The organism is Bacillus sp. AFS029533 (assembly GCF_002585125.1).
Taxonomy (GTDB): Bacteria; Bacillota; Bacilli; order Bacillales; family Bacillaceae_G; genus Gottfriedia; species Gottfriedia luciferensis_B.
Genome location: NZ_NUQC01000010.1, coordinates 115,344 through 173,014 on the forward strand (window position 1 = coordinate 115,344; position 57,671 = coordinate 173,014).

The 57,671-nt window shown below is 33.0% G+C and carries 53 protein-coding genes, 2 tRNA genes, 1 riboswitch and 2 other annotated features (2 of these 58 cut by a window edge); of the genes, 6 read left to right on the forward strand and 49 right to left on the reverse strand.

Features of this window, described 5'->3' with window-relative positions; translation table 11 throughout:
* The 4 genes from COE53_RS05495 to nadB form a co-directional block, all read right to left on the reverse strand.
* On the reverse strand, positions 1-137 hold the 5' end (the start) of the coding sequence (locus COE53_RS05495) for a LysM peptidoglycan-binding domain-containing protein (RefSeq protein WP_142350395.1). The gene continues 2,122 nt to the left of window position 1, outside the view; 137 of the gene's 2,259 nt are visible here — the first part of the coding sequence; the start codon lies at positions 135-137; the stop codon falls past the left edge of the window.
* A 211-nt stretch (positions 138-348) separates the two neighbouring features.
* Positions 349-1,458 (reverse strand): quinolinate synthase NadA, encoded by a 1,110-nt coding sequence (gene nadA, locus COE53_RS05500; RefSeq protein ID WP_025569222.1) that lies wholly within the window; start codon positions 1,456-1,458, stop codon positions 349-351.
* 24 nt (positions 1,459-1,482) lie between these two features.
* Positions 1,483-2,310 carry a carboxylating nicotinate-nucleotide diphosphorylase gene (nadC, locus tag COE53_RS05505; RefSeq protein WP_098947543.1) on the reverse strand — a complete coding sequence of 276 codons (828 nt, stop codon included), beginning with the start codon at positions 2,308-2,310 and terminating at the stop codon, positions 1,483-1,485.
* Positions 2,311-2,322: 12 nt separating this feature from the next.
* On the reverse strand, positions 2,323-3,804 hold the full coding sequence (nadB, locus tag COE53_RS05510; protein ID WP_098947544.1) for an L-aspartate oxidase: 1,482 nt from the start codon (positions 3,802-3,804) through the stop codon (positions 2,323-2,325).
* 114 nt (positions 3,805-3,918) lie between these two features.
* Between nadB and COE53_RS05515 the strand changes: the two genes are divergently transcribed.
* Both COE53_RS05515 and COE53_RS05520 read left to right on the forward strand, forming a co-directional pair.
* Positions 3,919-5,073 (forward strand): IscS subfamily cysteine desulfurase, encoded by a 1,155-nt coding sequence (locus tag COE53_RS05515; protein WP_483295423.1) that lies wholly within the window; start codon positions 3,919-3,921, stop codon positions 5,071-5,073.
* A gap of 8 nt (positions 5,074-5,081) precedes the next feature.
* Positions 5,082-5,624 (forward strand): transcription repressor NadR, encoded by a 543-nt coding sequence (locus tag COE53_RS05520; RefSeq protein ID WP_069035174.1) that lies wholly within the window; start codon positions 5,082-5,084, stop codon positions 5,622-5,624.
* A 542-nt stretch (positions 5,625-6,166) separates the two neighbouring features.
* On the opposite strand, the gene obgE is transcribed toward COE53_RS05520, so the two are convergent.
* From obgE to COE53_RS05550, 6 genes are all read right to left on the reverse strand, one after another.
* Positions 6,167-7,453: a GTPase ObgE gene (gene obgE / locus COE53_RS05525; RefSeq protein WP_091022733.1), complete on the reverse strand. Its 1,287-nt coding sequence runs from the start codon at positions 7,451-7,453 to the stop codon at positions 6,167-6,169.
* 15 nt (positions 7,454-7,468) lie between these two features.
* A complete protein-coding gene (locus COE53_RS05530; protein ID WP_069035176.1) occupies positions 7,469-8,011 on the reverse strand; it encodes a Spo0B C-terminal domain-containing protein in 543 nt (180 codons plus the stop codon).
* Positions 8,012-8,255: 244 nt separating this feature from the next.
* Positions 8,256-8,546 carry a 50S ribosomal protein L27 gene (rpmA, locus tag COE53_RS05535; protein WP_025672162.1) on the reverse strand — a complete coding sequence of 97 codons (291 nt, stop codon included), beginning with the start codon at positions 8,544-8,546 and terminating at the stop codon, positions 8,256-8,258.
* 16 nt (positions 8,547-8,562) lie between these two features.
* The gene (locus COE53_RS05540) at positions 8,563-8,898 is read right to left on the reverse strand and encodes a ribosomal-processing cysteine protease Prp (RefSeq protein ID WP_056472574.1); all 336 of its coding nucleotides are present in this window, start codon (positions 8,896-8,898) and stop codon (positions 8,563-8,565) included.
* A gap of 9 nt (positions 8,899-8,907) precedes the next feature.
* Positions 8,908-9,216, reverse strand: a complete 309-nt coding sequence (gene rplU / locus COE53_RS05545; protein ID WP_025672164.1) for a 50S ribosomal protein L21 — start codon at positions 9,214-9,216, stop codon at positions 8,908-8,910.
* A gap of 13 nt (positions 9,217-9,229) precedes the next feature.
* Positions 9,230-9,306: a sequence feature (ribosomal protein L21 leader region), on the reverse strand.
* A 61-nt stretch (positions 9,307-9,367) separates the two neighbouring features.
* Positions 9,368-10,825, reverse strand: coding sequence for an Rne/Rng family ribonuclease (locus tag COE53_RS05550; protein WP_180242390.1), 1,458 nt, complete (start codon positions 10,823-10,825; stop codon positions 9,368-9,370).
* Between the two features lie 206 nt (positions 10,826-11,031).
* Between COE53_RS05550 and COE53_RS05555 the strand changes: the two genes are divergently transcribed.
* On the forward strand, positions 11,032-11,598 hold the full coding sequence (locus tag COE53_RS05555) for a glycosyltransferase family A protein (protein WP_069035178.1): 567 nt from the start codon (positions 11,032-11,034) through the stop codon (positions 11,596-11,598).
* Between the two features lie 159 nt (positions 11,599-11,757).
* Here COE53_RS05555 and COE53_RS05560 read toward each other — a convergent pair whose 3' ends face one another.
* From COE53_RS05560 to COE53_RS05620, 13 genes are all read right to left on the reverse strand, one after another.
* Complete coding sequence (locus COE53_RS05560; protein ID WP_069035179.1) at positions 11,758-12,618, reverse strand: site-2 protease family protein; 861 nt, start codon at positions 12,616-12,618, stop codon at positions 11,758-11,760.
* Positions 12,611-13,381 (reverse strand): M23 family metallopeptidase, encoded by a 771-nt coding sequence (locus COE53_RS05565; RefSeq protein ID WP_069035180.1) that lies wholly within the window; start codon positions 13,379-13,381, stop codon positions 12,611-12,613. The genes COE53_RS05560 and COE53_RS05565 overlap by 8 nt, the downstream gene beginning before the upstream one ends.
* A gap of 168 nt (positions 13,382-13,549) precedes the next feature.
* Positions 13,550-14,344: a septum site-determining protein MinD gene (gene minD, locus COE53_RS05570; protein ID WP_056472557.1), complete on the reverse strand. Its 795-nt coding sequence runs from the start codon at positions 14,342-14,344 to the stop codon at positions 13,550-13,552.
* 2 nt (positions 14,345-14,346) lie between these two features.
* Positions 14,347-15,033, reverse strand: a complete 687-nt coding sequence (gene minC / locus COE53_RS05575) for a septum site-determining protein MinC (protein ID WP_056472554.1) — start codon at positions 15,031-15,033, stop codon at positions 14,347-14,349.
* Positions 15,034-15,080: 47 nt separating this feature from the next.
* Positions 15,081-15,599, reverse strand: a complete 519-nt coding sequence (gene mreD, locus COE53_RS05580; protein WP_069035181.1) for a rod shape-determining protein MreD — start codon at positions 15,597-15,599, stop codon at positions 15,081-15,083.
* Between the two features lie 7 nt (positions 15,600-15,606).
* A complete protein-coding gene (mreC, locus tag COE53_RS05585) occupies positions 15,607-16,461 on the reverse strand; it encodes a rod shape-determining protein MreC (protein WP_069035182.1) in 855 nt (284 codons plus the stop codon).
* A gap of 175 nt (positions 16,462-16,636) precedes the next feature.
* Positions 16,637-17,677: a rod shape-determining protein gene (locus COE53_RS05590; protein ID WP_069035183.1), complete on the reverse strand. Its 1,041-nt coding sequence runs from the start codon at positions 17,675-17,677 to the stop codon at positions 16,637-16,639.
* 135 nt (positions 17,678-17,812) lie between these two features.
* Positions 17,813-18,499 (reverse strand): RadC family protein, encoded by a 687-nt coding sequence (gene radC, locus COE53_RS05595; RefSeq protein ID WP_091022740.1) that lies wholly within the window; start codon positions 18,497-18,499, stop codon positions 17,813-17,815.
* Between the two features lie 21 nt (positions 18,500-18,520).
* On the reverse strand, positions 18,521-19,081 hold the full coding sequence (locus COE53_RS05600) for a Maf family protein (protein ID WP_069035185.1): 561 nt from the start codon (positions 19,079-19,081) through the stop codon (positions 18,521-18,523).
* Positions 19,082-19,887: 806 nt separating this feature from the next.
* On the reverse strand, positions 19,888-20,856 hold the full coding sequence (locus tag COE53_RS05605; protein WP_069035186.1) for a hypothetical protein: 969 nt from the start codon (positions 20,854-20,856) through the stop codon (positions 19,888-19,890).
* A 171-nt stretch (positions 20,857-21,027) separates the two neighbouring features.
* Positions 21,028-22,743, reverse strand: coding sequence for a sensor domain-containing diguanylate cyclase (locus tag COE53_RS05610; protein ID WP_098947547.1), 1,716 nt, complete (start codon positions 22,741-22,743; stop codon positions 21,028-21,030).
* A gap of 24 nt (positions 22,744-22,767) precedes the next feature.
* Positions 22,768-24,069, reverse strand: coding sequence for a bifunctional folylpolyglutamate synthase/dihydrofolate synthase (locus tag COE53_RS05615; protein WP_091022747.1), 1,302 nt, complete (start codon positions 24,067-24,069; stop codon positions 22,768-22,770).
* Between the two features lie 96 nt (positions 24,070-24,165).
* Positions 24,166-26,808, reverse strand: a complete 2,643-nt coding sequence (locus COE53_RS05620; RefSeq protein ID WP_069035189.1) for a valine--tRNA ligase — start codon at positions 26,806-26,808, stop codon at positions 24,166-24,168.
* A 55-nt stretch (positions 26,809-26,863) separates the two neighbouring features.
* Positions 26,864-27,104 (reverse strand) — a binding site (T-box leader).
* A gap of 227 nt (positions 27,105-27,331) precedes the next feature.
* Between COE53_RS05620 and COE53_RS05625 the strand changes: the two genes are divergently transcribed.
* On the forward strand, positions 27,332-28,096 hold the full coding sequence (locus tag COE53_RS05625; protein ID WP_069035190.1) for a sporulation protein: 765 nt from the start codon (positions 27,332-27,334) through the stop codon (positions 28,094-28,096).
* An 83-nt stretch (positions 28,097-28,179) separates the two neighbouring features.
* Here the strand turns inward: COE53_RS05625 and ysxE are convergent, their stop codons facing one another.
* The 8 genes from ysxE to hemA form a co-directional block, all read right to left on the reverse strand.
* Positions 28,180-29,211, reverse strand: a complete 1,032-nt coding sequence (gene ysxE / locus COE53_RS05630; RefSeq protein WP_175403532.1) for a spore coat protein YsxE — start codon at positions 29,209-29,211, stop codon at positions 28,180-28,182.
* A gap of 86 nt (positions 29,212-29,297) precedes the next feature.
* Positions 29,298-31,178 (reverse strand): LysM peptidoglycan-binding domain-containing protein, encoded by a 1,881-nt coding sequence (locus COE53_RS05635; RefSeq protein WP_091022751.1) that lies wholly within the window; start codon positions 31,176-31,178, stop codon positions 29,298-29,300.
* Positions 31,179-31,566: 388 nt separating this feature from the next.
* Complete coding sequence (gene hemL, locus COE53_RS05640) at positions 31,567-32,853, reverse strand: glutamate-1-semialdehyde 2,1-aminomutase (RefSeq protein WP_069035192.1); 1,287 nt, start codon at positions 32,851-32,853, stop codon at positions 31,567-31,569.
* 6 nt (positions 32,854-32,859) lie between these two features.
* Positions 32,860-33,846, reverse strand: coding sequence for a porphobilinogen synthase (gene hemB, locus COE53_RS05645; RefSeq protein ID WP_069035193.1), 987 nt, complete (start codon positions 33,844-33,846; stop codon positions 32,860-32,862).
* Between the two features lie 31 nt (positions 33,847-33,877).
* Positions 33,878-34,642 carry a uroporphyrinogen-III synthase gene (locus tag COE53_RS05650; RefSeq protein WP_069035194.1) on the reverse strand — a complete coding sequence of 255 codons (765 nt, stop codon included), beginning with the start codon at positions 34,640-34,642 and terminating at the stop codon, positions 33,878-33,880.
* Positions 34,635-35,567, reverse strand: coding sequence for a hydroxymethylbilane synthase (hemC, locus tag COE53_RS05655; protein ID WP_091022757.1), 933 nt, complete (start codon positions 35,565-35,567; stop codon positions 34,635-34,637). Before hemC ends, COE53_RS05650 begins: the two co-directional genes overlap by 8 nt.
* Positions 35,568-35,579: 12 nt before the next feature.
* Positions 35,580-36,413, reverse strand: a complete 834-nt coding sequence (ccsA, locus tag COE53_RS05660) for a cytochrome c biogenesis protein CcsA (RefSeq protein ID WP_069035196.1) — start codon at positions 36,411-36,413, stop codon at positions 35,580-35,582.
* A gap of 10 nt (positions 36,414-36,423) precedes the next feature.
* The gene (gene hemA, locus COE53_RS05665) at positions 36,424-37,776 is read right to left on the reverse strand and encodes a glutamyl-tRNA reductase (RefSeq protein ID WP_069035197.1); all 1,353 of its coding nucleotides are present in this window, start codon (positions 37,774-37,776) and stop codon (positions 36,424-36,426) included.
* A 218-nt stretch (positions 37,777-37,994) separates the two neighbouring features.
* Here hemA and COE53_RS05670 point away from each other — a divergent pair, with 218 nt between their 5' ends.
* The gene (locus COE53_RS05670) at positions 37,995-38,477 is read left to right on the forward strand and encodes a LiaF transmembrane domain-containing protein (RefSeq protein WP_069035198.1); all 483 of its coding nucleotides are present in this window, start codon (positions 37,995-37,997) and stop codon (positions 38,475-38,477) included.
* 297 nt (positions 38,478-38,774) lie between these two features.
* Here the strand turns inward: COE53_RS05670 and yihA are convergent, their stop codons facing one another.
* The 13 genes from yihA to COE53_RS05735 form a co-directional block, all read right to left on the reverse strand.
* Entirely contained in the window at positions 38,775-39,359 is a 585-nt protein-coding gene (yihA, locus tag COE53_RS05675) for a ribosome biogenesis GTP-binding protein YihA/YsxC (protein WP_069035199.1), read from the reverse strand.
* Positions 39,356-41,680 (reverse strand): endopeptidase La, encoded by a 2,325-nt coding sequence (lon, locus tag COE53_RS05680; protein WP_098947548.1) that lies wholly within the window; start codon positions 41,678-41,680, stop codon positions 39,356-39,358. Before lon ends, yihA begins: the two co-directional genes overlap by 4 nt.
* A 321-nt stretch (positions 41,681-42,001) precedes the next feature.
* Positions 42,002-43,699 (reverse strand): ATP-dependent protease LonB, encoded by a 1,698-nt coding sequence (lonB, locus tag COE53_RS05685; RefSeq protein ID WP_069035201.1) that lies wholly within the window; start codon positions 43,697-43,699, stop codon positions 42,002-42,004.
* Between the two features lie 186 nt (positions 43,700-43,885).
* Positions 43,886-45,157 (reverse strand): ATP-dependent protease ATP-binding subunit ClpX, encoded by a 1,272-nt coding sequence (gene clpX / locus COE53_RS05690; RefSeq protein WP_069035202.1) that lies wholly within the window; start codon positions 45,155-45,157, stop codon positions 43,886-43,888.
* Between the two features lie 353 nt (positions 45,158-45,510).
* A complete protein-coding gene (gene tig / locus COE53_RS05695) occupies positions 45,511-46,791 on the reverse strand; it encodes a trigger factor (protein WP_069035203.1) in 1,281 nt (426 codons plus the stop codon).
* A gap of 597 nt (positions 46,792-47,388) precedes the next feature.
* On the reverse strand, positions 47,389-48,372 hold the full coding sequence (locus COE53_RS05700) for a hypothetical protein (protein WP_098947549.1): 984 nt from the start codon (positions 48,370-48,372) through the stop codon (positions 47,389-47,391).
* Between the two features lie 117 nt (positions 48,373-48,489).
* A complete protein-coding gene (locus tag COE53_RS05705; RefSeq protein ID WP_069035205.1) occupies positions 48,490-49,047 on the reverse strand; it encodes a DUF4240 domain-containing protein in 558 nt (185 codons plus the stop codon).
* Between the two features lie 210 nt (positions 49,048-49,257).
* Positions 49,258-49,331 (reverse strand) — tRNA-Arg (locus COE53_RS05710).
* A gap of 3 nt (positions 49,332-49,334) precedes the next feature.
* A tRNA-Gly gene (locus tag COE53_RS05715) sits at positions 49,335-49,408 on the reverse strand.
* Positions 49,409-49,641: 233 nt separating this feature from the next.
* On the reverse strand, positions 49,642-50,148 hold the full coding sequence (locus COE53_RS05720; RefSeq protein ID WP_098947550.1) for a YfcE family phosphodiesterase: 507 nt from the start codon (positions 50,146-50,148) through the stop codon (positions 49,642-49,644).
* Positions 50,148-50,768 (reverse strand): XTP/dITP diphosphatase, encoded by a 621-nt coding sequence (locus COE53_RS05725; RefSeq protein WP_098947551.1) that lies wholly within the window; start codon positions 50,766-50,768, stop codon positions 50,148-50,150. The genes COE53_RS05720 and COE53_RS05725 overlap by 1 nt, the downstream gene beginning before the upstream one ends.
* Before the next feature lie 24 nt (positions 50,769-50,792).
* A complete protein-coding gene (gene rph, locus COE53_RS05730; RefSeq protein ID WP_098947552.1) occupies positions 50,793-51,533 on the reverse strand; it encodes a ribonuclease PH in 741 nt (246 codons plus the stop codon).
* 187 nt (positions 51,534-51,720) lie between these two features.
* Positions 51,721-52,764 (reverse strand): GerMN domain-containing protein, encoded by a 1,044-nt coding sequence (locus COE53_RS05735; protein WP_098947553.1) that lies wholly within the window; start codon positions 52,762-52,764, stop codon positions 51,721-51,723.
* A gap of 200 nt (positions 52,765-52,964) precedes the next feature.
* On the opposite strand from COE53_RS05735, the gene COE53_RS05740 reads away from it, so the two are divergent.
* On the forward strand, positions 52,965-53,189 hold the full coding sequence (locus COE53_RS05740; protein ID WP_056472461.1) for a helix-turn-helix domain-containing protein: 225 nt from the start codon (positions 52,965-52,967) through the stop codon (positions 53,187-53,189).
* Between the two features lie 796 nt (positions 53,190-53,985).
* Here the strand turns inward: COE53_RS05740 and COE53_RS05745 are convergent.
* The 5 genes from COE53_RS05745 to COE53_RS05765 are packed head-to-tail and all read right to left on the reverse strand — an operon-like array spanning position 53,986 to position 57,548.
* Entirely contained in the window at positions 53,986-54,753 is a 768-nt protein-coding gene (locus COE53_RS05745) for a TatD family hydrolase (RefSeq protein WP_098947554.1), read from the reverse strand.
* Between the two features lie 4 nt (positions 54,754-54,757).
* Positions 54,758-55,489 (reverse strand): ABC transporter ATP-binding protein, encoded by a 732-nt coding sequence (locus tag COE53_RS05750; protein ID WP_098947555.1) that lies wholly within the window; start codon positions 55,487-55,489, stop codon positions 54,758-54,760.
* Positions 55,486-56,253, reverse strand: coding sequence for an ABC transporter permease (locus tag COE53_RS05755; RefSeq protein ID WP_098947556.1), 768 nt, complete (start codon positions 56,251-56,253; stop codon positions 55,486-55,488). Before COE53_RS05755 ends, COE53_RS05750 begins: the two co-directional genes overlap by 4 nt.
* Positions 56,253-56,543, reverse strand: a complete 291-nt coding sequence (locus tag COE53_RS05760) for a thiamine-binding protein (RefSeq protein WP_069035213.1) — start codon at positions 56,541-56,543, stop codon at positions 56,253-56,255. Before COE53_RS05760 ends, COE53_RS05755 begins: the two co-directional genes overlap by 1 nt.
* 12 nt (positions 56,544-56,555) lie before the next feature.
* Entirely contained in the window at positions 56,556-57,548 is a 993-nt protein-coding gene (locus COE53_RS05765) for an ABC transporter substrate-binding protein (protein ID WP_069035214.1), read from the reverse strand.
* An 88-nt stretch (positions 57,549-57,636) separates the two neighbouring features.
* Positions 57,637-57,671, reverse strand: a riboswitch (TPP riboswitch); it runs 75 nt beyond the window's last position.

Sequence of the window (57,671 nt, forward strand, 5' to 3'; positions counted from 1 at the left end):
TTTATTTTCATGCCAGGATAGATCATATCTGGATTACTTAGTTGGGCATTTAATTTAACGATCTCTTCGTAGTCGATGTTATATTTTTGAGCAATGCTCTTAAGGGTATCGCCCTTTATTACTATGTGAATTCTCACCTTTTCCCCTCCTGACCAATTGCCTCTACGTTGGATTGTACATTAGTACCTCACAACAATGTATGTCTGAATATTTGTATTTATGATAGAAGGTATTTTAATTTATGACGAGTAAGCTTGTATAAGTATTTACTTTATTCTTGTTTTTTCTATAAAAAAATCATTTAGCTCATATTGAACTAAATGATTTTATTTTTTTGCTATTTAATTTTTAAGCAAGCTCAAGCATTTTATCTAATGCCTTAATTGCATCTTTTGCAGTTTGTTTATCAACTGTAATAATATTTTGGATATTACCTTTTTCGATATTTTCTAAAGACCACAATAAATGTGGTAAATCGATACGATTCATCGTTAAACAAGGACACATAAATGGATTTAATGAAATAATCTCCTTATCAGGATGATTTTTAATAATTCTTTGAACCAGATTCATCTCAGTTCCAATTGCCCATTTACTTCCTGCAGGAGCAGCTTCAATTTGGTCAATAATATATTTCGTAGATCCATTGTCATCACTTGCTGCTACAACTTCTCTTGAACATTCTGGATGCACAATAATTCTCATATCTGGATGATTTTTTCGTACATTCTCAATATTTTTCACTGTAAAATTTTCATGAACCGAGCAGTGACCTTTCCAAAGTATTACTTTAATGTTATTTAGATCGCCCTCATATTCTAAAGTATCCGTTATTGGATTCCAAATTGCCATATGCTCTAATGGTACACCTAATTCAAATGCTGTGTTTCTACCTAAATGTTGATCAGGTAGGAATAAAATACGTTCTTTTTGTGTAAAAGCCCATGAAACAACCTTTTTAGCATTAGATGAAGTTACGGTTGCCCCATCATTTCTACCGACAAACGCTTTAATAGCAGCAGTTGAATTAACATATGTTAACGGTAAAATCGTGTCTCCAAAAAGCTTTTGTAACTCTACCCATGCACGATCAGTTTGATGATGATCTGCCATATCTGCCATTGAACAGCCTGCTCTCATATCAGGTAAAATAACAATCTGTTCGTCTTCCGTTAAAATATCTGCGGTCTCTGCCATAAAATGAACTCCACAGAATACAATATACTTCGCCTTTTTATTATTAGCAGCAACTTGAGCAAGTTGTAGAGAATCTCCAGTCGAATCTGAAAAAACGACAACTTCTTCCTTTTGATAATGATGACCTGGAATGAAAAGAGCATCACCTAATCTCTCTTTTATATCTTTTACTCTTTTTTCCATTTCCTCAGTTGATAATGTATAGTACTCATCAGGAATTTGATATCCTTCATTTTTTTGTATCATATCTAAAACGTTCATTTTCCCCACTCCAATCCCTCTTTATTACAAGTAGAAGCTTATATCTAATGCTTTTGCCGAATGTGTTAAACAGCCTAAAGAAATAACATTTACACCACAGTTTTGAAAACTTGCTAAATTATCTAAAGTAATTCCACCAGAAGCTTCAGTTACAATCGTTTCTGGAACAAGCTTAACGAATTCTTTTATTTCATCTGGCGTACGATTATCAAACATAATGACATCGGCACCCGCTTCAATAGCTTGAAGAACTTGATCTTTGTTTTCAGTCTCGACTTCAATTTTGACCATATGACCTAATTTATTTCGTAATGAATCAACAGCATTTTTAATTGAACCTGCGTAAGCAATATGATTATCTTTAAGCATCACTGCATCATATAAACCGAAACGATGGTTCGCTCCTCCACCGCAAGTAACTGCATACTTATCAAACAAACGTAAACCTGGCATCGTTTTTCTTGTATCGACAAGTTTGATTTTCTCGTCGTTTAATGTTTCAACTGCTTTTGAAGTAAGCGTTGCAATCCCACTCATTCGTTGTAAAAGATTAAGCATAACTCTTTCACCTGATAATAACACTTGAACTGGTCCTTCTACTTCTGCAATTAGCTGCCCTGCCTGAACAGATTCACCATCTTTAACGTGCAGTGTTACTTTTATATCATCATGAAGTAATTTATACGTTATTTCGATTAAATCCGTTCCCGCAATTACTCCATCTGCCTTAGCAAGTACTTTTCCAGTTGTTCTTTCATGCATTGGAAAAATATGAATTGAGGATAGATCCCCTTCCCCAATATCCTCTAGTAAAAATTGCTCAATCATTTTTTTAGCTTTTAATGTATTCATGAATTTCTCTCCTCAAATATTAGCTGGTTGATCTATATATTCTATAAAATGTGAGCCGATGCTTTCTTTTCTTCTTATAGCAGCTTCTGCAATTAGTTTTCCAGTCATTAACATATTGTATCTTTCTAGTTCCTCTTTGTTCATCGGGCGTGAATCAACTGTTTTAGACTCTAAAAAGTAAGAAAAATATGTGATTGCTTTATTTAAATCGTCTTCATTTCTTACAATACCGATATATTTCATCATTATTTCTTTAATTTCATCTTTTTTAGGTAAGATTCTAAATCTTGGTATCATGTATTTTGGTGGGTTCTCATTTATTTTAGATAAAGGAAGGTCAGCTATAAATTTCGCAACCTTTTTACCAAACACAATCCCTTCTAATAAAGAATTACTAGCAAGTCGGTTTGCACCATGTACACCTGTACAAGCAACCTCTCCTACTGCATACAATCCTGGAATAGTCGTTTCTCCATTTGCAGATGTCTTTACCCCACCCATGTGGAAATGTGCACCTGGAACAACAGGAATCAATCCTTTTTGTAAATCAATTCCATTATTAATAAGATTGGCAGTAATTGTTGGGAAACGTTGTTCAAATCCATCAATCATTTCGATCGATAAATAGATTTCTTCCCCGTTTTGCATTTCATTAAAAATCGCCCTACTAACAACATCTCTTGGTGCTAAATCTTCAAATGGATGAATTCCTTTCATAATGCGACGACCAGTTTTCGTTACTAAAAAAGCTCCTTCACCTCTAACAGCTTCTGATACTAGACCCTTACATGCCCCATTAATATAAAGCATGGTAGGATGAAATTGAATAAATTCCAAATCAGCCATCTCACAACCTGCTCGATATGCCATAGCAATTCCATCTCCGGTTATGGCCTTATTATTAGAACTAAATTGATACATTGCCCCAATACCGCCAGTCGCCAGAAGTGTTGTGTTTGCAAAACAGGATTCTAATTCCCCATTTTCATTAAGTATATAAACACCCTTACATTTTCCATCTTGTATGATTAAATCAATTACCATTTCATTTTCAATAATCGTTATTTTCTCTTTTATCCGTGCATAAACAGTTTCAACTAAATGCTTTCCAGTGGCATCTCCGCCAGAATGTAAAATTCTATTTTTCCGATGCGCTCCTTCTCTACCAAGATGAAACTGACCTAATTCATCTTTATCAAATTCCATGCCAATAGAAACAAGATCCTTCATAGATGTTGTTCCGTTCTTTACTAGTTCTTCTACTGCTTCTATATTATTTACATTACAACCCGCTTCGAGCGTATCTTGTTTATGAAGTTCCCAAGAATCATCATCAGACATTACAGCTGCAATTCCACCTTGTGCAAGCATCGAATTGCTGTCCCAAATTTTTTTCTTTGTGAATAGAATCACATTTTTAGACTGACAAATTTCCTCAGCAGCCATTAATGCAGCAATCCCACTGCCAATAATGACAACGTCTGCAGTTCGCATAGTTGCCCCCTCCATTTACAGTTCATCTATTTAAATTTTATCTTATAGATAAAAAAGCTGTCTTGACACCTATATTTACATATATTTAAACTAATGACAAGAAATTTTTTTTTAATGAGTAAAAAAGGAGACTTTAATTTGATTTATTTAGACTATGCTGCTACAACTCCAATGAGTGAAGAAGCCATTGAGACATTCGTCACTGCCTCTAAAAATTACTTTGGAAATGAGCGAAGTTTACATGATATTGGCTCAAAGGCATCACTGTTACTTGAAGCATGCCGCAAGCAATTAGCAGGATTTATAAATGCTAGCCCCGCTTCAATTTACTTTACAAGTGGAGGAACTGAATCAAATTTAATTGCTATTCAAACCCTCTTAAAGAGTACAAAAAAAGTCGGAAAACACATATTAACCACAACATTAGAGCATTCTTCAATTAGCAATTATTTAAAAGTACTGGAAGAACAAGGATATGAAGTTACTTATTTACCAGTTACAAATAGCGGGATTATATCCTTAGAAGTGATTGAAAATGCAATTCGCGAAGATACTGTATTGGGCATTTTTCAACATGTCAATTCTGAAATTGGAGCTATTCAACCGATTAACGAGATTGCAAATTTATTTAATTCATCAAATATTTTACTCCATTGCGATTGTGTACAATCATTTGGAAAAATAGCAATAGATGTCTCAAAATATGAAATTTCTAGTCTTAGTATTTCAGGTCATAAATTATATGGACCAAAAGGGATCGGAGCCCTTTATTTAAATCCTAAATTAACTTGTCAACCAATCTATCCCGGTACATCTCATGAAAGTGGGATTCGTCCCGGTACTGTTAATGTCCCAGCAATTGCATCATTCGTAACAGCGGCTGGTCATATCATAAAAAATCAAGACGAAGAGCAAAAGAGATGTCACTATTTAAAAAATGTTTTAAAATCACAATTACAAGATGTTCAACATCTTGTAAAATTTGAAGGTTCTGATGGAGAGTGTATTCCAAATATAATTGGAATGAGGATCATTGGACTTGAAGGCCAGTTTGTCATGCTTGAATGCAATCGACATCAATTTGCCATTTCAACAGGAAGTGCCTGTGCAATTGGCATGCAGAAACCTTCAGAAACGATGTTAGCAATCGGAAGAGACCCTCATGAAGCAAAACAATTCTTCAGAGTTTCAGTCGGGAAACAAACAACAAAAGAAGATTTAGTCAAATTTTCATCTGTGTTAAAATTAATCATTAATCAAAACTTTTAATCGAGGAAATTAAAATGAATAAAAAACTTTTAGGGGAAGAAAGAAGAAAGAAAGTATTACAATGGTTAAAGGAGTCTGAGTCGCCCTTATCAGGCAATTCCTTAGCTAAAAGAGCAAATGTTAGTCGACAAGTTGTTGTAGGTGATATTACACTTTTAAAAGCGAAAAATGAGCCAATACTAGCAACTGCACAAGGTTATATTTATATACATCCTAATAAGGAAACGAACAAAATTAGAAAAGTAATTATTTGTCACCATACAGCTGAAGACACGCAAAAAGAACTAGAAATATTAGTCGATCACGGTGTTACAGTTAAAGATGTAATGGTTGAACATCCTGTCTATGGATATATCACAGCCCAATTACAAATTGCGAACCGTTATGATATAAGCTTATTTCTTCAAAAAATGGGAGAAACTAGCTCCGTCCCACTTTCTAATTTAACAAATGGAACACATCTTCATACGATCGAGGCAGATAGTGAACAGCAACTTAATAGTGCGATCTTACAATTAAAAAATGAAGGTTTTTTGGTAGACATACCTTAAGTGAAGGTTTAAGTGGTTTGAATTGGTAGATTTCTTTGATTAAACAATAAAGGGGCTGTCTCATGTGTCAGAGTAAGGGACATATGGGCATCCTTTTTTTATTGTAGATCTGGGGTATCACATTCAGGCTTTTATTGTATTTTTGTTTTTGGTCTTGTTGATGATCATTTCAGCAAGCTTTAAACAATTTTTTAGTCGAAATAGAAAAATCTGTGTGAATTTGATCCTTTTCCTTTTAATGGGCCTTATTTTTGTTCAATTTTAAGTCAATATACCTTTACTAGTATGGGTAAAACTTTATCTTATTTGCGATTTGTGGGAATTTATTTGTAGTTTTGCTAATTTTATTTGTGATTGTTGAATTTTAATTGCGATTGTGTCAATTTTATTTGCGATTCTCGAAATTTATTTGCATTTCACTAGTCAATTGCGAGAGAGACTTCTTAATTGCGATCTTACAAGTCATATTTGCAGCATTTTATTTATGAATAAATAAGAAAGAGGGTGTTCCACTTGGACACCCTCTTTTTATAAAGGAATTATTAATCGATAAATTCGAATTCGTATTCAGAAATTTTAACGATATCTCCGTTTTTCGCGCCACGTTGACGTAGTGCTTCATCAATCCCCATTCCACGCATTTGACGTGCAAATCGACGAATTGACTCTTCGCGTTCAAAGTTAGTCATTTTGAATATCTTTTCAAGCTCTTCACCTTTAACGACGAACGTTCCATCACTTTCACGAGTAATCTCAAAAGTAGGTTCTTCTTTTTGATATTTATAAAGAACTCGTAATGGTTTGTCTTCCTCTTCGTCATGAAGTGGGAATTCTGGAGTTGTTTCAACTAAATCTGCAACTGTAAATAGTAAATCACGTAAACCTTGACGTGTTACCGCAGAAATTGGGAAAATTTGAACTTCATCTCCAACTTGCTCTTTAAATTTAATTAAGTTTTCTTCAGCTTCTGGAATATCCATTTTATTTGCAACGACTACTTGAGGTCGTTCAGTTAAACGTAAATTATATTCTTTTAGCTCTTGATTAATTGTTAAGTAATCATCATATGGGTCTCTGCCTTCAAGACCTGACATATCTATTACATGAACAATTACACGTGTTCTTTCAATATGACGTAGGAATTGATGCCCAAGTCCAACACCTTGATGTGCTCCTTCAATTAACCCTGGTAAATCGGCCATTACAAAACTACGATTATCTTCAGTTTCTACAACACCTAAATTAGGAACAATTGTTGTAAAATGATATTCAGCGATTTTTGGTCTAGCAGAACTTACAACAGAAAGTAATGTTGATTTACCAACACTTGGGAAACCAACTAATCCAACATCAGCTAAAACTTTAAGTTCTAGTTTAATGTTTCTTTCCTTACCTGGCTCACCATTTTCAGCTATTTCTGGAGCTGGATTTGCAGGCGTTGCAAATCGACTATTTCCACGGCCTCCACGGCCTCCTCGTGCAATAATAGCTGTTTGACCATCCATTGTAAGGTCAGCTATTAATTCACCTGAATCAGCATCTGTTACGATCGTCCCAGGTGGTACTTTTACAATCATATCTTCTGCATTTTTACCATGTTGATTTTTAGACATACCATGTTGACCACGATCAGCTTTAAAATGACGTTTATAACGGAAATCCATTAATGTTCTTAAGCCTTCATCCACTTTAAATACAACATTAGCTCCCCTACCACCGTCTCCACCAGCAGGGCCACCTTTTGGAACATATTTTTCACGACGGAAGGCTACCATACCGTTTCCACCGTCTCCACCTTTTACATATATCTTGACTTGATCAATAAACATACATCCACCACTCTTTTATTTTTCCATTTTAAATTCGATACTGCACTCTTCTGTCTCACAAAAATATGACATCATTCTGATTTTTGAGCTGTCATTTGATGATGAAACAATCCACTTCAACATATCTTCTTTCTTTGTTAGTTTACCTCTGAAGTCAAAAAAGAAACTAACTGTTTTATCATTTATTTCAATTGTTAAACTAACAAAATTTTCCTCATAAATATGTACCCAAGATTCTAGTTTTTCTAAAAAATTTTGAATCCATACTGTCATCACTTCGTCTAAATTTTTAAGCGAACATGGTTCTCCTAAAATTTCATAATCTAGCACAATTGTACGAGGCTTCCAGTTATAGGTAATGATAAATTCTGCAAACTCTGGAATTTGTAACGAACAAATTTTAGCTTCATTCAAAGAATCAGCAACAATTTTCGTAATCGTTTCTTCTAGCTGGTCAGATTGACCTGTGGCCATGTATCCTTTTATTAATTGAATTCGATTTAACCAATCATGACGTGAATGTCTTAATACCTCTAGAACGTCCCATTTTTCCTGCATTGTATTCTCCTATAGGTTTACATTTTTCGTATTTATGAAGGTAATATAAAAGTTTGACTCGGCATTTTGATTGATCTTTTGAAAGTCTCAAACTAGTGTGTAGCTTGTAAAATGCCGAGTCTTTGGAGCATATTGTTTGAGAGGTTGCTATAACAACATTTTTTATAGCAATTTATTATATATAAAACTGTCTTAAGTACAGAAAAACTCTAACCTAAAAGGTTAGAGTTTCTAAGTTAGTTTCTTAAGCTTCTTGAGCTACAGGGTATACACTTACTTGTTTGCGGTCACGGCCTAAACGTTCGAATTTAACTACGCCATCAACCTTCGCAAATAATGTGTCATCTCCACCACGACCAACGTTTACACCTGGATAAATCTTAGTGCCGCGTTGACGGTAAAGAATTGAACCACCAGTTACGAATTGTCCATCAGCACGTTTAGCGCCAAGACGTTTTGACATTGAGTCACGACCGTTTTTTGTAGAACCTACTCCCTTTTTAGAAGCAAATAACTGAAGATTTAATTTTAACATGGTTACACCTCCTGTTTTACTCGTTTATAGTGACATAGTCACCGTAACTTGCAGCGATAGTTTGTAAAGATACGATCATCGCTTCAAGGATAAGTTGCGCTTTTTGCATATTATCTTCATTTAAATCAATCGGTAATTGATACTTCAAGAAACCTTTCTTTTCATCAATTACTGTATTTAATTCGGAATCTATACGGCAAATTGCTTCCAAAGCATTTACAGTTCCTACTGAAACTGCTGATATACCGGCACAAACAATGTCAGTCCCAGCATCAGAAAAAAATGCATGTCCACTTATTTTAAAGGAACCTATACGTCCATCTTTTAAACGTTCAATTGTTATTTTAGTCATTACTTAAAATTAAGCGTTGATTTTTTCGATAACAACTTTAGTGTAAGGTTGACGATGACCTTGCTTACGACGGTAGTTCTTTTTAGATTTGTATTTGAATACAAGAATCTTTTTAGCTTTACCGTTCTTTTCAACTTTTGCAGTTACAGTAGCTCCTTCAACAGTTGGGCTACCAACTTTGATGTTTTCGCCACCTACGAATAAAACTTTGTCGAATGTTACAGTTTCACCTGCGTTAGTATCAAGTTTCTCGATGTAGATTGCTTGACCTTCTTCAACTTTGATTTGTTTACCACCAGTTTCAATAATTGCGTACATAATTGCACCTCCTCAATAGTCTAAGACTCGCCACAAATAGGCATGCTAAAAAAGCAATTTAATACCTATTATGTGCGGTTGTAGCACGGGTGCGCTACAAACAATAACATTATGATGTTACCACGGGTCATGTCGAATGTCAACAACTACTTCAGTTAATGACTGTCTCTAAATAGCTTGTTATTTCCTTTGTCGTACCGGTTCTAACTATATTATAAAATGGTGTTTTTGAAGCTATAATTTTTAAACAAATTTTTATAAACATTGCTTTTTCTAGTCTTTGTACATGATTATTCTGATCTCCATTTAACGCTTTTGCGACATCTTCACTACATTCAACAAGTAAAGCCTCAATATCACGACTTGTTGAGAGCTCCCAAAGCGTCCTTTCAAGCTCGAAAACTGTCTGAACTGTGTTTTTTACAAGCCCACTACCATTACACTCTGGGCATTTTTGATGTGTTGCTTCGATATGTGAATGAGCTGTTCTTTTACGTGTAAGTTCAAATAAACCAAGGTCAGAAAATCCAAATAGCTTTGTATATGCTCGATCATTTTTAAAGGCTTCCTTTAATTGATCACCTATACTTTTTTGCTGTTCAACGGACTTCATATTTATAAAATCAATAATAATCATTCCACCAATATCACGAAGTCTTAATTGACGAACAATCTCAATTGCAGCTAATTGATTAGTATGATACACAGTTTCTTCACGATTATTTTTCCCGCTAAATTTACCTGTATTTACATCAATCACTGTCATCGCTTCAGTTTGCTCGATCAGTAGAAATGAACCATTTTTTAACCATACAATTTGTTTAAAAGATTTTTCTATTTGTTCTTCAATTTTAAATGCCACAAAAATATTTTCATTTCCTCTGTAACTAATGATTTGAAGATCTTCAGGCAAATAATTTTTATAAGAAGCTAAATCATCAATAATTAATTCACTAATTGTATCTTTAGGATGTAATTTAAAAAACTTAGTAAACAAGGAATTCGCTTCCCATACACAAGTGATTTTTTTAAAGCTTTGATTTTTTAATGAATCATAAAATGTTTGAAAGCCTTTTAACTCATTTAAAATCACATCTGATTCAGCATTTTCACATGAAGATCTGAAAATTAGCCCCTCATTATCACTTGTGTGATCTCGGCCAAATGCGTATAATTTATTTCGTTTCGATTCTTTTTTTATTTTATTTGAAACAGCAACTTGTTTTGTAAGAGGGAAGTATACAACGTAATCACCAGAGAACTCTAGATTATTTGTAAGCTTAGGACCTTTCTCATCAAACGCATCCTTTATGACTTGAACCAAAATATATTGTCCTTTTTGGAACTTTTTTCTTATTAATTCGTCTTTATTGACTTCTGATTCTTTACCCTCAATTGTATCTTCGAATCTCATAAAGCCATTTTTATTTAAACCTATATTTACAAAAATTGCATTTAATTTCGGCATTACTTCTTGGATTTGTCCTACATATATATTTCCTACATATGTATTTTGGTCTGCAGAAGAAAACCATTCAACTAGCTGTTCATTTTCAGTTACAGCAATTCTTTTCTCAGAATGTTTTACATTCATAATAACTTTCTTCAAATTCATCTTCCTAACTATGTATAGTATCTATCACATTTTATTCATTTAAATAGAAAAAAGCTAGTTAATATAATCTAATTAGTTAGTCTACTCACATGAATATTAGAAATTGAATATTATATTAAGATTTCTGTTACATTCTTCTTTAAAGAAACCTTATTTTACCCTTTCTTTTACTTAATCCTGATATAGATAGGAGCGATTATATGGATATAATTCTATCAATTCTTATTCCAACCGTCCCCGAAAGAATGGGGTATTTAAATAAAATTATTAATGAATTAGATAAACAAAGTAAAACATATCCAGTTGAAATATTAGTACTTTTGGAAAATAAAAAAAGAAGCATTGGTGAAAAAAGAAATGTTCTAATTGAGCAAGCAAAAGGAGATTATGTAGTTTTTATAGATGACGATGATCGGATAGAACCGAATTATATCGAAACACTCTGCTCAGCAATCAATGAAACGCCAAATGTTGACTGTATTGTATTTGACGTTTTAGTAAATTTTAATAACCAATATTCTAAAGTTTGTAAATATGGGAAAGAGTTTGCACATGGGGAAGATGAAAATTATTATTATCGAAAACCAAATCATTTAATGTGCTATTCAAAAAAGATTGCCTCTGCACATAAATTTCTTAATATCAGTTTTGGAGAAGACGATGAATGGGGCAGACGAGTTTCAAACGATATAATAATTCAAAAAAGGATACCTTCAATATTGTATTACTATGACTATATTCCAAAAGATTCTTCGTGGTATGTTTGAATAAAAACAACAAAAAATGGCCTCACTAGAGACCATCTTTTTGTTTGCAAACTTAATATTAAACTCTATTCTGAGCTGAAATTGTACTGGCTTCAACACTATAAAGCTGGCTTCATATCAAGCTATCTCAGTTTATAAAAATGTATAAAATAATGAAATCTAACTAATTAATTCTTCAAGCGAGTAGGTTGCTTTCTTCTCAGTAAAGTACGCATGTAATAATTCATTTTCATCTAACATTTGTTGATTTTTTTTATCAAGAGAGAAGACAACATTGTATTTATAGCCTTTTTGAAAGTTAGAAAAAACTTGAAATAATTTTGTTTCTTTATTCAAGGAGATCGATTTGATTTTTTGGATATATTGTTCGTTTCCATAAAACCGTTCCATTAAAAAACGTATAACAACAAAATGCCTATTTTTCCACTCACCCCATAAGGAAACGATTAAAAATAAAAGACAAACCCAAATTGTAATATTCATAGGTTGAATTATGATTGTAAGTAATGAGGATAACAATAAAAATACAAAAGATGAGTACAAGCTATATATATGAGCTCTAACGAACGGAAAGATCAATGAAAATAACTGATAGATTAATTTTCCTCCGTCTAATGGCCATATTGGTAATAAATTAAAACAAAGAATACTAAGATTATAATTGATAAAAAGTGTATAGAGGTTTTCAGGCATTAAATTCATTTGAAATAGGAAGTTAGCGATTATATATAAAGTTAAATGTTGAATGGGGCCAGAAATTGTAACAATAAACTCCTCGTAAGTTGGTCGATTTCCATGTTCATCAAGATCTACTACTCCCCCAAACGGAAGTAGCGTAATTTTATTTATTCTCCAATTAAATGAAGTAGCAGCAATGGCGTGACCTAATTCGTGGCAGAAAATAATAATTGATACAAACAATACTGACCAAAAATTAGCTGTCATAATGCCAATACATGCAATTAATAAATACAGTGGATGAACAGAAATTTTGGAAGGAAGAATTAGCCATTTATTCAAATGGAATCACCTGTTTCGGATCTATAAATTTTTCCCCCATTTTAATTGCGAAATAATAAGTTCCTAGATTCCCTTCATCATTGGATGATACCGTTCCGATAACCTTTTTACTATCTACTTCGTCATAAACTTTTACATTAGTTGTTCCTAATTTTCCGTACCAAGATTCAGAACCATCTGCGTGTTGAATAATGACCGTATTCCCTAAATTATCTTTCTTTCCTACAAAAAGTACTCGACCTTTTTTGATTGACTCTACTTTTTGGTTAGCTTCAGTTTGAATCAATATACCTTGACCGTCCGTTTTAAAACTTTGCAGTACTTTACCACTTGCAGGAACAGCATAATTATCATTTCCTACATTCTCTTTGTGATCATTTAATTGTGGTAAAAAAGCGATAGGACTCCCAAACCGATCTTCATACCATTTCTGTAAGGAAGCAAACTGAAATTCACTTTCATAAACTTGTGAAAGACCATGCCGAACTTGAGATGCCATAGGTGAGTTACTTTTTAAGATGATGGCTAAAGCTAGTACAATAATCGCACATAATAAACTTCTAAACATAAAGTTAGAGTTATTCATTATTTTCTTACCTTGCTCTTCTACCAAGTCATCATAAGTATAAGTGTATCCACCCTCAGTATTTTGCACTTCTTTTACCGGAAATTTGCTCATCAATTGATTCGGATTTCCCCATTTTTCTTCTTGTTCACGACGTTTAGCGATCCGCTTTCTTATATCATCTACGCGCTTACTCAAAGTGTCACCTCTCCTCGCAACCTAGTTATTTAATTTATATGAATCGATAGGACAACTTATGAGTAGATAATTTGAAAAGTGGACCAAGGTATTAGACAGGATTTTGGAAGTGATTAAAGAGGAAATTTGAGAAATAAAAAAGAAAAACACTTCGCTTTTTACGAAGTGTTATCGGATGCCAAATAATTTTTTCACTTTAAAGAAAATACTCTTTTCAGTCTCTAATGATTGTAATGGTACAGATTCCCCTAGCACTCTTCTTGCAATATTTCTATATGCGATAGAAGCTTTTGAATTTGGATTCATCGCTACAGGTTCACCACTATTAGTTGCCTTAATAACGTTTTCATCATCTTGGACAATACCAATTAAATCTACAGCTAACATTGAAGTAATTTCATCAACATCTAAGCTATCTCTATTTTCCATCATATGACTTCTAATACGATTGATTACTAGTTTAGGAGGTTCAATATCCTCTTGATCTAATAATCCAATAATACGATCTGCATCACGAATTGAAGAAACTTCAGGAGTTGTGACAACGATCGCTTTATCTGCACCTGCTACTGCATTTTTATATCCTTGTTCAATACCAGCAGGGCAGTCTATTAATATATAATCATAGTCTTTTTTTAATTCATCAACAAGCTCTCTCATTTGTTCAGGAGAAACAGCAGTTTTATCGCTTGTTTGTGCAGCAGGTAATAAATATAAACATTCAAAACGCTTATCCTTTATTAATGCCTGATGCGTTTTACAGCGACCTTCAACAACGTCCACTAAATCATAGACGATGCGATTTTCTAATCCCATGACAACGTCTAAGTTACGTAGGCCGATATCAGTGTCAATTAAGCACACTTTTTTTCCAAACATCGCTAATGCTGTTCCTAAATTTGCTGATGTAGTTGTTTTACCAACTCCACCTTTACCAGATGTAATTACTATAGCCTCTCCCACAGTTACATCATGCCCCTTTCTAACCTTGTCAAACTAGGTCTAAGATGAGTCAGAAATTGTATGCGATCGACAATGATTTGGCTGTCTTCGTTTATATACGCGCATTCCATCTCATTGCCTTCATCACCATAATGATCCGGTGCTCTGTTCATTATGCTGCAAATTCTCAACTGCATTGGTCTCATTATTGATGCCGCAATAACTGCCTCCTTATTACCATTAAAACCGGCATGAGCAGTACCTCTTAGTGCACCCATAATAAAGATATTTCCACCCGCAATAACAGTTCCACCTGGGTTAACATCACCGATTAACAGTAAATCACCTTTCACTTGGAGAATCTGACCGGATCTTACCATTCTACAAATAGGTACAATTTCTTCCCTTTTCATCCATTCAATAGCATCTTGTTTCGAAATCACATTACTTTCGATTGTTTCAACCACAAGATTATTCTTTTTACGAACAATTGAACGAATAATTTCATCTTGTTCGGGAGATAAAAAACGATTTCCTATTTTTAAACGAACTGCAAGTAAGGGACGATCATTGCTCTCAAACAAGTGGGTAGACAGTCTTTCTTCAATTTCATCTACTAAAATTTGAAAAGAACATGTATCATCGAGGTGCAGTGTTAGACCATCTTTCGTTCCTTTTATTGTAACATATTGTTGCCTCTGTTCCATGATAAGTGTTCACCCCGATTGTATAATTCGACATGCACCCGAAAAATCCTTTATTTTTCCTCATTATTTTCACTAATTGTTCTTAATAATGATGAAAAAGGATATGCAAAAATTAATATAAATAGTGCATTCAGTAATAATGTCGGCAATAATCGATGATTCAAAAAGTATAGATTATTCATATTAGTAAATCCGAACAACGCATTTAATCCGTATACTAAATATTCTAAGGCTACAGTCCATATTAAAACAAGAATACTTCGAACGAATAAATTCGCATAAAGTATTTTAATTGCTTGACTTATTAAAAAGATAAATAACGGAAAAGCAGCTAAATATATACCTATAATCTCTGTATAAACAATATCATAAATGAATCCAAAGATAACACCATAAAAAAGTGCCTTCTTCGGATCGTAATATAATGTAATAAATAATAAACCAAAAAATAAAAAATGTGGAACAATAATCGCATTATGACCAAGAATGTTTGGCGATACAGTTGATACATAAATGTTTTCTAATATAAACAGAAATGTTAAAAGGAGAGGTAAACCATACTTACTCATTTACTAATTACTCTCCTTTCTGTGGCTGATCAATTGAACGCTTTACAGCTAGCACATGATTTATGTCATTAAAATCTGCTTGCGGTTTAATATAAGCTGTTTGTGTTAGCCCATGTTCATCAGGCACAACTTCCTCAACTTTACCTATTGGAAGATTAGCAGGGAAAACACCACCAAGACCTGAAGTCACAACAATTTGTCCTTTTTTTACTTTTGCATTTGAAGGAATTCGTTTGAATAATAAAGCTTGTTTCTCAACATCATAACCTTCTATCAAACCAAAAACCGTATCTTTTTGCTGAATTTTAGCAGAAATTCGATTTGTGCGATCTGAAGAACTTAATAATTGTACAGTGGATGAAAATTTAGAAACATTTTTAACTTTACCAATTAAGCCTTTAGAAGTGATAACTGCCATTTCTTTTTCAATACCACTTATCGATCCTTTATCAATGGTAATAATTTGTTGCCATTTATCCGGATCTCTTATCGTTACTGTAGCTTGAAATGTATCATAATCACTTAAGCTTTTTTTAATTCCAATCATGTCTTTTAATTCTTTATTTTCTTTTTCTAATGCTTTCTCACGTACAGATAATTCAACATATTTATCGAGCTTACTTTTCAAAACTTGATTTTCATCATATGTATCTTTTAAGTCCGCAATATTATTAAATAAACCCGCAATAAGTTGTGCGGGCTTATTAAATACTTTTTCAGTCAGACTTACTGTATCTTTAATAAACTGCTCAGGAATTGAAAGGTTTCTATTACTTCTTAAAGAATAACCTAGAAGTGCCACTAGTAAGATAATAGCAGCTAAGACAATCATTAAACGTTTATTTTGAAAAAATTGTGGCATTCTTACACCCTCTTATAACAATTCAACTTTTTGTTCTAACGATTTCATGAATGTAATCCTCACTAATTATAGTGAGGATTACAAATTTCAACTAATCTTCTTATTAAAGAACTTATATAGTAGTTCACTTTTTTTAGAAAACTAGCTTATTTTTTAAAACATTTTCAATTCAATTTTATCGATATTGATTTGAATTTGCACCGAAATTCTTTTTGAAAATATCGATATTATCTAACGCTTTACCTGTCCCCATTGCAACACAGTCAAGAGGGTCTTCTGCAACTATTACAGGCATATTTGTTTCTTGAGCAATTACTTTATCAATATTACGAAGAAGTGCTCCACCGCCTGTAAGTACGATTCCACGATCAATAATGTCTGCTGATAACTCAGGTGGCGTTTTCTCTAATGTATTTTTTACAGATTCAACAATTGCCGCAACTGTATCACTTAATGCTGTTGCAATTTCTTCTCCATGGATTGTAATTGTTTTAGGTAAACCTGAAATTAAATCACGACCACGAATATCCATTTGTTCATCTGATTCACTTTTAATAGCTGAACCAATTTCAAGCTTTAACTGTTCGGCAGTTCGTTCACCGATTGATAAGTTATAGTTCTTTTTAATATATTGAATGATCGCTTCGTCCATATCATCACCGGCAGTACGAATCGATTGACTTGTAACGATACCACCTAATGAGATAATTGCAACTTCAGTTGTTCCTCCACCGATATCAACAACCATACTACCTGTCGGTTCCATAACCGGTAAATTAGCACCAATTGCAGCAGCAAACGGTTCTTCAATTAAGAATGCATCGCGTGCACCAGCTTGTCTTGTTGCATCGATAACGGCTCTTTTTTCAACAGCAGTAATACCTGATGGTACACATACCATTACGTAAGGTTTACGTGAGAAAAATCCGTTACTTTTTTGAGCTTGATCAATATAATGCTTCATCATTGTTGCTGTTGTTTCAAAATCAGCAATTACACCATCTTTCATTGGTCTAGTTGCAACAACATTTCCTGGAGTACGACCAATCATTAGTTTTGCTGAGCCACCTACAGCAACAATTTGTTTCGTATCCGTCCTTAAAGCAACAACAGAAGGTTCTCTAACCACTATTCCTTTTCCTTTTACAAAGACTAAAGTATTTGCCGTACCTAAGTCTATTCCTAAATCACGAGTAAATCCACCTAATCCAAACATATGTATCTCCCTTTCTAAAACTTACAACTTAAATTCATATTTAAAGTATCTATACTATATTCTCTTATCGTTAGTAAATAACAGGTTTTTATCCATAACTTACATTATAAAACAATTAGTTACTAATGAACACCCTTAAACGTAACCTTTTTCTTTTAAACTGACATACTTATGTTCACCAATTATGATGTGGTCTAGTAATTCGATTCCAATTATTTTTCCACATTCAACTAATCGTTTTGTTACTTCGATATCTTCTCGACTTGGAGTAGGATCCCCACTCGGATGATTGTGTAAGCAAATTATCGAGCTTGCAGATCTACGAAAAGCTTCTTTAAAAACTTCACGAGGATGAACAATCGATGCATTTAAACTACCTTTAAAAATAGTTTCGCGAGCAATAACTTGATTTTTCGTATTTAAGTATAAACATACAAAATGTTCTTGTTCAAGAAATCGCATTTCATCCATCATAAATTTTGCACAATCATCTGGACTTTTAATAATAAATCTTTCGTCATATTGAAGTCGATTAATTCTTTTTCCTAATTCAAAGGCAGCAATTAGCTGTACAGCTTTTGCTTCACCGATACCTTTAATATCAGATATTTCTTCAACAGACGCATTCATTAATAATCTTAGTCCATCAAATTTCAATAAAAGTTCGTTTGAAACTTTTAAAACCGATTCATTTTTTGTCCCAGTTCTTAATAAGATCGCAAGTAAATCCTGGTTAGACAAACTACCGGGACCAAATGTTAACAATCGCTCTCTTGGCCTTTCATCTTTCGGAAAATCTTTAATGAGAACCGAATTTGACAAAGTATCACCTCAAATCAAAAGTTAAAAATTTAGTTCTCTTAGTTTTTTCTTAACTTTATTGATCGGAAGTCCAACAACAGAATAATAGTCGCCGTCTATTTTCTCTACAAATGTTCCGCCATATCCTTGTATGCCGTAAGAACCAGCTTTATCCATCGGTTCATTCGTATTGATATAATCAATTATTTCTTGATCACTTAGTTCACTAAAGGTAATTTTTGTACATTGATAAAAGCTACTACTTTTACCTTCATTAATAATTGAAACTCCAGTAAAAACCTCGTGTGTTTTTCCAGATAGCATTTTTAACATGGCAAATGCATCTTCTTTTGAGGTAGGTTTACCTAGTTTTTTATCATTATAAGTAACGATCGTATCAGCACCGATTACTACTGCATTTGGAAATTTATTAGATACATCTATAGCTTTTTCTTCCGCCAATTTCAATACAATCTCAGAAGACTGCAAGTTCTGCTCCATTACTTCTTCAACATCACTAGTTTCAATGATAAAAGGGATATTTAACATGCTAAGAAGTTCTTTTCTTCGAGGAGATGCAGAGGCTAATATAAGTTTTTTCATTTCATTCACCTATTATTTTTTTTTAAAAGGAAGGATACATGACTATCCTACCCAAGTAATCACTATAACACAAATTAGTAAAAAACACTTTTCGTTGTCTATTCGTTATTAAAATGTAATAAAAATGAAAGTTTTGTTAAGTATTAAAATACCCTAATATTAAAATTTCATTTTTATATATTTTATGTCTAAATCCAGTCTTTTCAAAATAAATTTTGCTTAAAATTTGAATAGATATAAATTAAAATAAGAAATTTTTAATGATAAATATTAATTTCTTTCATTCAATTTGTAATATAAAATACACTAACAAAAATAATTTGTCAGTGCATTCACGCTGCTAAAAAATAATCTTCAAACTTATTATCAAATTTACGTAAAGGAGTAGAGTGATGNNTGCGGGGTCTCAGCCTTCCCGCTAATCCCATAGGAGTCGAGCACCCTTCCGTTCCAATCAACTTTTTCATCAAAAAAAGTTTGCAATAAAAACCTAATCAAATAGCCTTTACTTAAAGTAATATAACGGCTGTTTAATAAACTGTTTGTAGTCAAATAATAACTAACATTAATTTACAATCTAATAAATCGAATTTGTTTTTTGAATTAGCTCATAATATTTTTAACTTCAAAAAAAAACATTACTAGTATTGTTGAAATAAAAAAATTGCTCAAACATATTAAAATTTAAAATCAAGAATAAATCATCAAAAAATGATAATTTAATCAATAATAAATGATCACTTAGAGTACGTTTACTCTATTGACTATTTTATATTTCAACAAACTAAAAATACACTAACAAAAATTTAATTTGTTAGTGTATTTTTTTGTTCTTTTAATATTTTAAATAAGGATAACATGTCGTATTGGACTGATTGGGTTACTTTATTTAGATTTTGTTTACTGCTTGAGGACATTACTTTTTCGATGTTTTGTAAGTGCTTAAGTCCACTTAGTAATTGTTTATTTTTAATATAATCTTTTTGCTTACTTAGAATTAACATCGTTGAGCTTATTTGTTCAAGTTGTTTTTCATTATTAAAGTTATTATCTGTTAAATACGATAACATAAAATTAAATGTTTCCACTTCAGCTTTATACATATCTACTGATTGTTTTGGGCCTTTGTATATTTGCCCTCCAACTGTTTCTTCTTTTAAATAAGTACTTTTAAATTTTTTCTTAACTTCATCTGCTAGAAACGTGCTATCTTTCCCGCTCAAGGCAATAACGACGAAAAAATTATTATTTTTTTCATAAATGACGGGGGTAAAGCCATTTGTAGATACTTCTTTTTCATTTTTCTTCGCTGATTCCATGCTTTTATACATTCCAACTTGTGCTAGATCAAACTTCACTGCTGGAATCTTCATTTGGACTTGGTTCGTTGCTGTACCAGAAACCGATACACTATTTTTAGTTTTGTTAAGTGCATCTGGCTTTGATTGTTTAAATATCCCTAAAAATACAAACCCAAAACATAGTCCTATTAAACTTGCTCCTATTATAGAAATAATAATACTTTTTGATGGTGACTTCTTTGTGAAAAAAGAAATCTTCCTTTTCTCCTTCACCTTTTGCTCTGGCTTAATCTTTTTCTTCTTTTTAACATCATCTAAAACGATTACTTTTTTACCTAACCCATCAGGAGTTGGTAAAACCCATCCAAATTCCCCGTTCTTCTCCTCTACCTGATTTTGGGAATTAACGGAACCTTCTTTAAACGCTTTTTCCTCGCCATTAATTTTAATTGATATCTTTGAGGACTTGTCCATATGAATCCTCCTACTACTTTATTTTAAAACGTAAAAAAATACTAACATATAATCCCAGAAAAACACGCCGACATTTGTCGAGGACAAACAGGTATCGTGCAACAAAAAATTACAAAAACTTGCTCATTTCTTATCTACATAAATAAATAACCACCGTAGGATTCCCGGTGGTTATTTGCTATACATTGCCACTTTATTTCTTCCAGCATTTTTTGCTTTTGAATACATAGCTCTGTCTGCACATCGAATTAAGTCTGACGGTTCTATCGCCACAAATGGTGCAACTGCTGCACCTATACTTGCTGTTACTGTTAACTTAATCTTTTGATCTTCGTTAGTCAGATGATTTGTAATGTAAAATGGAATAGTTTCTAGCGATTTTCTAATTTCTTCTGCTAAATCATATGTTTCTCTGTCACTATGATTTACAAGCAGTACTGAAAATTCTTCTCCACCAAAACGAGCAACTAAACCACTTTTCTTCACTACCATTTTAATCCGACTTGCAACTTCAAATAATACTTCATTACCTGCTTGATGACCGTACCTGTCATTCACTCTTTTAAAATAATCTAAATCAATAAGAAGTAATGAAATTGTCTTTATCTTGAATGTTTTCAACCGTTCAAATTCTTCTTTAATTTTAGATTCGAGATATTCAAAATTATATAAGCCGGTTAAAGCATCAGTTTCACTTCTGATTTTTGTTTGTAAGTAAAACCTTGCATTTTCAACTGCAATTGCGAGATATAATGCAAGGATTTCGATCAAAACTACTTGGTATTTTTCAAATGCATTTTTTTGTTCCGATGCAATTGTGAGTACACCAACTACTTCTTGATTTTTTATAATTGGGATTGATAATAAACTTTCTGCTTCTAAAAATTTCAAATGATCATTGGTGTACCATTGTGATCGTCTGTTAAAACTATATCTTCTTTTTTCAAAAAATACTTTTTGAGAGATTGACCCTTCAAGCGTATCAAAGTAAGGACAACTAAATATTTTTTCATCACATTTATTTTGAAAATATCTTATTAATTTAAGTGATTTATCTTCGACTATAAATAAATTCCCATATGAAACTGGAATTAAAGTAGTTAATTGTTCAAAAAACTCATCGATTACTTGCTCTTCTTCCATTCTTTGAGAAAGTTTTTGACTGATTTTCATTGTTTGCCTTAAATATTTGTTCATATTTAAAGCAGAGGATAAAGAGTTTAGAATAATCATTAAAATGATATAGTAAATCGTTATGTAGATTATCGTAATATATCCTTTTGTCTCTAGCATTAAATAAAGACTTATTCCAATTGGATACATTAATAAATAGATAAACAAATCCCACTTAAATTCCCTATTTATCAATTTCATTTCTCTTTTATATAAATAAATCGTAATAAAATAAATAACGATTTGATTAATCCAAAAAGATGCTAGTGTGTATATGAGGATTGGAAATAAGCTATTCAAAATTTCTTTAGTTCCAGTAGGTTCAATCTTTCCCCCAACTAAATAATAAAGTAGTGCACTACCAATAGAACATAATGCAAACATTAACGAATTAAGCGGCATTCGGTAGAGAGTATTTTTTGTAATACTTAATCTTATATACAGAATCGAATAGGCCAATTGACTTATTAAAAGTTCTGCAACTAAACCATACGATAAAAACACCAATATTGAGATTCCGAAAATAAAAGAAAATGTAGCATCATTAATTTTAATCGGCATATTGGCTACAATTAGAAATAACGCGATTATAATTAAAAAATTTGAACGATCTATTTGTCTAAGAGGGCTAGCCATATTAGCATAATAAATTATGATTGGCATTAGAACAATCCATGCGATCCAAATCAACCTATTACTATGCTTACTAATCAAGATTATGGGCCCTCCTTTACAATTCTAAGCGAATTTTTTTAGTAAATATCTTCTTACTACCGAGATAAAATATAAAGAACCGGTTATTAACAATATCTCGTTTTCCTGCATTTCCTTTATATTCTTATCGATTGCAACAGATAAATCACTTTCATATTTTATATTAAGTGTACTAGCATTCGAAATTAATTCTTCCTTATTCATCGCTCTAGGAAAATCAAAAGTAGTCATGACAATATTATTTGTTATTTCTCGTAATTCTTTTAACATCTCTCGAGTATTTTTATCTTTCAGGGCAGAGAACAGAATCTTTATTTCCTTATCAAGAAAACGGTTATTCATCGTCTCCACTAAACTTTTAATTCCTTCAACATTATGTGCGCCATCAATATAAATGATAGGATTTGAAGCTATTCGTTCTAATCTTCCTGCTTTTAGTGCTATTTTTAATCCTCTTTTTATATTATCTTCACTAAACTTCATTCCATATTGATTTTGTAATAATTGAACAACACAGATTGCGCAAGAAGCATTCCTAATTTGATGGTGCCCTAGCATTGATAACTCAATATTTTCAATTAACCTACCATTGCCTTTGTAATTAAACATTTCATAAAGTGAATCTTTCAATGGAGAAGCAAAAAAATGATTACCATACTCAAAATAATCAGCTTCATTTTTGATTGCGGCATTTTGAATAATCGTTAAAGCTTTTTCTTTCAATTCTGCTGTAACAATTGGAATTCCCTTTTTAATAATTCCTGCCTTATGCTTAGTGATTTCTTCTATTGTTTCACCAAGAATTTGTTGATGATCGTGGCCAATACTCGTAATGACACTAATTAGAGGTGTCATTACATTTGTGCAATCCTCTAACCCACCTAAACCAGCTTCAATTAAAAACATGTCATGTTCTTTTATTTTTCCGAAGAAGTAAAAAGCCATAGTTGTAATGATTTCAAATTCAGTTGGCGCACCACATGGTAACTGTTCAACTTCTTCAACAACTGGAATCATACAGTTTACTAGTTGAATAAATTCTTGTTTACTAATCATTTCACCGCAGAACATGATTTGTTCACGATAATCTAATATATATGGTGATGTAAAAGTTCCTACAGTATACCCTGCATCTAATAAAATACTTTGAAGAAAAGTAATTGTAGAGCCTTTTCCATTCGTTCCTGCGACGTGAATTGCTTTGACACTTAGCTGAGGATTACCTAGTCTAACTAGCATTTCATCCATTCTTTGTAGTCCAGGTACAATGCCAAATTTTGTTCTGTTATACATCCATTTCAGTGCTTCCTCATATGTATTAACCATCTTAACCCTACCTTTATAGTAAAAAACGACGAATCATTAACTCAATTCGTCGTTTTTTTTAACTAATTTCTATTGCAGATTAACTGCTTAAATTACTTATTTACTTAGTTCTGCAATTCGAGCTCTTACAGATTCTTGTTTTTCAAGATAATCTTTCTCTTTACGACGCTCTTCTTCAATAACTGATTCAGGAGCTTTCGCTACAAATCCTTGGTTACTTAATTTCTTTTGAACTCGTTCAACTTCACTAGTCCATTTTTCTAATTCTTTCTCTAAACGTTTTTTCTCTTCTTCAAGATTAATTAAACCTTCTAGAGGAAGATAAAGCTCTGCCCCACTAATTACTGCTGACATCGATTTCTCTGGTGCAGTTAGGTTAGTAGAAATTGTTAATTCTTCTGGATTACAGAAGCGCTCAATATATGAACGATTTTCTTCTAATGCAGCTGCAATCGTTTCATCCTTTGCAGAGATCATTAGTTGAACTTTTTTGCTCATTGGTGTGTTTACTTCTGCACGAATATTACGTACTGAACGAATTAACTCAACTAATATTTTCATTGTTTCAGAAGCTTCTTTATTTGTTAATTCCTCTTTAACTGTTGGCCAAGCAGAAACTGTAATAGACTCCCCTTTGTGAGGTAGAGATTGCCAAATTTCTTCAGTTACGAAAGGCATAAATGGATGTAAAAGTTTCATTGTGCTTTCTAGTACGTGTGCAAGAACTGAACGTGTCATATTTTTTGCATCTTCATTGTCACCGTATAAAGGAATCTTTGCCATTTCAATATACCAGTCACAAACATCGTCCCAAATGAAGTTATAAAGTACACGGCCAACTTCACCAAATTCATAACGATCGATTAAAGATGTTACACTTTCAATTGTTTCATTTAAACGAGTTAAAATCCATTCATCAGCAACAGATTTTTCTTTCGTTAAATCGATATTTTCATATGTGAAGCCTTCCATATTCATTAAAGCAAAACGAGAAGCATTCCAAATTTTGTTTACAAAGTTCCAAGTAGCCTCAACTTTCTCAATACTGAAACGTAAATCTTGACCTGGTGAACTTCCTGTTGTTAAGAAGTAACGTAATGAATCTGCTCCATATTTCTCAATAACATCCATTGGGTCAACACCATTACCAAGTGATTTACTCATTTTACGTCCTTGCTCGTCACGTACCAAACCATGAATTAAAACATCGTTAAATGGGCGTTTACCAGTAAATTCAATTCCTTGGAAAATCATTCGAGATACCCAGAAGAAAATAATATCATAACCAGTTACTAATACATTTGTTGGGAAGTAAGCTTGGAAATCCTTACTTTCTTCATTTGGCCAACCTAATGTTGAGAATGGCCATAATGCTGAACTGAACCAAGTATCTAAAACGTCGTTATCTTGATTCCAATTTTCAATATCAGCTGGTGGCTCTTGATTTACATAAATCTCACCAGTTTCTTTATGGTACCAAGCCGGAATACGATGTCCCCACCATAATTGGCGTGAAATACACCAGTCACGGATATTTTCCATCCAACGTAGATACGTCTTTTCAAAACGATCCGGTACAAATTTTACGCTATCATCAGAATTTTGTAATGCTACAGCGGCATCAGCTAGTGGTTGCATTTTAACAAACCATTGAGTTGATAAATATGGCTCAACAACCGCTCCACTACGTTCACTATGACCTACAGAATGCATATGTTCTTCGATTTCAACAAGAACACCCATCTCTTGTAAATCTTTAACGATTTGTTTACGGCATTCAAAGCGATCCATACCATTGTATTTTCCTGCTTTTTCATTCATCGTACCATCTTCATTCATTACAAGAATACGAGGTAAGTCATGACGGTTTCCAACTTCAAAATCATTCGGGTCATGGGCAGGAGTAATTTTTACAACTCCAGTACCAAATTCCATATCAACATAATCGTCAGCAATAATTGGAATTTCACGATTAACGATAGGAAGTGTAACTGTTTTACCAACCATTGATTTATATCTTTCGTCTTCTGGATGAACCGCAATAGCAGTATCTCCAAGCATTGTTTCAGGACGAGTAGTTGCTATTTGAATTTTTCCAGTTCCGTCTGTTAATGGATATTGCATATGGTAGAATGCACCTTGAACATCCTTATAAATAACTTCGATATCTGATAAAGCTGTTTTTGTTGCTGGATCCCAGTTGATGATATATTCACCACGATAGATTAAGCCTTTGTTGTATAGCTTAACGAATACTTCTTTTACTGCATCAGATAGACCCTCGTCTAATGTGAATCGTTCACGGGAGTAGTCTAAACCTAAACCGATTTTTTCCCATTGAGAACGAATGTGAGAAGCATATTCTTCTTTCCACTCCCAAGCTTTTTCTAGGAACTTTTCACGTCCTAAATCATATCTTGATAAGCCTTCTTCTCTTAATTTCGCTTCAACTTTTGCTTGTGTAGCAATACCAGCATGGTCCATACCTGGTAAATAAAGTACGTCATAACCTTGCATTCGTTTAGTACGAGTTAAGATATCTTGTAATGTTGTATCCCAAGCATGACCTAAGTGTAATTTTCCAGTTACGTTTGGTGGAGGAATTACGATTGTATATTTCGGCTTTTCTGATTCCACTTGTGCTTCAAAGAATTTCCCATCTAACCAAAATTGGTAACGATCTTTTTCAACTAAATTCGGATCATATTTTGTTGGTAATGATTTTTTTGTAGTTTCCATTCGGATTCATCTCCTCTAATAATTATTGAAAAATAAAAAAACTCCACTCATCCTTGAAAAGGACGAATGGAGTTGAATTCGCGGTACCACCTTTTTTTGTCAGAAAAAACTTGTGTTTAACTGACACACTTAAAAAAGATAACGGATCATCCGGTAACTTCTAATCACCAAAAGCTTTGCTTTCGAAGTCACTGCTCAAGGGCGACATTCCAACTCTATTTTCTAGAAACCTCCCACCAAATGGTTTCCTCTCTGAAGAACTAGTTCGTTGTACTCTTCCCTATCATTGCATTTCATTATGAATATATGTAATAGTCTACAAAATTTTCTTAAGCTTAGTCAACATTATTTCTAATTTCTTTCTAGATTATTCAATAAGTGTCAATATAGTACCACATTTTTTAATACATAAAAAAAATACGAAAAATAATTGTAATGATTATTTAACATTCTGGTATACTAGTACTTATTTAATTATGCGATAATTATATAGTATGTAGATATAATTTTTAGGGGGATATTCATGGGTTTATTTAAAAATACATTAGCTCGTGTTCTCGGAATCGGTGGAACGAGAATTGATACAAAGCTTGAAAAAACAGAATATCAAGCTGGTGAACGAGTAAAAGGTGAATTATATATAAAAGGTGGTCGAGTTAAACAAGAACTAGATTCCGTCTTTTTACATGTAATGACTGAATATCAAATAGAATCAAATGATAAAATTATTAACAAGAATGGTACTTTACAAAAATTTATCGTATCAGTTGATCGTATAATAAATGCAAATGAAGAAGTTGTTATTCCTTTCTTTTTCACTTTATCTGAAAATACACCAGTATCACTTCACAAATCCCATATTTGGATTAAAACTCATTTAGAAATAGAAAAAGCTGTTGACCAATATGATGCTGATGGCGTTCAGGTTGTTCCTTCAGTAGGCTTAAAAACAGTTATCCAGGCACTTCAAGAAGAAGGATTTGTATTAAGAGATAGTGAAAACAAAAAGAAATATGGAAAGATCATTCAAGAATTTGAATTTTACCCAATGAATGGCGAATTCCGTGGTAAATTAGAAGAGGTTGAAGTGAACTATTTAAGCTTTGACAAAACAGTCGACTTAATCCTTCAACTTAATCAAAATCAAAAAGAAACAACTAGTAAGTTTTCAAAGTTATTTGGAACAGATGAAAATAATGTTCGAATCTCTTTTTCAAAGGATCATATTACGGACAAGGATTTTGTACGTAAAAGTGTAGTAAATGCAATTAAACGTCATGTAAAATAATAAACAAAAAAACATCTATCCATTGCAGTGATACTTTTATTGGATAGATGTTTTTATATTTTCTTTTAATTATCAGTTTGAACTCATAAACCATCTATAGATTTCTCTGCTTCAATATCCTCTTGTATTTTAGAGACAAAATATTCAATATTAATCATATGCCAGTATGCATTTAATAAATCTCTTACATTGTCTTTTTCATTATTAACCCCAGATCGCTTTAAATATTTAGAAATTTTGGAAGAAAACTGAGTTGGATATGCCATATAACTTAAAAATAACATTCTTTCCTCTTCTCTTAATGAAAAATTCTTTTCATACATTTTAAGCCAAGTATTACGATCAGATTGCTGAATAGGATATGTTTTAAAAGAATTCTTATAATAATTCGTTAAATCTTGAATTGGTGTAGTTTCTTGTGCATTTTCTAGATTGATAAAGACTCCTTCACCTCTTTTATTTACAAGAAAGTGGGAAATAGATAAATTTCCATGGTTCATGACAACTCTAGTATTTTCAGTTTCCTTCATTTTTTTAAACCATTCATCTAACTGTCCCTTAGCAAATTGATGTGCACTTAATATTTTATGAAAATAAGTACAATAGCTTAGTTCATAAGGTGACATATACCAATTATCTTCTGCAACTTCAATGAAATTTTCTAATACTTCTTTATCTTTACTCCACCTTTTTGTTAACGTATCATAATGGATTTGTAATTGATCTTTATCTACCTTTTTCTCTTTTTGTGTACTGTTGTGCATCTTACCTAGTGAAGTAAACATTCGTTGAAAATGTAAATTCTCATCTGACTTTTCATCAACACTTTCAATCCACGGCATTAAATAGTAATGCTTCGTATTAAATTCAACAATATAATCTCCACTCTGGGTATGATAGATTGGTACAACATTTCGAAAGCCTTTATCTTGTAAAGAACGCACATTTTCAATCAAATTATTTCTATAAACTCGATTTACGTTTGCCTCTTTTAGTGCGAATACACCTTGATTCGTATAGATTTTAACTACCTTACCAACAGTTTCAAAATAATTTGGTACAATATGATACTGGGCTAAAATGACGCTTATTTCATCTTTAGGTTTTCTATACAAGATGCGTCACTCTCACTTTCTAAATGCGTAAAAGCCTTGTATTAGTAGACAAGTGTCTTAACTAATACAAAGCTCTCACCATATTGTTATTGTTTTATAGCAGTTACAGGAATATAAATGATTTGCCCTTCTGATAAAAATTCATCATTCAAGTTATTAACCCGATTCAACTGCTGAGTTTGTAGATTATATTTTTTAGCTACAGATTCAATTGTATCTCCATTTTGAGCTAAATATAATTTTAATTTAGTATAAGAATCTTCTCTTCCTTCGCCAGTAAACAAACTTGAAAGTAGATTGTCACTTTTAACGCTTCTTGCTTCGCTTACTTCTTCTTTTACTTCCTTTTTACCAACTGGATCAGCTTTTATTTCAACTATTGGTAATTCAGGTGGTGGTGGTGCTTCTTGCTGCTCCACTTGTGCTTGGTAATAATCCGCATAATATGGTGGTGTTTGACGAGCATCATTTGGACTTTCGAAATTATTTTCTTGATTTACTTGAGGGAATGGATTTTGATAGAATTGTTCTTGATTTTGATTATATGCAAATGGCGCTTGCTGATATTGTTGGTTAACATATGGTTGATAGTTTTGCTCTAAAGTTCGATTATATAGTTCTTCATATTTTTCTATTTCTTTTTGTGCATTGTTTTCATTAGTAGCATTTTGCAAAGTGCTAAAATCATTATCTAAGAAGCTAGGTCTACTATTTAATGAATTGTTTAAATAACTGTGTACATTAAAATCATTATTCAAGAAACTTGGTCGTTCATTATACGTATTATTTACATTGTTAGATACCTGTGTATCATTTTCACTTTGACTAGCTTCTGCATCATTATTATTCATTAAGAAGCTCGGGGTTGTATCCACTGCTTGTGGTTCCATTGCTTGTGGTTCCATTGCTTGTGGTTCCACTGCTTGTGGTTCCATTGCTTGCGGTTCCATTGCTTGCGGTTCCATTGCTTGCGGTTCCATTGCTTGCGGCTCTATTGCTTCAGCTGATATATTAAAGCCTCTAAATACTTCTTCATATTCTTCTTCCTCTTGAGCCTCTGATTGTTCTTCTAACTGTTCTGACTGCTCTGACTGAGCCATAATTTCAAAATTAGATTGTTCTTCTACTTGTTGTTCCTCTTCATAACTTTGTTCATTGCTTTCCTCTAACTCAAAATAATGTTCCACTTCATTTTCAACTGCTTCGACTCGATCTTCAACTACTTCTTCAGGCTGAAAAACCTCTAAGTAAGTAGGTTGCCCAGGATATGTGTCTTGTTCTTCTTGCTCATCATTCTCTTCAAGGGATTGAATCCAATCACTGCCGTAAAGATTATCTTGTGCACTTGTTTCCTGTTCCGAAGTTGGCTGATGAAAGAACTGGAATTGTTCTTCTTGTTCTCTTTCTTCCTGATACTGCTGATACTCATATCCTTCATTTCCTTCATTACTTGAGCGATATTCGTTTTCGTATGCGTAGCTATTATATTGCTCATAGCCTCTTTGTTCTTGATAAGTTTCTACTGCTCTATTATGGTCATGTAAACCAGAAATGCATAAATCAGCAGCAATTTGAATACTACCTTTTTCAGCTATTTGATAATCAAATGTCTCTACTGAAACACATAGATTTTCAAGATCAGTAATCCTAGTTAATGGTATTGAAATATCTACAGGGAACTGATGATTCATTTCACAACTACCATCTTCAAGAGGGATTACATTTTCAATCATTCTTGAAGGTGCTAATTCTCTTAATGAGTAATAATCACCTTGATTTGATAAATCAGGTGTGTAATTACCTTCTAAGGTTAAGACACCCTTCACTTGAACATATTCTTCAAATTGCTGTATAGTAATGTCTGGATTTAACGAGAGTGACCTTACCTCTTTAACTTCCTGTCCTTTTTGGAACCAGACAGTTTCTTTCAATGAAAAGCGAATATTTGTTTGATTTTCTGAAGACACCTTAATGTCCTCCTCTCATCGTCCAATTTGGTCTATGACATTACATTTTTATGAAAGAAACGAAAAATTTATGAAGAAAAGATTGTTATTTTATATTAAGAAAGGTTTAATAATCATAGAATTTAAGAAAAACAGTAATAAGGGAATAGAAAAAGTAAAATCAAAAGTGGTATTTTAGAAGCACTGGACGAATCGTATCAGAAAAAACTGAAGTAAAAATGAGCAACTATGTCATTGAAATTATTTACTAATTAGGAGAATAGGAAAATTGAGGGTGTTTTTCATTGAACTTCTCTATTTTTTTAGTACAATCAGTTCTACTGAAACTTTATCATCTTCATTTGCTATAACAAAAAATGGTGCCCTAAAAATAGGACACCACTTTAAATTAAACTAATTGCGAAAATGCGTATTCAGCAGCTGCAATCGTTTTTTGAATATCTTCGTCTGTATGTGAAGTTGATAGGAATAGACCTTCAAATTGTGATGGTGGTAAGAAGACACCTTGTTCAGCCATTAGTTGATAGTATTTAGCAAACATTTCTAAATTAGAAGTTTTTGCTGTTTCGTAATTTTCAACTTTTTCGTTTGTGAAGAAGAAACCAACCATTGAACCTGCACGATTAATACAATGTGGAATATTGTATTTTTCAGCTGCAGCTTTATAACCAGCTTCTAGCATATCAGCTTTACGGTTAAATTCTACATAATCTTCTTTAGATAGCTGACTTAATGTTTCATAACCAGCTGTCATCGCTAAAGGATTTCCTGAAAGAGTTCCAGCTTGATAAATTGGGCCACTTGGAGCAATTTGATTCATGATTTCAGCTTTACCACCATATGCACCTACTGGTAAACCTCCACCGATCACTTTTCCTAAGCAAGTGATATCAGGTGTTACACCAAAATGACCTTGAGCACAATTATATCCTACACGGAAGCCAGTCATAACTTCATCAAAAATCAATAATGTACCATATTGAGTCGTAATTTCTCTTAAGCCTTCTAAGAAACCTTCAACTGGTGGAACAACACCCATATTACCTGCAACCGGCTCAACAATAACCGCTGCTAGGTCATCTCCATATTGTTCAAAAGCATATCTTATACTTTCTAAATCATTATAAGGAACAGTGATTGTATTTGATGCAACACCTTCAGGTACACCAGGGCTATCAGGTAATCCAAGTGTAGCTACACCAGAACCTGCTTTAATTAATAAAGAATCACCATGTCCGTGGTAGCAACCTTCAAATTTTAAGATTTTGTTTCGACCAGTAAATCCACGAGCAAGACGTAAAGCACTCATTGTCGCTTCTGTTCCTGAGTTAACCATTCGTACAACTTCAATCGAAGGCACTCTTTCGATAACAAGTTTAGCTAATTCTGTTTCTTTTAATGTTGGTGCCCCAAAGCTAGTTCCGGTTTCTGCAGTTCGCTTTAAGCCTTCAACTACACGCTCATTTGAATGTCCTAAAATTAGAGGTCCCCAAGATAATACATAATCAATATACTCATTTCCGTCTATATCATATATTTTAGAACCTTTTCCATGACTCATAAAAATTGGTGACATATTAACACTTTTAAATGCACGTACCGGACTATTTACTCCACCAGGAAGTACTTGTTTTGCCTCTTCAAAAGCTTCAATTGACTTGTTATATGATCTCATTTATTATTACTTCCCTTCTGATAACCATCTGCAAGCATCTTTAGCATGATAAGTCATAATCATATCTGCACCAGCACGTTTCATACTAATTAATTTTTCCATTACAACCTTTTCTTCTTCAATCCAACCGTTCAAAGCAGCAGCTTTAACCATTGCATATTCTCCACTAACATTATAGGCAACGATTGGTTGGTGATAGTTATTTCTGATATCACGAATGATATCTAAATACGAAAGAGCTGGTTTAATGATTAAGAAATCCGCACCCTCAACTGTATCTGATTCTGCTTCACGGAACGCTTCTAAACGATTTGCAGGGTCCATTTGATATGCCTTACGATCACCTTGTCCTGGAGCGCTTTGAGCTGCCTCGCGGAATGGTCCATAAAATGCTGAAGCATATTTTACTGCATATGACATAATTGGAATATTATCAAATCCAGCTTCATCTAAAGCATGGCGAATTGTTGCTACGAATCCATCCATCATATTTGAAGGAGCAATAATATCTGCACCAGCTTGTGCTTGACTTACTGCTGTTTTTGCTAATAGTATTAACGATTCATCATTATTAACATACCCATCTTCTAAAACTCCACAATGTCCATGATCTGTATACTCACATAAACATGTATCTGCAATAACAACCATTTCAGGATATTGTTCTTTCGTTTGTGAAATCGCACGTTGAACGATTCCAGTTGCACAGTAAGCTTCAGAACCTACTGCGTCTTTTACATCAGGAATACCAAAGAATATGACAGATTTTATACCTAATGATACAATTTCATCCATTTCTTTTTTTAATTCATCTAACGAAAATTGAAATACACCCGGCATTGAACTAATAGGGTTCTTTACGCCTTGTCCTTCAACAACAAAAAGAGGATAAATAAAATCTTCTTTATGTAAATGAGTCTCTCTAACCATAGAGCGTAATGCTTGTGTACTTCTTAAACGACGGTGACGATCAAACGGAATAGAATAAGTCATTTTTTTCTCCTTCTTTTTAAAGACGATCTGATTAATCAATATCATCTACTATTTTTTTAATTAAAGCCTCTGTTGTAAATTTACTAGGAACAATAATATTATTCAAACCTTTTTCTCTAGCTTTTTGAGCGGTTACTTCACCGATACAAGCAATCTGAATGTTTTTTAAATCTTCCATACTAATTGTATTTCCAATCAAAAAACAAAACTGTTCTACACTAAATGGATTCAAAAATGTAATCACATCCAGTTTTTTATTTATTAATAAATTTAACAGTTCATTTTTAATTCCTAGATTTGCAATGGTCTCATAAACAGTTAATGAGTTAACGATATGACCATTATCACCTAATATTTTTGTTACATTATCACTCGCTAAAGAGCCACGTAAAAATAAAAATTTTGTTCCTTTTTCTACTATGTAACTTAACTCAGAAGCAAATGTTTTACCAGTAAATTGACTTGGAATGAAAGTTACTTCAAATCCTTCTTCAACTAATCGATTCTTTGTTTTTTCTCCAACAGCACCAATTTTTTTTTGAAGAATTTTTTGTTTAAGATCCTTTGTAATCTTTTGCACAAAATAATTTACTGAATTAACACTTGTGAATAAAATCCATTCTGAATCAAGAACTAATTTTTCCAATTCATGAATTGAAATATCACTTTTAACTATTTTTTGAAGTGGAAGATTAATAGGACATCCACCAAACTGATGAATTAATTGATTGAATTCATCAGCTTGTTGCTCTGCCCTTGTCACTAATATTTTCATTCCATTTAAGGAATTATTCATCCGCTGCCTCTTTTACAGAATCAATAATATCCTTTGCTCCACGTTCAATTAATAGATTTGCAGCTTTTTCTCCAATTTCAGTTGGATCAGTACCTTTAACAGTTTCTTTTAAGATGATTGTTCCATCTGGTTTAGCTACTAATGCAGTTAACGAGATTTCATCTTTGTCGTCGATCGTTGCAAATCCAGCAATCGGAACTTGGCAACCACCTTCCATTTTATGAAGAAATACACGTTCAGTTTCTACTGTTGTATATGTTAATTCATCATTCAGTCTATTTAGTAATTCACGGATTTCAGTATCATTTTCACGACATTCGATAGCAAGCGAACCTTGACCTACTGCTGGGACACAGATTGTTTCGTCAATGTATTCAGTAATACTTTCTTCAGCCCAACCCATTCTAGTTAAACCAGCTGCTGCTAGAATAATTGCATCGTATTCATTATCCTTAAGCTTTTGAATACGTGTATCGATATTTCCACGAATCCATTTGATTTGTAGATCTGGACGAACTGCTTTAATTTGAGCACTTCTTCTTAAACTACTTGTACCGACAATTGATCCTTCTTCAAGTTCCATTAATCCTTTTCCACTATTTGAAAGTAGTGCATCTCTAGGATCAACGCGTTTTGGAGTACATCCAATCATTAAACCTTCAGGTAAAATAGCTGGCATATCCTTCATACTATGTACAGCTAAATCTATTTCACTCGTTAACATCGCATGTTCAATTTCTTTAACGAATAAACCTTTTCCTCCAACTTTTGAAAGCGTTACATCAAGTATTACATCACCTTTTGTAACGATTTCCTTTAACTCAAATTTATAATCGGGTGCTACTTCTTTTAATTTTTCTACAAACCATTTAGTTTGTGTTAGTGCTAGTTTACTTCTTCTTGTACCAACTATAATTTTACGCATTGTTACATCTCCTTACGTACTCCATAAATGAAACTTTGAATATAGATTTGAAACAACATAATTTCCGAACAAAACTAAGAAGCAACAGATGTTAAATATGCAAAGAGATTTGCCATAGAAACGGTTGCTTACCTTTAAATACATAAATGTACTATACATGATTAAAACGAAAAATGAGCCTATTACTTTCATATCATACCAAACAAATGTGTGTAATCGAATACTTGCCCAAATTACACCTAAAATAAGGGAAGTTAGCATTAGTGGAACCCCAAATAAGTTAAATGTAATAAACATTTTTTCCAACTTACCTAAACTCCCCAATTTCTTTAAATGAGTAGACCATTTCTTCTTTTTTAATAAAACATATTGAAAAATGTACATAACCGAAAAAATAAAGGACAGGGTAAATGCACCGTATGCTAAGAAAGCAAGTCCAATATGGATATATAATAATTCCGATTTTAACTGATCGACTAATGTTGCTGTTTTACCCGCCTTCGGAATTAAAATTGATAATGAAAATACTAAAAATGAAACAACATTTGTAAAGAAAACTAAGTACTCTAGTTTTACTACCCAATTAATAAACAATGATAGCGATATAATAATCCATACATAAATATATAGCCCTTCTCTGGAAGTAATAAAGGAATATAAACTGTATTGGCTAATGGTGTAAATCATTAAAACAGAAGAAAACACCCAAACAATTGCTAGCAAATAAAATGCTACCCGACTTGCCATCCTATTTGTATCTATAAAATCTATAAAAGAAAAAACGATACTCCATGCAAACAATAAGATTAATAAGTGATAGATAAAACTACTTTCCAAAAGCGCCACTAGCTAAACCTCATAAAAAACCTAAGTTTTGTTTTAAAGAAATAGTCTCTTTTTCTTGATTAGTTTGCATGAGTTTTTCATCTTTAGGTTCTTGTAAAATTTCATCTAGACTAAATATTTCTTTAAAAAGGGCAATTTGTGCTTCTGAGTGTTTAGATGTACCCATTTCTTTTGCTTTCATAATTGGATCTCGTAAAAGTTGGTTTACGATACTTTTTGTGTGCTTTTGGATAATTTTTAAATCTCTTTCAGATAAATGAGGGAGTTTTCTTTCTAGACTACTCATTGTATCTGCTTGAATATCTAACGCTTTTTCACGTAATGCAGAGATTACTGGAACAACACCTAGCATTGATAACCAAGATTGGAAAATATCAATTTCTTCTGTTATTGCCTTCTTAATTTTTACTGCCTCACGTTCACGTTCTGCTAAATTCTCAGCAACAATTCCTTGAAGATCATCAATATCATACAAGAAAGCACTATCAATATGATGAATAGATGGTTCAATATCTCTTGGAACAGCGATATCAACTAAGAATAATGGGTTACCTTTTCTTGATTTTTCAATTCGACGAATCATTTTTTCCGTAATAACGTATTCTTTTGATCCAGTTGAACTAATAACGATATCTGCTTCTTTCAAAGCATTTTCAAGTGATTCTAACCCTTTTCCGATTCCATTAAATTGGTCTGCAAGTCTAACAGCATTTTCAACTGTTCGGTTAATAACTGTAACTTTTCCAACGCCTTGTGAATACAAGTTTTGTAAAGCTAAGTTACTCATTTTCCCTGCTCCAACAATCAGTACATTGCAGCCTTTTAAATTGCTAAAAATCTTTTTTGATAGCTCTACAGCAGCATAACTTACAGAAACAGCATTTTCACCGATTCCAGTTTCTGAGTGAACTTTTTTTGCAAATGTAATTGCTTGCTTAAATAATTGATTAAAAATCGTACCAATTACATTATTCTCTTGAGCAAGTAAATAACTATCTTTTACTTGTCCAAGAATCTGAGTCTCACCAATTACCATTGAATCTAAACCACTAGCTACAGTGAATAAATGGTTGATTGCATCATTCCCAGTTTTAATGATTAAATATGGTGATAATTCCTCGTCTTTCAAGTCAAAACGTTGTAATAAAAAGCGTTTCATATAATATTGACCAGTATGAACTTGATCGACAACTGCATAAATCTCCGTACGATTACAAGTAGAAACAATAATGTTTTCCAAAATGCTTTTTTCTTTTTTTAATGAGTTCATTGCGTCCTGTAGTTCATTTGGAGCAAACGCTACCCTTTCTCGCACTTCAACTGGGGCAGTTTTATAATTAATCCCTATTGTAATGATGTGCATGCCCTAAAGCCCCCCTAAAAAACTTTGTACAAACTTGTGTTTTATATCTATCTTTGCTTTGCAAAATATCATATCTATGTTCTACATCAATATGCTATCATAAATGTAGTATTTTGTAGAATTTTTAAACCGACTTATACTATTAAATGTACACAAATTTTATTATACAATAATTTTAAAATAAAAGTGATTACAAATAATGTTAAACAGGAGTTGCTATGAAAAAAAATCGATTATTTATTGGAATCTTATTAATTGGCTTTGGCATTTATTATCTTATTTCAAAATGGCATGTCCCAGCTTTACATATTTTCACCTTTTGGACGACTCCCATCTTGGTAACTGGTATTGCACTTCTCGTTCAAGCCTTTAAAGGAAGAGAAACTCATTATGTATTCCCGGGAATTGTCGTGCTTGGATTTGGAATTCATTTTTATGCCATCGAACATTTTAAAAATTGGCCAAGCCATTGGTCCGTTCTAACACTCATCATTTCAATCGGAATGTTACTACAATCTCGAAAAGGAAAAGGTGAGCTATTGCCTGGTTTACTATTATTTATTATGTCTTTATTTTTCCTTTTTAATGAAAAGCTTGCAACAATGCTTAGTTCGATCCAATCACAAGTCTCTTATTTCCAGAACTATTGGCCAATATTGATTGCTGTTATCGGTTTATATTTTCTATTTTCTAAAAAATAAACATATTTTTTTATACATAACTAGCAGTTTTAAATGGAGGCTTCCTAACACTATAGAAAATTGTATCATTTAATTATGTTTCAATTTTAACTCTATCTATTCTAATTGTTTCTTTTGATTCAATAACTATACATAGTTTAGAACCACAAACCTTTCCAACTTTATTTGATGGTTTGTGGTGGACAATGACTCCCTTGACGACAGAAGGCTACGGTAATTCCTTTTCAAGTATCATCGTTGTTTGAGGGAGGAAGACTTGAAAAAAAATGCTGGTGGCCTTTTAGCCACCAGCATTTTTTATTTACACATACGATCAATTACTGACCAAGCTTTTTCTTTACCCATACCAGTTTCAGATGAGAATAAAATTAATTCATCCCCTTCTTCAATCTGTAACTTTTCACGAACTACTTTTGCATGTTTATCCCATTTCCCTTTAGGAATTTTATCTGCTTTTGTTGCTACTATAATGACTGGGATTTGATAATGCTTTAAGAAATCATACATCATTACATCATCTTCTGTTGGTGAATGACGTAGATCAACTAATAAAATAACAGCTCTTAATTGCTCACGAGTTGTAATATATGTTTCGATCATTTTCCCCCATGCTTCTCGTTCCTTTTTGGAGACTTTAGCATATCCATAACCTGGTACGTCAACGTAGAAAAGCTGTTCATTAATTAGAAAGAAATTTAATGTTTGCGTTTTTCCAGGTTTTGATGATGTTCGGGCTAATGCTTTACGATTTAACATTTTATTAATAAATGAAGATTTCCCAACATTTGAACGACCTGCCAAAGCGATTTCAGGAAATTGTGTATCTGGATATTGATTTGGTCGGACTGCACTAATGACAATATCCGCTGTTGTTACTTTCATTTTTTCACTCCTACTATTGCATGCACAAGCACTTCATCTAAATGGGAAACAGGTATAACAGTTAAACCTTCTTTCACCATTGGTGGTACATCTTCTAAATCTTTTTCGTTTTCTTTAGGTATGATAACAGTCGTTAAACCTGCACGATGCGCACTAAGCATTTTTTCTTTTAATCCACCAATTGGTAATACGCGACCACGTAAAGTGATTTCACCAGTCATTCCAACCTCTTTACGGATTGGTTTATTTGTTAATGCTGAAATCAATGCTGTTGCCATCGTTATACCTGCTGAAGGGCCATCTTTTGGAACCGCACCTTCTGGAACATGAATATGAATATCATACTTCTCGTGGAAATTTTGGTCAATATTCAGCTCTTCTGCTTTTGAGCGAATATAGCTGAACGCAGCCTGTGCTGACTCCTTCATTACATCCCCTAGCTTACCAGTTAAAGTTAGCTTACCCTTTCCAGGATATAGTGATACTTCAATAGAAAGTGTGTCTCCACCAAATGCAGTATAAGCTAAACCTGTAGCTACACCTATTTGATCTTCACTTTCCATTTGACCATAAGAGAATGTTTTCTTACCTAAAAATTCTTCAATATTTTTATCGGTAAATATTATTTTTTGTCTTTCGTTTGAAACGATCAACTTAGCAGCTTTTCTACATAGTGTCGCTAGAACTCGCTCTAATGATCTTACTCCTGCTTCACGTGTATAATGACGAATAATTGCACTTAATGCACTTTCACGAATTTGTACAGTAGATTTATTTAAGCCATGCTCTGCTAATTTTTTAGGGAATAAATGTTTTTTAGCTATATTAACTTTTTCAAGTTCAGTATATCCAGATAAAGTAATAATCTCCATACGATCACGTAATGGACCTGGTATAGTTGATAAATCATTTGCAGTTGCTACAAATAAAACTTGAGATAAATCAAATGGTTCTTCGATGTAATGATCACTAAATGTATGATTTTGTTCTGGGTCCAATACTTCTAACATTGCTGATGCTGGATCCCCTCTAAAATCGCTAGACATTTTATCAATTTCATCAAGTAAGAATACAGGGTTATTTGTTCCTGCTTTCTTCATACCTTGGATAATTCGACCTGGCATAGCTCCGATGTATGTTCTTCTATGTCCTCTTATTTCTGATTCATCTCTTACGCCACCTAGAGAAACGCGTACAAAGTTTCTAGACAAAGCGTTTGCGATTGATTTCGCTAAAGAAGTTTTACCAACTCCAGGAGGACCAGCTAAACATAGAATTGGACCACGTAATGAATTCGTAAGTTGTTGAACAGCTAGATATTCTAATATTCTTTCTTTTACTTTTTCAAGACCTTCGTGTTCATTATTCAGTATCTTTTCGGAACGGTGTATATCCAGTGTGTCTTCAGTTTGCTTAGACCATGGTAGAGCTACCATCCAATCTAAATATGTACGAACTACACCTGCTTCTGCAGCATTAGGAGGTAGTTTCTCATATCTAGCTAACTCTTTTAGTACTACTTCCTTTGTTTCTTCAGGCATATTTGCCTCTTCAATTTTTGTTAAAAACTTATCAACTTCTTCAGTCTTACCTTCACGATCACCTAGTTCTCGTTGAATAACCTTTAATTGCTCTCTTAAGAAATATTCTTTTTGAGTTTTATCAATATTTTTCTTAACTTGTAGACCAATCTTTTCCTCAAGCTTTAATAATTCTTTTTCATCTTGAAGAAAATTTAAGATAATATGTATTCGTTCAGTAACATCAATTGTTGCTAATATTTTTTGTTTTTCTTCTTCTCTTAATGGAATTGAATCGATCATTGCATCTGCAAGTTTACCTGGGCGGTCTTGCTTAACGATTGAAGCAATTGTCTCTGGCAAAATTCGCTTTGACAATTTACTGTATTGTTTAAAATGCTGCAATAAAGTTCTCATTAAAGCACGTAGCTCTTTAGATTCATCTTCTACATCTGGATATTCTTCTACCTTTGCAGTTAAGAAATCATTTTGATCAATAATTGATTTGATTTTTCCTCTGTGTAATCCTTCAACAGTAATACGAACAGTGCCGTTTGGAAGTGTAATTTTTTGTGTTAATTTAGCTAAAGTCCCAAAATGGTACAATTCGTCTAACTTTGGATTTTCAGTATCTGCATCTATTTGAGTAACAACAAAAATTAACTGATCTAACTCATCAGCTTCTTGTATAGCTTTTATCGATTTCGTTCTTCCTACATCTAGATGTGCAATAGTGGCAGGAAATACACTAATTCCTCTTAAAGGTAGGAGGGGTACAACTTTTTCTTTTGTAACATTCATTACGTTACACCTCCATGTTTTTCATTCTATTTAGTTATTTTACCTTAACATATATATCATTTACAATGATATGCATTAAAAGAAATAAAGAAGCAGCACAATCAATCAAAAACTGACTAGAACATAACATATATAATAAGTTTTTTCGATAATCTTGATTTTAACTAAAAATAAGAAGTAAGACTTGTAATAAGATTAAATCATATAGAATGTATTTCTACAAAATAAAAAGTGTTCGCTCACTTCATTGAAAAAAGAATGCAAAAATAGTTTGTATTCTTTATTTATTCAAAATGAAATGATTCGAACACTTATTTTTATCTACATAGATTGCGATTGATTTTCTTCAAACAAAGTTAATTGTTGGAAATCAGTTTTTGTTTGAGCTGGTAGTTCAAATTTCCAATTATCTTTAAAGACCTCATGGAGAACTTTTTCTATGCGATCTACTACTAATATTTCTACATCTTTATATTGATGTAATGTAGCCTGATCGTTTTCTTTCGGAACAATAATTTTAGTTGCCCCTGCTTTTACAGCTGCTTTTACTTTTTCTGGTACACCGCCAACTGGTTTTACATCACCTTGAATGCTCATTTCACCAGTCATAGCGATTGTATTTAATACTGGAACATTATTAACTGCTGAAAAAATACCAACTACCATGGCAATCCCTGCAGATGGTCCGTCAATTAATGCGCCACTTGGAAAATTAATGTGAATCGTAAAGTCATCGATTGGTACACCAATTTTTCGTAAGATTGTCGTAACATTTTCTAAAGAGCCTTTTGCCATACTTTTTCTACGAATGGATTTAGCTTGATTACCTAAGCTTTCTTCCTCAACAATTCCAGTAATTGTAATTGATCCTTTACCGCTTTCTTTTGCCTTCATTGCACTTACTTCAATCGGTAATAACGCTCCAATATTTGCTCCATAGACGGCTAAACCGTTCACCAATCCTACAGTTGGAGCTTCTGGAATTTTGTTAACAAGTCTTGGTGATAAACGACTTACAGAAACAACCCACCCAATATCATCTTCTATTAATTCTTTTCGACCAGAAGTTAAAACCATACCGCCAGCTAACTGAATTAAGTTAATCGCTTCACGACCATTTTTTGCATATGTACCTACTAATTCTAAGGCTTTATCCGATAGGCTCAATTCTATTTTTTCAGCAGATCGTTTAGCTACTGCTTGAATTTCATCCTGTTCTAATTCTCTAAAAAATATCTCTAAACAACGAGAACGAATTGCCGGTGGGATATCTTCTGGTGATCTTGTTGTTGCACCAACTAATCTGAAATCTGCTGGTAAACCGTGTTTAAAAATTTCATGAATATGTGCTGGTATAGAAGGATTTTCTTCTTGGTAATAAGCACTCTCAAATTTAACTTTACGATCTTCAAGTACTTTCAGCATTTTATTCATTTGAATTGGATGAAGTTCGCCAATTTCATCAATAAATAAAATCCCACCATGCGCATCGGTTACTGCTCCTTTTTTAGGTTGAGGAACACCTGCTTGCCCCATCGCACCTGCACCTTGATAGATTGGATCATGAACGGAACCGATTAAAGGATCCGCAATTCCTCTTTCATCAAACCTGGCAGTTGTAGCGTCTAATTCAATAAATACTGCATCTTGTTTAAAAGGTGTATTCGGGCTCTTTTTTGCTTCTTCTAATACTAGTCTAGCCGCTGCAGTTTTTCCGACACCAGGCGGCCCATAAATAATTACATGTTGAGGATTAGCACTGCAAAGTGAAGCTTTTAACGCTTTTATTCCATCCTCTTGGCCAACTATATCATCAAAAGTGGTTGGTCTAACTCTCTCTGCTAACGGAACCGTTAAAGAGATTGACTTTAATTTACGTAACTGCTCCATTTCTTTTTTAGATTCCCTGTCAATCGAAACTTTTGTTGTTCGTTGACCCTTTAATAAATGAATAAAATACAAAGCAACGATTGTTCCTAATGCTAATTGAGCTAATAATATAATTGTTGTTAAACTCATTCTTTACCCCTCCACTGAAGTAGAAATTAATTTTAGTATCGCCCTCTATATGGAAGGATAAACCAAATTTTAAAAATTAAAGGCAAGGTTTACCGAGTAAAGTTCCTATGTATTTAAAGAAAGATAAAAAACCACTTAAAAAAAGTCAAAATAAAAAACCAAATGCAAATGCATTTGGTTCCGTACTTAAGCTAATTTATTTGCTTTTTTCTTTAACTCTAATTCTGTTCCATCTTCAAGTACAAGCTTAGGAGCTGCACCAGTTTTAACGGTTTCTGCTGAGATAATACATTTTTGAATATCCTCACGTGAAGGTAATTCAAACATAATATCTAACATAAGCCCTTCAATGATCGAACGTAGTCCACGAGCTCCAGTTTTACGCTCAATTGCTTTTTTAGCAATTTCAGTTAAAGCGTTATCCTCAAACTCAAGTTCAACTTGGTCAAGCTCTAGTAATTTTTGATATTGCTTAATTAAAGCATTTTTTGGTTTAGTTAAAATTTCAACTAATGATGCTTCATCAAGTTGCTCTAAATTAGCTAAAACAGGTAAACGACCAATGAACTCTGGAATTAAACCAAAGCGTAATAAGTCTTCTGGTAATACATGGTTTAAGATTTCTTTTGAGTTTAAATCGCTCTTTTCAGAATCACCACTGAAACCAATTACCTTTTTACCTAAACGGCGTTTGATAATTTGTTCGATGCCATCAAATGCTCCACCACAAATAAATAAAATATTTGTTGTATCAATTTGAATGAATTCTTGATGTGGATGCTTACGACCACCTTGAGGAGGTACGCTTGCCACAGTTCCTTCAAGAATTTTTAAAAGTGCTTGCTGAACACCTTCACCTGACACATCACGTGTAATTGAAGGGTTTTCAGACTTACGTGCAACTTTATCAATTTCATCGATATAAATAATACCTTTTTCAGCGCGTTCTACATCATAATCTGCTGCTTGGATTAATTTTAAAAGAATGTTTTCAACATCTTCCCCAACATATCCAGCTTCAGTTAATGAAGTTGCATCTGCAATCGCAAATGGTACATTTAAAATTCGTGCTAAAGTTTGAGCTAATAATGTTTTACCACTACCAGTTGGCCCAATCATTGCAATATTACTTTTTGATAACTCAACCTCATCAATTTTGCTATTTGAATTAATACGTTTGTAGTGGTTATATACAGCAACAGATAACGCTTTTTTCGCATTGTCCTGACCAATAACGTATTCATCAAGAATTTCGCAAATTTCTTTCGGTTTCGGAACGTCTTTAAACTCTACTTCCTCTTCTTTTGCTAGCTCTTCTTGAACTATTTCAGTACAAAGCTCAATACACTCGTCACAAATATATACACCAGGTCCTGCAACTAATTTTCTAACCTGAGACTGTGACTTTCCACAGAACGAACATTTTAGCTGTCCTTTTTCTTCGTTAAATTTGAACATATGTTCACTCCCTCTAAAAATTTCTAAAAACACTCAATATGTATGTAATCCCAAAAATATGTATCTTGTAGCTATATAATAGCATACAAAATAAACAAAGCAATTAATTACTACTCTAAAATTGTTTAAATTTTTAGAATATATATATTCTAATCTTAAGCTAATAATCCTTCTTTTGAAGAATTATTTTTAGTATAGCCACAATAATTTTTTAAAATCTGTATAACAGATTCTAACATATGTATATGTGTATTTTAAAGGAATCAGTTCACTTTACCAAATATTTCATTATTTAAAAACAAGGCACGAAAAATCTCGCGCCTTGTTTAAGTGAATATATGTTTATTTAACGCTTATTTTTTTCTGCTATCTACTAATAATTCAACAGCTTTACGGATTTGAATATCATCACGTACAGCGTCAGTTCCACCAAGCATAGTTACTAATTGCTCAGAAGGAATGTTGTACATTGCAGATAAACGAGTTAATTCTTCGTTCATTTCTTCTTCAGTTGCATCGATTTTTTCAGCTTCGATGATCGCATCGATTGTTAAGTCGATTCTTACACGAGCTTCAGCATCTTGACGCATTTGAGCACGAAGATCTTCTTCTTTAGTACCAGTAAATTGGTAGTAAAGCTCTAAGTTTAATCCTTGTTGTGCAATACGTTGTTCAAAGTCTTTAACCATACGGTCAACTTGGCTTTCGAACATTACGTCTGGGATTTCAATTTCAGCATTTTCAGCTGCTTTTTGAACTAAAGCATCACGTAAGCTACCTTCAGCTTGAGATTTTTTAGATTCAACTAAGTCATTTTTGATTTTAGCTTTAAGATCTTCTAAAGTTTCTACTTCGTCATTTACGTCTTTCGCAAACTCGTCGTTTAACTCAGGAAGTTCTTTAGCTTTAATTTCATGAACAGTTACTTTGAAAGTAGCAGCTTTTCCAGCTAATTCAGCACTGTGGTATTCTTCTGGGAATGTTACATTAACATCAGTTTCTACACCAGATTTAGTACCGATTAAAGCTTCTTCAAATCCAGGAATGAAAGAACCTGAACCGATTTCTAGTGGATAGTTTTCACCTTTTCCACCTTCGAAAGCTACGCCATCAACGAAACCTTCGAAATCAATTACAGCTGTATTACCGTTTTCAACAGTACCATCTTCTTTAACTACTAACTCAGCTTGACGCTCTTGTAATGTAGTTAATTCAGCTTGTACGTCTTCGTCAGTTACAGTTGCATCCATTTCTTCAACTTCTAAGCCTTTGTATTCGCCTAATTTTACTTCTGGCTTTACAGTAACTTTTGCTTTGAAGATTAAAGTTTTACCTTTTTCCATTTGCTCAACGTCAACTTCTGGACGGTCAACTGGCTCAATACCAACCTCTACAACAGCTTTGCTGTAAGCTTCTGGTAAAATTACGTCTAAAGCATCATTGTAAAGTGCTTCAATACCAAATTTTTGTTCGAAAATTGGGCGAGGTAATTTACCTTTACGGAATCCCGGTACATTGATAGTTTTAACAACTTTTTTGAAAGCTGCATCTAAACCTTTATCTACTTCAGAAGCTTCAACTTCTACAGTTAATAGACCAACGTTAGCTTCTAATTTTTCCCATTTAGCAGTCATTGTTAGTTCCCTCCAAAATTATCTAAAAAAATATATGTGTTTACGTATTTTCGTACTATACATGCCTGTCCATTTTTAATAAAGAAAATGCATGTATAATTAAGTAAATAGTCGTTACAACCATTCTATTATAACACATTCCTTTTTTGTTTCAATATTTCCTATTTTTATAAGGAGAAAATATTAGAGATTTTTAATTTCGAATTTTAAATCAGTTTAGTACCAATAAAAATAAGAACGATGACTTCCTTTCACTATTGCTTGCTTTCCGTAAGCCGAGACCTAAGCCCCTCGTCGCATTCACTCCAATTACAACTCGATTTTATCGCCACTTCCATCTCATTAAAATACTTTTTTTACATAAAAAAAACATAGAAACTCAAATAGAACATCTATGTTTTTTCCAACTATTTCATTTTAAATTAATTTTAGCGTATAGAAAATTTCTACAAACTTGATTATCAGACTGATTGCAAGCGCTTGTCTTTCGAGGCGCGAAGCCTGGTGAGGAGCGGAGTAACCCTAAAGCGGTAATGAGCACCGCGCAGGCAGGCGAAGCAATGAAGAAAGCGAGCGTTTAGCGGGAAGTCTAACATCTCATTTTATGTTAAAGTATCCTTCATCTTCAAACCGTTTTACTAAAGCAATTGCACTTTTCACAGGAAAATATTCTACATTAAATAAGTTTTTTAATTCCTCTTCATCTACACTACGATCAAAAAATTGTTGGACGATGCAATAAAAACAGGCTGCCCATGTATTTATATCCGATGGTATTGGGATAAACGGGAAGTAAATTGTTATAAAGTGTTGGAAGTGTGTTTTTGCGATTTCGAAAGCAGAAGGGTCTTCACTTTCTAATACATCACTTAATTTTTTCAATATAGCATCTACAAAGATTTTATGTTCATCGACTGAAACAGATGTATTCCAAATCATCCTTTGGTTTACTTTGTTAAGTTCAAAATCTTTATCGATTGATTGTTCTTGTAGAATAAACAAAATAAAACTTTGAATTAGCGGATTTGCTTTGGTGCTTTTTAATATTTCGCTAATTTGATCGATGACAAGATTACAATCTAAACTTCTTAATTCATTAATTAATTCAAGTTGCTTATCAATCGGTTCAGAATTTTCAACGATCATATGTAAATTAAGAACTTCACCCTTAATGCCTTCACGATCTGAAATTACTTTCTTTGATAATGAGAGCATCGCTTGAAACTTATCCATCTGATTTTCATCAATCCGTTTTTGAGTGAGTAATTTTTTTATATTTTTTTGTAATTCTTCATATTCTTTTAATTGAAATAAAATGCTTATGTACACTTCAATTGCTTCATCACTCTCAAATGGCCCGAAAACTAAATCCTCACATCTTTCCTTAGCTTCCCTAGCCCGATTTCCTTCTAAAAGACACGCGACTGCCGCAAGCTCTGTTTGTGAATTATGCTCATTTATTTCTTTTAATTGATTACATAACATTAAAGCTTTACTAAAATCTTTTTCTTCTAATGCTTTTTTACCTAAATTTATTATCCGATCCTTCAGTTTAGGAAAAAAGACAATATTGTCTTCCATGTTACTCTCCCCTAACATTTGTTATTTCCTGCACAAACTAGTTATGAAAAAGTGTATCATGAATTAAAATTATTTAAAATATTAAAGATACATGTATGGATGAATCTGGTTTTAGGTTTAGTACCCTAACGGTTTATTGCCAAATCTTTTCCATAGCTTTGGAAACTTAGCTTTTAGTTCGTCTTTTGACTTCCAATCGATCGTTAATTGTTGTTGAGGATAGTCATAGCCTTTGCTTTCAATAAGGGAATTAAACTCATTCCACAATTGATCATTCCAATCATCATCGCCTTTACGCTTGATTGTATACGCTTGTAAAGCTAGATCTAACATATCTTCCAATTCTGGCGTAAGTCCTTCTTCTTCATAAATAGGAAAGATGTATTCAGCTAAATAATCTGGGTCATCTAACGTTTTCTTGTAAACTTGTTCTCCTTGTCCGATTAACCAAGCTCTAAAATGTGCAAACGAATCCTCAGAACAGCCATCCATGATGATCCATGCAGCTCCTAAAAGATTTACGGCATACGCTTCGGAAAAATAAGTTTCAAAAAGAATTTCAAAACTAGCTATCTCTTCCTCTGATTGTTTAGCTAAATGATTTATTACCCATTCATAAGGTTCTTCAACAATATGCATTTTGGATATTAAGCTCCAAAATTCTTTTTCGTTCATTTATATCACTCCACTCTTTTATTTATACTAGAATAACATATCTAGTATAAATTTCATGATGAATAAAACCTCTATTAATTCATATAAATCGGTCCTAATTTATAGAGTAAACGTAATTCATCATTTTATTTCTTTAGTACTTCAATTAAAAGTAGTTAAACACAAAAAAAGACACTTATTTTACATTAAGTAAAACAAGTGTCTTTTGGACGTCCTGAGAGGGATTCGAACCCCCGACCGACGGCTTAGAAGGCCGTTGCTCTATCCTGCTGAGCTACCAGGACATATGGAGCGGGTGATGGGAATCGAACCCACGACCGAAGCTTGGAAGGCTTCTATTTTACCATTAAACTACACCCGCATATTTGTTATTTCTTTTTTATTTCTTTGCGACATCACCCTGTCGACATAATTTAGTATAGTCGTTAAGCAAATTAAAGTCAACACTTTTTTAAAACTTTTTTCCAAAATAAAGAAAAAAAGTTTAAAGTTGTATAATTACCTTAGTTTATTAGGGTTTTCGGGCTTTTAGTACTCTGAATTTTTTTGTTTTAGATAAGGTTAGTAGCATATAAGCTACTAACCTCCATTCATTCATGATAATTCAAATGAAGTAGTAGTAAGCACCGTTCCATCTGTATTATAAAAAGTAACATTAGCTTTCTTATCAATTATTTCAAGAATAGCATAAGTCTTTTCTTTTCGCATTCTCGGTAATAAAATGCTACCAGGGTTAATAAAAAGCACATCATCAATTACTTCGGCTCCTAATACATGTGAGTGACCGAAACAAGCAATTGTTGCTCCAACTTCTTTACAACGATAATATAGCTTTTGTAATGACTGTTTTATTCCATGTAAATGACCATGTGTTGCATAGATTATATAGTCATTCCCACGGTGAATAAATTCTTCAGGGAATTCTCCTCTGAAATCACAATTTCCCTTTACAACATTATAATCCATTAATTCCTTAGCATTTACTTCTAATTCCGAATCTCCACAGTGTATCATTAAATCTACACTGTCACGATATCGTTCGGCAATTTCTTGCAATGGTTTTGTCAATCCATGGCTATCACTTACAATTAACACTTTCATTAATTTGATCCTCTAAATAAATGATCTTTATCTTCTTTATTTATCACATTCATTAATGATTTAATTGCATTTGCGCGATGACTTAAGCCACCTTTTTCATTTGTTGTTAATTCAGCCATCGTTTTATCTATTTCTGGCAAAAAGAATATTGGATCGTAGCCAAAACCGTTAGTACCTCTTTTTTCATTGGCAATATACCCTTCAACTGTACCATAAACAGTGATTGTTTCTTTACCTGGAACCGCTAAAGCTAAAGCACAATAAAAACGCGCAGTTCTTTTCCCAGGAAAAACGCCTTCTAGTTCACTTAATACTTTTTGTAAATTATCTTCGTCACTTTTATGTAATCCAGCATATCGAGCAGAATAAACGCCTGGTCTACCTTCAAGTGCATCCACTATTAAACCAGAGTCATCTGCAATGACTGGCGTATTTAACTCACTAGCTAAATACTCAGCTTTTAAGATCGCATTTTCTTCAAATGTAGTTCCTGTTTCTTCAACTTCTTGAATTTCAGGAAAGTCTTTTAAAGACTTAATTTGAAATCCCATCGGGTTAAAAAGTGCTTCAAAATCCTTCACTTTGCCTTGATTATTTGTAGCAATAATGATTGTATCCATCCTTAAAGTCTCTCCTCGAAATGATTATTGAAATTTAATACCTTCTTGTAATAACACTTCTTTTTGTTTTTCAATTAGAGATTTAATTCCTAATTCACCTAAAGATAGTAACTCATTTAATTCTTCTCTAGAAAATGTTGCTTCTTCACCAGTTCCTTGAAGTTCAACAAACTGTCCTTTTCCAGTCATAATAATATTCATATCAACACTTGCAGCCGAATCTTCTACATAATATAAATCTAGTACTGGTCCAAGGTCTTCTAAAATACCAACCGAAGTTGCGGCTAAATAATCTTTTACAGGATACGATTTCAATTTATCCATTTTAATTAATTTATCAAAAGCAAGCATCATAGCAACAAATGCACCAGTAATTGAAGTAGTTCGTGTTCCTCCATCTGCTTGAATGACATCACAATCGATCCAAATTGTCTTTTCACCAAGTGCTTCTAAATCAACTACTGCTCTTAACGCTCTTCCTATTAATCGTTGAATTTCCATTGTTCGACCAGTAACTTTACCTTTTGATGATTCACGGATCGTACGCTCTTGAGTAGCCCTCGGTAACATTGAATATTCAGCTGAAATCCAACCTTTTCCACTATTTCTCAAAAATGGTGGTACACGGTCCTCAACAGTTGCATTACAAATTACCTTCGTATCACCAATACTAATAAGCACAGAACCTTCTGCATGCTTTGTATAGTGAGTAGTAATCTCTATTGGTCTAAGTTCATTATTTAATCTTCCATCTGTTCTTGTCATGATTGTTCCTCCTACAAAATCTTCCAAATACTAGTATAGACAAAAATGTGATTTCATTTCTACTTATTAAGTGTAATTTACAGATAAAATTAAAAACCTTGTACAAAAATCGGCACAATTTTTGTACAAGGTTGATATTTAAAACATTTTATTAATAGGCGATAATTGCCTTTTCTTAACGACTGGCTTACAATTTCTTCGTATTTACATCCTTAGGTCTTGAAACAGGTTGGCTTAAAGGCTTACCTTGTTGGTCCAACGCAGTTAATTTACCATTGATTTGGATTTCAATAGACTTAACACCTTTTTGCTCAGTTAGAGAAAGTACAAGCGGCTGTAATACATCATTATTGATCATATTTTTTGCAATATTTCCATAGATACCATCGTTAAAATTAAGCACTAGCTTACCGCCTTTGAAAACAGGTTGACTAACTAGTTTCGTATCAGTTCCAAAATCAGATACTAAATTTGAATATTCAGAAGGACCTTTTACTAGTTCATCTACGATTGCCGAATATGAATCTGTTTGAGCATTTGAAATCCTAGTCGTTACAGGTACATAATAAGTGTCTCCCATTTCTCCTTGAGAAACATAATAAAGTGTAACTGGTCTGGAGTTCATAATATCTACAATGTCACCTTTATCAAAGTTAATCCCGTCATCTCTTGTTAACCCATCACCAATCTGAGCTTTATTGATTGGCATCGATGCAAGCTCTTTTCCGTTTACTCGAATTTTCACCTTTGTCACATTATCAAATTGAGTTAACGTCCAAGTAACAGCTTGAAACACTTTTAATTCATCTTCAGCACGGTATTGCTTAAATTCTGGTGAAAAATCAGCAATAATCGTACCATCCTTTTGAGTTTGAACACCTAAAACTTCAGTATTCGGAGGTAAAACTGCTTGGAAACCATTTGGTAATTCATCTGTAACAGGACCGTCTTTTACTAAGTACTCTAAAGCTTGTTTAGCCAAGCTAGTAGACTTAGGTAATTGGAATGTTTGCGGTACAACATAACCATTACGATCAATTAAATATAATTCCCTTTTTACAGTTTCCTCTTTCTTTGCTACTTCCTTTGAAGGTTGATCACTTTTATAAACTACAGTTTTAGGTGGATCAATGTCAGTTGAAGATTTTGTTGGAAGTAAACTACATCCACTCATTGTTGCAATTCCACATACCGCTGCCGCTGTTACTAACAATCTTTTTTTCATCACCATACTCCCCCCACGCTTTTTTATTATTTATACGAGCCTGTACATTTTTTAGAACAAGCTAAATAGAAAAAAATAAATAATTTAAATCTAGCTCTAAATTTACTGGAAATATTCACCTAAAAGACCTATCGTTCATATGATAAAAAGACTAAATGAATACCCATCCGAAGAACAGCTCGGTCAAGCAAGGAGGGTTAGCACAGTTGAAGGATAGAGACTATCAAACAAAGCACACACTCACAAAGCGTGAAAAAGAAGTATTCGAGCTTCTTGTTCAAGATAAGACTACAAGAGAAATTGCTGAAGAACTTTTTATAAGTGAAAAAACTGTGAGAAATCATATTTCAAATGCAATGCAGAAGCTTGGGGTTAAGGGGCGATCACAAGCAGTTATTGAGCTTCTTCGTATGGGAGAGCTTGAACTGTAGTTCTTTTGTAGAAACAGTTCTACAAACCAACATACTGCCGGCATTCTAATCGACATGCCGGTTTTGGTATTTACATTGAAACTTAAGTTTTACATTTCACTATTTTCTTGCTTGTAAAGAATCTGATTATCTAAATTAAAAGTATTACTTTATATCCTACTTATAGTAGATAAAAAGCCTATCTGTAAATTTGGATAGATGCTCTGCTATAGGGGGATTTTATTTTAGCTCTTTTTACCTATCTAAAACTAAAATAAAAAAATCGTTTCCTGTTGGAAAACGATTTAGCTGTTGAAAAACATCCTTGTCAATTAAATTACCAAATCTTCGTAAAGGAGTAGAGTGATGTTGATTTCCACTTCAGGATGCTCGCTTTCCATGGGGCNNGTCTCAGCCTTCCCGCTAATACCATAGGAGTCGAGCATCCCTCCGTTCCAATCAACTTATTCATCAAAAAAAGTCTGCAATAAATTCTAATCAAGTAGCCTTTACTTAGAGTAATCTAACAGTTGTTTATAAATCAGTTTGTAGGTCAATTGAGTTTGAACCTCAAATTATAAACCTATCATTTAAAACGATAAATCTAAATTTTTCTCTTAGTTCCAATTACTATAGTTTGTTTGAATTGTATATCAAAATTATTGAAACATTTTAACAGTTAATTCGTTAATAAATATAAAAAAATGTATTTTAACGTCGATAATGTTTCATCTAATTTCGTTTTCCCTATAGAGCGTTTTGTATTTCAACACTTTGAAAAAAAAATCGTTTCCTGTTGGAAAACGATTTTCTTATTTTATATACTATAAAATTTCTTAGTATTTTCATATAAAGTTTTATATGCACTTGATAGATTTATGTCTTTTAACTCAGCTATCTTTGCAACCGATTGATGCATAAATTTAGGATGTGTACACTCATTTTCAAAAGGCCCTTCAAATGGCCAAGGACCATCTGTTTCGATCATCATTAATTCTAAAGGATACTTTTTCACTAAGTCTTGAATCTCATTTTCATAGAGTACATCAGGTGTAATTGAGATAAAATACTCATTTTTCATCATCCGGTTAATTGTACGTTCGTCTCCTTTAAACCAATGAAAATGGGCTTTTTTAATAAAATATTTTTCTAATAGATTACATACTGTTTCGGCGTCCTCATACACTGCGTGTAATATGATCGGTTTATTTAACTCTTTTGCAAGTGAGATAAATTTTTCTAGTAATTGAATATACGGTACGTAATCAAGCTGTTCTTCTAAATTCTTATAATATGGTAATCCAACCTCTCCGATTGCGACCATTTCATCCTGATGGTTCTTAATCCATTCAATTAATTTATCAACCTCTTCATCAGAAGGGATTTGTTGTTCAGGATGAAATCCGAATGCTGGATATACACTATTATTTTGATTTTTTAACTCTAAATTTTTCTTACTAGATTTTAAATCCATCGATACCGAAATGAGCGCCTCGATTTCGTGTCTTTCTAAATTAGTTACTATTTCTTCTCTTTGACTAGTATCATAAGAATCTAAATGAATATGAGCATCTATCATTTTCATCGTATTACTTCTTCTCTAAAGCCAAATAGATTTTTCTTTTATATTCCGTAAATTCATCACTTAATAATAATTCTTTTTTACGTGGTCTTGGAAATGGCACTATGATTTCTTCTTTGATTTTGGCAGGTTTGTCAGAAAATAGATAGATTCGATCAGACATTAACAACGCTTCATCAATATTATGCGTAACTAATAATATTGATCGACGTTGCTCTTCCCAAATTGATAAGAGCCATTGTTGCATTTCAAGTCTAGTGAACTCATCTAAAGCTGAAAACGGCTCATCCATACACATGAACGACTGCGGTGCTAGTAGAGACCTTAAAAATGAAACTCTTTGTTTCATACCACCAGATAATTCATGAGGGTAAGCATTCTCATAGTTTTCTAAACCAGTTCTTTTAAGCCAGTCTCTTGCCAATTTTTCATCAGGTTTATGTTTTAATTCCTGTGACAAAACAATATTTTTTAATACTGTTCTCCAAGGTAGTAATGAATGATCCTGAGGCATAAAACTAACATGACCAAGTTTTCCATTTATTATCGACCCATTTAACTTTACTTCTCCAGAATCTGGTTTTACTAAGCCACCTATAAGATGAAACAAAGTACTTTTCCCACTACCAGATGGACCTAGAATCGATACAAATTCACCCTCGTTTACATAAAGGGATATATTATCTAACACTTGATGACCGCTATAACTCATTGATAATTGTTCCACTTGTAATGTCATTTCCGCTTCACCCCTTTAACTTTCCATTTAACAGTAAAACGTTCAATTACAACTATTAGGAAGAAGAAAAGCATACTTAAAAACATAATGATAAAAATTGAAACAAATACTCGATCTGTTCTAAATGAAGATGAAGCTAAAGTCATATAAACCCCAATTCCAGATTTCGCTCCTAACCATTCAGATATAACTGCTCCCATAACACTATAAGTTGCAGAAATCTTTAAGCCAGAAAAAATGGAAGGTAGAGAAAAAGGCAATTCAACTTTCCAAAAAACTTGTGATTTAGATGCTCCCGCCATTTTCATATAATTTATTAGTTCACTTGGTGTTTGTCGAAAACCATCCAACGCTGAAACTGTAACTGGAAAGAAACAAACGAGAGAAATAATAATTAATTTTGGTAATACACCAAATCCAAACCAAATAATTAAAAGAGGTGCCAATACGATAATTGGTACATTTTGCGAAAGAATTAATAATGGGTAAAAAGCTTCCCTTACACCTGGAATTAAATGCAATAGAAATGCGATTAAAAATCCTAATAAACTACCAATTAACAAACCAATAATCGTTAATTGAATTGTAGAAGAAATATGAGGAAGTAGTGAATCAGTTGATTTCATTCCTTCTTTAAAGATCGCGATTGGTCCTGGTAATAACCAAGATTCGATTTTCCAAATTTTAATACTTAGCTGCCAGCAAATTAAAAAAAGCAGGATGACAACAATTGGTTGCCATCCTTTTATATTTTTAGATTTCATTAACGGTACTTCTCCGTTAACACATCCATCGTAATACCTTGTGGTTGATAAAGTATTTTCATTTGAGTTATTACATTGTGGCAACCTATTTCAATCATTCTTTCATTCATTTTTTGAACAACCATTAATAATTGATTCAAGTCGCCTTCCATCGTTGTTTCCAATGGTTGGACCTGATATTTTACACCTGATTCATCAATAATTTTAATTGCTTCATCAACTGCTGGAATAACATCCTCAATATTATTTGTTTTCGGTATAATTTGGACACTCATTAAAGTAGTTTGCATTTTTGCTCCTCCTTATTTCGCTGGTAAGAAATCATTCGTAAATGCTTCTTTTGGCTTAAAGTTTCCTTCTAATAATTTATTTTCAGCTAAGAAATCAGCATAGTTTTTCCAAACTGATAACTTTTGCTCACCCCAACGGTCTGCATCATCTTTATACTTAGATGCTAACCATTCTTGGCTTTTTTCCACTAATTTTTTATCTAAATCTGGATTATCCTTTATTAAAATCGATGCAGCTTCTTTTGGGTTCTCAATCGCAAAATTATATCCTTTTGATGCTGCAGCCACAAACGCTTTTACTATTTTAGGGTTTTTACTAATCATTTTTTCGTTCGTTGCTAAAACTGGAGTATAGTAATCTAGCTTTTTACTATAATCAGTTAAATAAATCATGTTTAATTTTTCTCCACGTAGCTCTGCTTGAATCCCTGTCCATCCTTGATAAATCCATGCAAAATCAATATCTCTTTTTACCGCTGTAAAGAAATCAGCATCACCCATATTAACGATATTTAACTTATTAACATTAGCATTTTCTTCTGACATAAGTGATTTTAAAATAGCCTTTTCAACAGGTGAACCCCATCCACCATATGTTTTTCCAACGAAATCTTTTGGTGACTTAATTCCTTTTTTCACTGGTGATGCAAACCCAGAAGTATTATGTTGAATAATTGCTGCAATTGAAACAATCGGTACATTTTGAACTCTTGCTTGTGTAATTGACTCTTGATAAGAAACACCAAAGTCCGCTTTACCTGATGCCACCAATTGGTCTGCACCTGTTTCTCCCGGGCTGATTATATCTACATCAAGTCCTTGTTCCTTAAAGTAACCTTTTTCCTTAGCAACAAATAGCCCCGTATGATTTGTATTTGGCGTCCAGTCTAGTACGACAGTCACCTTTTTTAATTTCTTTGTCTTTTTAGTAGTAGCAGTTTTGTTTTGACCACACCCGGTTAACATTAAACAAATAGCTACTAAAAATACTACTAGTTTTTTCATTATCTATATCTCCTTTTTGTTTTTGGTTTATACAAAAAGAAAACGTCCGGATAAGAACCCGGACGTTAATGCGCTGTAAAAAACATATCTAAAAAGAGATACTGTTCCCTACGCTGGCATCAC

Coding starts and splice junctions, on each gene's coding strand:
- COE53_RS05515 (WP_483295423.1), top strand. CDS start 3,919: ATGAGTAAAAAAGGAGACTTTAATTTGATTTATTTAGACTATGCTGCT.
- COE53_RS05590 (WP_069035183.1), bottom strand. CDS start 17,677: ATGTTTGGATTAGGTGGATTTACTCGTGATTTAGGAATAGACTTAGGT.
- COE53_RS05720 (WP_098947550.1), bottom strand. CDS start 50,148: ATGAAAGTGTTAATTGTAAGTGATAGCCATGGATTGACAAAACCATTG.
- nadC (WP_098947543.1), bottom strand. CDS start 2,310: ATGAATACATTAAAAGCTAAAAAAATGATTGAGCAATTTTTACTAGAG.
- tig (WP_069035203.1), bottom strand. CDS start 46,791: ATGACTGCTAAATGGGAAAAATTAGAAGCTAACGTTGGTCTATTAACT.
- COE53_RS05620 (WP_069035189.1), bottom strand. CDS start 26,808: ATGGAAACTACAAAAAAATCATTACCAACAAAATATGATCCGAATTTA.
- COE53_RS05625 (WP_069035190.1), top strand. CDS start 27,332: ATGGGTTTATTTAAAAATACATTAGCTCGTGTTCTCGGAATCGGTGGA.
- COE53_RS05555 (WP_069035178.1), top strand. CDS start 11,032: ATGGATATAATTCTATCAATTCTTATTCCAACCGTCCCCGAAAGAATG.
- COE53_RS05650 (WP_069035194.1), bottom strand. CDS start 34,642: ATGAATAATTCCTTAAATGGAATGAAAATATTAGTGACAAGGGCAGAG.
- COE53_RS05765 (WP_069035214.1), bottom strand. CDS start 57,548: ATGAAAAAACTAGTAGTATTTTTAGTAGCTATTTGTTTAATGTTAACC.
- COE53_RS05530 (WP_069035176.1), bottom strand. CDS start 8,011: ATGCAGGAAAAATGGGACGTTCTAGAGGTATTAAGACATTCACGTCAT.
- hemL (WP_069035192.1), bottom strand. CDS start 32,853: ATGAGATCATATAACAAGTCAATTGAAGCTTTTGAAGAGGCAAAACAA.
- COE53_RS05745 (WP_098947554.1), bottom strand. CDS start 54,753: ATGAAAATGATAGATGCTCATATTCATTTAGATTCTTATGATACTAGT.
- mreC (WP_069035182.1), bottom strand. CDS start 16,461: ATGCCACAATTTTTTCAAAATAAACGTTTAATGATTGTCTTAGCTGCT.
- COE53_RS05615 (WP_091022747.1), bottom strand. CDS start 24,069: ATGGTTAATACATATGAGGAAGCACTGAAATGGATGTATAACAGAACA.
- COE53_RS05540 (WP_056472574.1), bottom strand. CDS start 8,898: ATGACTAAAATAACAATTGAACGTTTAAAAGATGGACGTATAGGTTCC.
- COE53_RS05755 (WP_098947556.1), bottom strand. CDS start 56,253: ATGAAATCTAAAAATATAAAAGGATGGCAACCAATTGTTGTCATCCTG.
- nadA (WP_025569222.1), bottom strand. CDS start 1,458: ATGAACGTTTTAGATATGATACAAAAAAATGAAGGATATCAAATTCCT.
- COE53_RS05605 (WP_069035186.1), bottom strand. CDS start 20,856: ATGGACAAGTCCTCAAAGATATCAATTAAAATTAATGGCGAGGAAAAA.
- COE53_RS05750 (WP_098947555.1), bottom strand. CDS start 55,489: ATGACATTACAAGTGGAACAATTATCAATGAGTTATAGCGGTCATCAA.
- COE53_RS05725 (WP_098947551.1), bottom strand. CDS start 50,768: ATGGATACAATCATTATTGCTACAAATAATCAAGGCAAAGTGAAGGAT.
- rpmA (WP_025672162.1), bottom strand. CDS start 8,546: ATGTTAAAATTAAATCTTCAGTTATTTGCTTCTAAAAAGGGAGTAGGT.
- lon (WP_098947548.1), bottom strand. CDS start 41,680: ATGAATGTTACAAAAGAAAAAGTTGTACCCCTCCTACCTTTAAGAGGA.
- clpX (WP_069035202.1), bottom strand. CDS start 45,157: ATGTTCAAATTTAACGAAGAAAAAGGACAGCTAAAATGTTCGTTCTGT.
- COE53_RS05705 (WP_069035205.1), bottom strand. CDS start 49,047: ATGAACGAAAAAGAATTTTGGAGCTTAATATCCAAAATGCATATTGTT.
- rph (WP_098947552.1), bottom strand. CDS start 51,533: ATGACAAGAACAGATGGAAGATTAAATAATGAACTTAGACCAATAGAG.
- hemC (WP_091022757.1), bottom strand. CDS start 35,567: ATGCGTAAAATTATAGTTGGTACAAGAAGAAGTAAACTAGCACTAACA.
- nadB (WP_098947544.1), bottom strand. CDS start 3,804: ATGCGAACTGCAGACGTTGTCATTATTGGCAGTGGGATTGCTGCATTA.
- yihA (WP_069035199.1), bottom strand. CDS start 39,359: ATGAAAGTAACAACAGCGGATATTGTCATTAGTGCAGTCCGACCAAAT.
- rplU (WP_025672164.1), bottom strand. CDS start 9,216: ATGTACGCAATTATTGAAACTGGTGGTAAACAAATCAAAGTTGAAGAA.
- COE53_RS05700 (WP_098947549.1), bottom strand. CDS start 48,372: ATGGAAGACAATATTGTCTTTTTTCCTAAACTGAAGGATCGGATAATA.
- COE53_RS05600 (WP_069035185.1), bottom strand. CDS start 19,081: ATGAAAAAACTTATATTAGCCTCTGCATCTCCTCGAAGAAAAGAACTT.
- hemA (WP_069035197.1), bottom strand. CDS start 37,776: ATGCACATCATTACAATAGGGATTAATTATAAAACTGCCCCAGTTGAA.
- lonB (WP_069035201.1), bottom strand. CDS start 43,699: ATGAGTTTAACAACAATTATATTATTAGCTCAATTAGCATTAGGAACA.
- COE53_RS05670 (WP_069035198.1), top strand. CDS start 37,995: ATGAAAAAAAATCGATTATTTATTGGAATCTTATTAATTGGCTTTGGC.
- mreD (WP_069035181.1), bottom strand. CDS start 15,599: ATGAGTAAGTATGGTTTACCTCTCCTTTTAACATTTCTGTTTATATTA.
- COE53_RS05760 (WP_069035213.1), bottom strand. CDS start 56,543: ATGCAAACTACTTTAATGAGTGTCCAAATTATACCGAAAACAAATAAT.
- COE53_RS05735 (WP_098947553.1), bottom strand. CDS start 52,764: ATGGTGATGAAAAAAAGATTGTTAGTAACAGCGGCAGCGGTATGTGGA.
- obgE (WP_091022733.1), bottom strand. CDS start 7,453: ATGTTTATTGATCAAGTCAAGATATATGTAAAAGGTGGAGACGGTGGA.
- hemB (WP_069035193.1), bottom strand. CDS start 33,846: ATGACTTATTCTATTCCGTTTGATCGTCACCGTCGTTTAAGAAGTACA.